Below are 57,671 nucleotides of genomic sequence, written 5' to 3'. Positions count from 1 at the left end.
TCTGCTGGCGCATAAGCGATAAACATGGCATGGTCACGGTGACGCTCATTAATAGATTTTTCATTGTACCGTTCGCCCTGCTTAATGCCGATCACTTGTGATGTGCCGGTTTTACCTGCAAAGGTATAACTTGCGTTGATAGCAGCTTTTGCAGCAGTACCTCCGGGGCGTGTGACATCAACCAATGCATTCTTGACTATTTCAAGATTTCTGGGTTTCAAATTCAGACTGTAGAGTAGCTTTTCGGGAATATCCTCGACATTCCCGGTCTCACTGTTTTGTATTTGCTTTACCAGACGGGGAAGATAAGCTTTGCCATTATTTGCGATGATCATCGTGGCAAAAGCAAGCTGTAAAGGTGTGGTCAGATTATAGCCCTGACCGATTGCAACAGAAATAGTATCTCCGGCATACCATTTTTGCTTATATTGACTCATTTTCCAGGCAGACGATGGCAGAAGACCAGAAACCTCACCTTCGATATCAATACCTGTTTTTTTACCCAATCCAAATTGACCGATGAAGTTGTGTATATTGTCTATCCCCAGATCATTGGCAAGACTGTAATAATAGGTATCGCATGAAACAACTAATGATTTGTGCAAATCAACTCGACCATGACCACCCGGTTTCCAATCGCGATAGCGGCGCTCCACACCGGGCAAGGAGAAGTATCCGGGATCGCTCATACTATATTCCGGTGTGCGTTTCCCGAGCTCAAGCGCCGCCAATGCCATAAAAGGCTTAAAGGTTGATCCAGGCGGATAAACACCCCGTAATGCCCGGTTGTTCAGTGGCCTATCAATCGAATTGTTCAGCAGATTCCAGTTTTCCTGATCAATACCGCCGATAAAAAGATTATTGTCATAGCCCGGCTTGCTGACGAAAGCAAGCACCTCGCCGTTATTCGGGTCCAATGCAACCAATGCGCCACGACGGTCGCCAAAAGCTTTTTCTGCAGCTTCCTGCAACCCGAGATCGATCGAAAGGATCAAATTATTACCCGGAATGGATGGTGTACGTGACAAAACACGAATGGAGCGGCCCGCCGCATCGGTTTCTACTTCCTCGAAACCGGTAACGCCATGCAATTGCTTCTCATAACTCTGTTCAATGCCAATTTTCCCAATATGCTGAGAACCTCGATAATTATTGAGCTCTTCATTGCGTTCCAGTTGCTCAAGATCTTGATCATTGATACGGCTGATGTAGCCAATGATATGCGATACAATTTCTTTCTCCGGATATTGACGCAGCACACGTGCCTTGATTTCAATACCAGGAAACCGGTAGCGATTAGCCGCAAAAGTTGCGATTTCCACATCCGTCAAACGGCTGCGAATCGGCAGGCTATTAAATCGCTTACTTTCCTTCAGCAATTTCTTGAACCGCTGACGGTCAGTGGCTGTTATTTCAATAATTGTCGCCAGCTCATCCAGTGTCGATTCAAGATTCTGGATTTTACTGGAGATAACTTCTAACGTGTAGGCTGAATAGTTCTGCGCCAGGGCCCTGCCATTGCGGTCATAAATCAAGCCGCGATTGGGAACCAGCGGCGAAATGGAAATACGGTTTGCTTCCGCCAGCGTGTGATAGTGTTCTTGTTGAGAAACCTGTAAATAATAGAAACGCACATAGAGTATCAAGAAAAGAACAAGTACAAAACAAGCGCTAACGGCGAGACGAAAACGAAATTTATGTAATTCGACAGGATGATTTCGCAGTTCTACATGTCGTTTCATAACGCATCAGGATCTGATTTTTGTTTCAGGAGCATCGATAATAGGTAAGAACCGGGTGCCCAAAGCAAGGTACCCGACAGCGCCGCAAGAAAATATTGCCCATCGGGTAATGCTGAGCCGCCTGAGGTTGCAACCAGAACAATGACTATCTGCATGATCAATAATATCAAACCAATCTGTGGGGCTTGTTGCATCGAATTAAATAACCGTAATCGCCGCCCGAAAATTAATGTAAGGTAAACAATGACACAATAGGCTAAAGCATGCTGTCCCAATATACCGGTGTTGCCGACATCCATCATTAATCCCATGCCGAAAGCCACACCCATTCCCATTTTGTGCGGGTGATTAATGTTCCAATAGGCTATGGCAATCGCTACGAAATCAGGGCGAAATATCAATATATCCCCTTGCAATGGCAGGAAATTAAGAATCAAAGCCATAACTAAACTTGCCGCAATAAACCAATTACTGGCAGGAACATACACATCCTGTCCAAAGTAATTATCCTTATTTGACCTGTCGTCTTTATTTCTTTCCGGATTCAATTTTAGGCATCTCTAAAGCATCATGGGATTCCGGCTGTATCAGGGACAGGATTAAAACTTGCCGGTTCCGGTCCACGCCGGCAACCGGTGTACTGATAATCTGGGCAAAATCACCCGTAGGGTCTCGTTCAATTCGCAATACTGTCGCAACAGGAATACCGGGCGGATAGACCCCGCCGATTCCAGAAGTGACCAACTGATCGCCTTGCTGAATATCAGTATTTACCGATAGATAACGCAATTCCAATTGGTTATTTTTACCGGTACCTGAAACGACAGAGCGTAAACTGTTACGGACGACTTGCACGGGAACGGAGTGATCCCTGTCGGTAAGCAGTGTCACTTCGGATGACCAAGGATATAACTGTGTGATTTGTCCAACGATGCCTTTATCATCAATGACAGCTTGGCCGAGTTGAATATGATGTTGACTGCCTTTATTCAAGGTAATTTTATGATTAAACGGATCGCGCGGGGTATATAAAATTTCGGCCAGAACTGTCTTAGTTCTGGTTTTGGTTTCAATTTGCTGCACCGCTCCGAGCAAATTGCGTAAATGAATATTCTCAGCTTCCAGTGAAGCTAATTTTAGTAATTGTTCCCGGTTCTCGAGATAGAGCTGCCTCAGTTTTATGTTTTCTTCCAGTAAGTTGAAACTGGCAATAAATTCCTCTACTTGATCATAAATATTGGCTGGGATATAGGCAATCTTCTGCAATGGAAAAATAACCACACCAATAGCCTGGCGCAATTGCGGAAAATATTTGAAACGCGTATCCCCAATAATGAGTAAACAGGATAACAAAGCGAAAACAAACAGCCGTGCAAACGGACCTGGGCCATGTCTGAAAAACTGAGGAGCTGTTTCCATTACGTCCAGTATTTACGAATCTGGTTTTGTGTCTGAGTCAGTCTATAAAATAATAAAAAAGTTTACTGATTCAATGTGTTTAGTCACGTGCAAAAATACCAATCGACCGATCCATGTTTTCCAGAGCAATGCCAGCACCACGCACTACACAGGTCAGCGGATCATCGGCGACAATGACGGACAAACCGGTTTCTTCCATTAGCAAACGGTCAATATCACGCAGCAAAGCGCCGCCACCGGTCATAACCATGCCTTTGTCGGCAATATCCGAACCCAATTCCGGCGGGGTATGTTCCAGGGCCGATTTAACCGCACTGACAATGCTGTTCAGCGGTTCCGCCAGCGCTTCCAGAATCTCATTACTGGAAATAGTGAAGCTACGCGGTATTCCCTCTGCAAGGTTGCGGCCTTTCACTTCAATCTCGCGTACTTCAGAACCTGGAAAAGCCGAACCGATTTCTTTTTTGATGATTTCTGCAGTAGGTTCGCCAATTAACATGCCATAGTTGCGGCGGATATAGTTAATGATTGCTTCGTCAAATTTATCCCCGCCTACGCGCACCGAATTAGAATAAACGATGCCGCCCAACGAGATGACACCGACTTCCGTGGTACCGCCGCCAATGTCAACCACCATGGAACCAGTAGGTGATTCAACCGGCATATCAGCGCCCAATGCGGCCGCCATAGGCTCTTCTATCAACTCAACTTTGCGGGCACCGGCGCCGTAGGCCGCTTCACGAATAGCGCGGCGTTCCACTTGTGTGGAACCGTAAGGCACACAAATCACAATGCGCGGATTGGCTGAAAACAACCGGGGAGGATTCACTTTGCGGATGAACATCTTGAGCATCTGTTCTGTCACGGTAAAATCCGCAATCACCCCATCTTTCATCGGACGGATAGCCGTAATATTACCCGGTGTGCGGCCCAGCATTTGCTTGGCTGCATGACCGACTTGCTGAATCATTTTCTTGCCATTGGCCCCGCTTTCTTCGCGGATTGCTACTACAGAGGGTTCATCCAACACGATTCCCTGGCCGTGGACATAAATCAGCGTATTCGCCGTGCCCAGATCGATTGCCATATCTGTTGAGAAATAGCTTCCAAGAATATTGTTGTTCAAGAAATTAAACATAGTGGCAGAATCCGTTATTAGTAATTAGGTGAGAGCGAATAATAATTAAAACCTTCAAAAAATAATACGCCAGTTAAACCGGGCATGATACCCTAATACTTATTTGAATATAAGGTTACCCCTATAAAATGACTTTGTCTGTTAGCGATGTAAAACGTATAGCTGATCTTGCTTATATTGAGATTGATGAAGATGAAGCAAAAGAAACTTTGATTCAGTTATCCGGTATTTTCAATCTGATTGAAACCATGCAAGCAGTCGATACCTCAACAGTAGAACCCATGTCTCACGCTCAAAGTGTCACACAGCGTTTACGTGAAGATGAGGTCACCGAAACCGACCAGCGCGAATTATATCAATCGATAGCGCCACAAGTCGAAGCCGGTCTCTATCTGGTTCCACAAGTTATTGAATAGACTAAAAACTACTTCAACGAAGTGAACCGGAAGAACTATCTTAGAATTTAAAAACGATAATTATACGCAACATTTTATTTTTCTCTATCAGTAAATGCCATGTTTAATGCCAGCCTTAAACAGCTCTCCCTTCAGCTTGCCGAAAAAAAGATTTCCAGCACTGAACTGACAACAGAATTTCTCAAACGCATCAAGGCGCTTAATCCTGAATACAATGCGTTTATTACAGTAAATGAAGAACTAAGCCTTGCGCAAGCGCAGGCCGCGGATAAAATGATTGCTGCCGGACAAGCGGGCCCGTTGACCGGGATTCCCATTGCGCAGAAAGATATTTTTTGCGCCAAAGGCTGGCTAACCACCTGCGGGTCAAAAATGCTGTCGAATTTTGTCTCACCGTATGATGCCGGAGTCATTGAACGTTTCAATCAAGCGGGCGCAGTCAATATTGGCAAGACCAACATGGATGAATTCGCCATGGGGTCGAGCAACGAAACATCATTTTATGGACCGGTGAAAAATCCCTGGGATCATGCTGCAGTGCCTGGTGGCAGCTCAGGCGGCGCAGCTTGCGCAGTGGCAGCAAGACTGGCACCGGCAGCAACCGGCACCGATACCGGCGGCTCCATTCGCCAGCCGGCGGCCTTGTGCGGCATCTCGGGAATCAAACCGACTTACGGATTGGTGTCCCGCTACGGCATGATTGCCTTCGCCTCCAGCTTGGACCAGGGCGGCCCCATGGCCAAATCGGCAGAAGATCTCGCGCTGCTGCTGAACGTCATGACCGGGTTTGATCCACGCGACTCAACCAGCTTGCAGCGAGACGCCGAAGACTACGCGCGGGATCTGCAAGAACCGCTAGCTGGCTTGCGCATCGGCCTGCCGAAGGAGTATTTTGCCGAAGGCATGAGCAAGGATGTCGAAAGCGCAATTGAGAAAGCATTGGATGAATACCGCAAACTGGGTGCGCAAACGGTTGAAGTTTCGCTGCCTAACGCACCGCTGGCGATCCCCGTTTATTATGTGCTGGCGCCAGCTGAAGCATCGAGCAATTTATCCCGGTTTGACGGCGTGCGCTATGGCCATCGCGCCAAATCGTACGGCGATCTGGCCGACATGTACCGCAAATCGCGCGCGGAAGGTTTTGGCCCTGAAGTGAAACGGCGCATTCTGATCGGCACCTACGTTTTATCGCATGGTTATTACGATGCTTATTATATTAAAGCGCAAAAGCTGCGCCGCCTGATCGCGCAGGATTTTGCCGAAGCTTACAAACAATGCGACATTATCATGGGGCCCACCACCCCTACCGTGGCTTTTAATCTGGGAGAAAAAAGCGGCGATCCGATCCAGATGTATTTGTCGGACATTTATACCAGCGCGGCCAATCTCACCGGAATGCCGGCCATGTCGATCCCGGTCGGCTTTGGCGATAAAAACCGGCCGGTCGGTTTGCATATCATTGGCAATTACTTCAGCGAAGCGCAAATGCTGAATGTCGCGCACCAATATCAACTGGCAACCGACTGGCATCTGCAGTCGCCCGTTTAAACCAATCGTTCATTCCTGAAAATATCAATTTAGCCGGAAACTACATCATGCAATGGGAAATTGTCATCGGCCTTGAAGTACATGCTCAACTTTCAACGCAATCCAAAATTTTCTCAGGCTCTTCCACCGCCTATGGCGCAGCGCCGAATACCCAGGCAAGCGTAATCGATCTGGCGCTGCCGGGCGTTCTGCCGGTGCTCAACAAAGGCGCGGTGGAACGGGCGATTAAACTGGGACTGTCGGTGGGAGCGAAAATCAACTCGCCTTCCATTTTCGCGCGTAAGAATTATTTTTATCCCGATTTGCCGAAAGGCTACCAAATCAGTCAATACGAATTGCCGGTAGTGCAAGGCGGTAACATTCAGATTCAAATCGATGGCATTGAAAAGAACGTCCGCCTGACCCGCGCGCATTTGGAGGAAGACGCCGGAAAATCGCTGCACGAAGATTTTCATGGCATGAGCGGCATCGATCTGAATCGCGCCGGCACGCCATTGCTGGAAATCGTCTCCGAACCGGACATGCGCAGCAGCGCGGAGGCCGTGGCATACGCAAAAACATTGCATGCACTGGTTCGCTGGATCGGTATTTGCGACGGCAACATGCAGGAAGGCTCATTCCGCTGCGATGCGAATGTCTCGGTGCGCCCGCGCGGCACCGAAAAACTCGGCACGCGCTGCGAAATCAAAAATCTGAACTCATTCCGTTTCCTGGAAAAAGCCATCGATTATGAAGCCAGAAGACAGATTGAAATCCTTGAAGACGGCGGCGCTATCCGGCAGGAAACTCGTCTGTATGATGCCAACAAGGACGAAACGCGCACCATGCGCACCAAGGAAGACGCCAACGACTACCGTTATTTCCCCGATCCGGATTTATTGCCGCTGGAAATTCCGCAAAGCTGGATTGATCAAATCAAGCAAACCTTGCCGGAATTACCGCAAGCGCGGCGGGATCGTTACATCTCCGAATTTGCATTGTCCGCCTATGACGCTTCCGTGCTGACCAGTTCTCGCGAAATGGCGGATTATTTCGACGCCACGCTCAAGCAATTACCCGCGCAAGCCAAACTGTGCGCCAACTGGATTATGGGCGAGATCAGCGGGCAATTGAACAAGGAAGGCATAGAAATGACCGCCTGCCCGATCACACCTGCCCAGCTCGCCGCACTGCTCGCGCGTATCAGTGACGGCACTATTTCCGGCAAAGCTGCGAAGACGGTGTTTGAAAGTATGTGGAACGGCGAACTCGACAAAAATGTCGACGCCATCATCGAAGCCAAAGGCTTGAAACAGATTTCCGACGACGGTGCGATTGAAAAACTGGTTGATCAGGTGCTGGCCGCCAATGCGCAGCAAGTCGCCGATTATCGCAACGGCAAAGAAAAAGCCTTCAATTCACTGATCGGCCAGATCATGAAAGCCACACAAGGCAAAGCCAATCCGGCGCAAGTCAACGCCATGCTGAAGAAAAAGCTGGATGGATAAAGCCATCGCGTGATTCGCTGAAATTACCTCAAGCCGTATCGGCGTCCTATAACGCTCTCTGTCATCAAGGAAATAAGCTTAACCATGGTGAAAGCTGCGAAAGAAATCAAACAAGAACCGCTGGAAAAACAGCTCTGGAAAGCCGCTGACAAACTGCGCAAGAACATTGATGCCGCAGAGTACAAACATGTGGTGCTGGGCTTAATCTTCCTGAAATATATTTCCGACTCATTCGAAGAACATTTCGCCAAATTGCAAGCAGGATTCGGCGATTATGCCGGATCCGATCCTGAAGACAAAGACGAGTACAAAGCCGAAAACATCTTTTATGTCCCGCCCGAGTCACGCTGGCCGCATCTCGTCGCTCAAGCCAAACAGCCGGATATCGGCAAGTTTGCGGATGCGGCGATGGATGCCATCGAGAAAGAAAATCCATCACTGAAAGGCGTATTGCCCAAAGTCTTTGCCCGGCAAAACCTCGATCCCGCGAGTTTGGGCGGACTTATTGATCTGGTGGGTAATATCGCGTTGGGCGATGCCAAATCCCGCAGCGCCGATGTGCTCGGCCATGTGTTCGAGTATTTCCTCGGTGAATTCGCCCTGGCCGAAGGCAAACAAGGCGGCCAGTTCTACACGCCGCGCAGCATCGTCGAATTGCTGGTGATGATGCTGGAGCCTTACAAAGGCCGGGTATTTGATCCCTGTTGCGGCTCCGGCGGCATGTTCGTGCAATCGGAAAAGTTTGTCGAAGAACACCAAGGCCGCATCAACGATATTTCCATTTACGGCCAGGAAAGCAACCAGACCACCTGGCGCCTGGCGAAAATGAACCTCGCCATTCGCGGCATTGACAGCTCGCAGGTGAAATGGAACAACGAAGGTTCGTTCCTGAACGATGCGCACAAAGACCTGAAAGCCGATTTCATCATCGCCAATCCGCCGTTCAATGTCAGTGACTGGAGCGGCGAGTTATTACGCAACGACGGCCGCTGGCAATTCGGCACACCCCCGGCGGGCAATGCCAATTTTGCCTGGCTACAGCATTTTGCGTATCACTTATCGCCCGCGGGCATTGCCGGGGTGGTACTGGCCAAAGGCGCGCTGACTTCCAAAACTTCCGGCGAAGGGGAAATCCGCAAGAACCTGATTGCGGAAGGCAATCTGATCGACTGTATCGTGAATTTACCGGGTAAGTTGTTTTTGAACACGCAAATTCCTGCCGGATTGTGGTTCATGAACCGCGCGCGTAATAATGGACATCCCCGTAAGGATCAGATCCTGTTTATTGACGCGCGCAACCTCGGCCATCTGATCAACCGCCGCACCCTCGAACTGTCCCGCGAAGACATCCAGAAAATCGCCAGCACCTACCACGCCTGGCGCAACGCCTCCGTCATTCCCGCGCAGGCGGGAATCCAGCCGTATGAAGACATCAAAGGCTTCTGCGCTTCAGTGCCGGTGGAGCGCGTGGTTGAACTGGATTATGTGCTCACGCCGGGGCGCTATGTCGGGCTGCCGGATGAAGAAGACGATTTTGATTTCCCCGAGCGCTTTGCCGCGCTGAAGGCAGAATTCGAGGCGCAGTTGCGGGAAGAGGCGGTATTGAGCCAAGCCATTCTGGAAAATCTTGCGAGGATTAAGCTATGAATCAACTGAATACGGATTATTTTGCCCGTTGCATTGTCACGCTGAGCCAAGCCTTCGACAGTTTGAATCAGCAGCCGCAGGACAGTGTGGCCTACGATATTTTTCGTGCCGCCTGTGTCAAGGAATTTGAAATCATCCTGGAACAAACCGGCAAGCTGCTGAAAAAAAGCTTGAAGCCCTACTTCGCTTCCAGCAAACAAGTGGATCAACTGATGTTCAAGGATATTTTCCGCCTCGCTGCCAAGCACGGCTTGATCACCCTTGAAGAAGCCGAACGCTGGTTAATCTATCGCGACAACCGTAACGATACCGCTCACGATTATGGCGAAGGCTTCGCCAACCAAACCCTGGCGCTATTACCGCAATTTATTCTGGATGCTCGCCGTGTCAACGAAGTAATCCAGCAACGACCATGAGTCAGCTCATCCTGCGCGAGCAAGACCGCAAACGGCTGATCGAACTGCTAGCAGCTCACTTGCCCGCCGTCACAGCCTGGGCCTATGGCTCGCGCGTCAATGGCAGCGCTCACGAAGCCAGCGACCTTGACCTGGTACTGCGTTCACCGGACTTGAGTCCGATACCGTTCGAACCGCTCGACACCTTTCTGCAGGCACTACGCGAATCCAACATCCCGATCCTGATCGAAGCGCGAGACTGGGTCAGACTGCCCGAGGCGTTTCATCAGGAAATCTTGAAGGATTATGTCGTGGTGCGTGAGGGAAATGGGAGTTTGGCGAAGGTGAAGTTATGAGTGAGCGGCGGGAAATTCCTCTGGGAAATTTAGTAGATGTTGTGGTGGACAATCGAGGAAAAACACCACCCATTTCGGAAATCGGTTACGAACTGTTAGAAGTTAACGTGATTTCCCAAGAGAGCCGTACTCCAGACTATTCAAAAATTAGAAAATTTGTTTCAGAAGAAACCTATAGGAGTTGGTTTAGAAAAGGCCACCTCAAACCCGGAGATATATTAGTGCCAACAGTGGGAACTATAGGCAATGTCGCGCTGATTCAAGAGCAACGTGGATCTATTGCACAGAATTTAATCGCACTTAGATTAAAGAGTGGAGTTGACAGTAGATATATCTACTATTTCTTATCTAGCTCATATGGAAGGGATTCTTAGATATAGGGGGAGTTCAACCAAGCATCAAGGTTCCACATTTGCTTGATATGACAATTCCTATTGTCAGCTATGAAGAACAAAAAGCCATCGCCTCCGTCCTCAGCAGCCTTGACGACAAAATCGACTTGCTGCACCGTCAGAATAAAACCCTCGAAGCCATGGCCGAAACGCTTTTTAGGCAGTGGTTTGTGGAGGAGTCGGAGGAAGATTGGACGGAAGGGAAAATTGGAGACTTATTTGTTCTACAAAGAGGTTTTGATTTGCCAACACAAAATAGGATTAAAGGAATTTATCCGATCTATGCTGCCAGTGGTTATAGCGGCGGTCATATAGAATTTAAGGTTAAAGCACCTGGTGTTACTACTGGCCGAAGTGGTTTACTAGGAAAGGTATTTTTTGTGATGGATGATTTTTGGCCACTGAATACCTCTTTGTATATTAAAGAGTTTAGAATTGGAACACCTTTGTTCTCTTACTTCTTTCTCAAAGGCCTGGATTTGGAGTCACTCAATGCTGGTTCAGCTGTCCCAACGCTTAATAGAAACCATGTCCATGAGGAATCTACCGTGATTCCTCCGCAAGAGTTAATTCGTGACTTTGAAAAAATGGCGCTACCTTTTTATCTTAAAATAAGAAAAAATAAAATGCAGTTAAAAATTCTCGAAACCCTCCGCGACACTCTGCTTCCCAAACTCATGAGCGGCGAAGTACGGGTAGAGGTGTAATCCATGTCCACGTTAAAAACTCACGAGAAAGTAATCTTTGAAAAATTGTTTGATCGGGGCGGATATGTGCTGAATTTTACAGACCCCACATACGCAGAGTTTTTTCGAGAACATAACGTAAATATTGACGCCGATAAATATCAGGTTAACGGGGCATCCAAAATGAAGCGTCTACGAGCATTTTGGGAAATTGAGCCTGATATCTTAGTAAGCAAGGTTTTAGCGGCACTACTCGAATATGCAAATACAATCGAGCAAGTTGCTACTGCCGATCGAGACAAGGCACTGATGGTGATTAATCGTTTGGGAGGTAAACCATCTGGTGCTGGAACAGTTCCTTCGCAAGAGGATTTTCTTAAACAGGAATTTTCTGAACTAAATCTAGCACGACTAAATATTGATACTCAGTTACTGTCTGTGATTGAACAACGAATTGATGAAATTCACAAATCTATGCGTGGGAGCGCCGCATTAGCAACGATCTTCTTGTGCTGAAGCACATTGGAGGGGCTATTACTTGACGCAGCAACAAAACAACCTCAACAATTTAATGGTGCTAAATCTGCACCTAAGAACAAAGACGAAAATGTAAAACTGCTTCATGATTGGACTCTTGATAATCTAATTAATGTTGCGCATGAGGTTGGCATATTGTCTTTGGATGTAAAGAAATATGGACACGCACTGAAGGATTTTAGAAATTACATCCATCCCCGACAGCAGGCTTCGCAAGGTTTCAGGCCGGATCAACATACGGCCAGAATTAGTTGGCAAGTGTTGCAGGCTGCCATCGCTGATTTGAGCGGACAAAGGAGAAAGTGAACAATCAAGCTGAATAGCATTGAAGTAAGGGTTGGCTGTACTTAAGGACAAAAGATTTCTTGCCCCCCCTACTTGTCTTCATGCACAAGAAAACCCAGCATTCGGTGATCCACTTGGAGATTAACCATGAGAACCACTATCGTATTGGATGACGAATTACTGGAAAAAGCGCAAGCATTGACGCATGTGCAGAAGAAATCAGCACTGGTAAAAGAAGCGCTGAAAGCTTTGATTGAACGGGAAAGCGCCAAACGATTGGCAAGTCTGGGTGGCTCTGAGCCGCAATTGGATGCAATTCCGCACCGGCAAGCCGGAGACTAAACGCTACGAGCAGCAGCGATATGTATTAACCGGGTGGCATTACTCCAAAATGCCCAAACTCAATGAAATTACAATGAAGAACGACTAATAGTCATGATGCCCCAAAGTTCAATTGTTATTTACGAAACTGAAAACGGACAGACTCACATTGAGGTCATGTTCGAGAAGGATACCCTGTGGCTTAGTTTGCTACAAATTGCCGAGCTGTTCGAGCGCGATAAATCGGTTATTTCCCGCCATTTGAAAAACATCTTTGACGCTGGCGAGCTAGTCAAAAATTCAGTGGTTGCAAAAAATGCAACAACTGCCACCGATGGGAAAATCTATCAGGTCGAGTATTTTAATCTCGACGCGATCATTTCCGTTGGTTATCGCGTCAACTCCAAGAAAGGCACGCAATTCCGTATCTGGGCCAGCAACATTCTCAAGCGCTACCTGGTGCAAGGTTATGCGCTGAATGAAAAAAAACTGCAAGCGCAACAAGACAAGCTTGCGGATTTAAAACAAGCGATTGCCCTGTCTTCCCGATTGTTCCAGAAGGAACCCTTATCTGCTGAACAATCACAAGGCATTCTGTCGATACTGGAAAAATACAGTCACGCGCTGACGGTTCTGGACGATTACGACCACCAGCGTTTACAAGTTACCGGAATCCAGGAAACCGGGCAATTCAGAATATCCTATGATGAGGCAATCCAACAAATTCAGCTTTGGCGCGAGCAGGAAAAATTGGGTGGATTGTTCGGCAACGAAAAAGATGATTCCTTCAAAAGTTCGTTGGAAACCATTTACCAAACGTTTGGCGGCAAGGAGCTTTACCCCAGCATCGAGGAAAAAGCGGCCAATCTACTGTATTTCATCGTCAAGAATCATTCATTTTCCGATGGCAACAAACGCATTGCCGCCGCGCTGTTTGTCTGGTTTCTGGCGCGTCATGATTATCTGCTTAATGCAGACGGAGAAAAGCGCATCGGCGATAATGCCCTGGTTGCGTTCACATTGCTGATTGCCGAGAGCAAACCCGAGGAAAAAGACACCATCGTGAAAGTCATCATCAATTTGATCAATGGCAATAATTTGTGAGCAAACTCACCGAATCCGCTATTGAAGATCTGGCGATTAAACTGTTTGAGCAGTTAGGTTACAGCCCTATCTACGCACCCGATATCGCCCCCGATGGCGACCATCCCGAACGCGCCCGCTATGACGAAGTATTGCTTACCGGCCGGTTAGAAAAAGCACTCCAGCGCATCAACCCCGGCATAACGGCCACGGTATTACAGACCGCCCTGAAGGAAATCGAGCGCATTCATTCCCCGGAATTACTCACCAACAATGAAACTTTCCATCGCCTGCTCACCGAAGGTGTCAAGGTCAGTTATCAGCAAGATGGTAATGAACGCGGTGATATTGTCTGGTTGATAGATTTTGATCATCCGGAAAATAACGAATTTGTGGTGGCCAATCAATTTACGGTGATTGAGAACAACCAGAAAAAACGTCCGGATCTCGTTGTGTTCATCAATGGCCTGCCGGTGGTGGTTATCGAGCTTAAAAATGCCGCCGATGAAAACGCCACGATGCAATCCGCCTACCCGGCAAATCGGCACGTACCAGCAAACCATTCCCGGTCTGTTTACTTACAATGCGATTCTCGTCATTTCGGATGGTTTGGAAGCCAAGGCAGGATCGCTGTCGGCAGGGTTGAGCCGCTTCATGACATGGAAATCAGCCGATGGAAAGACCGAAGCATCGCATTTGGTGAGTCAACTCGGAACCCTAATCAACGGCATGTTGAATAAATTCACCTTGTTGGATTTGATCCGGCATTTCATCGTATTTGAGAAGAGCAAAAAAGAAGACTTGAAAACCGGTGTGATCAGTATCGGCACGGTTAAGAAACTGGCGGCTTATCACCAGTATTACGCGGTGAATGCGGCCATCGCTTCGACATTGCGGGCGGCGGATTGCGGCAGTGAATTGCCTGTGCGCCAGATACGTCAAAATCCGGCCAACTACGGCTTGCCCAGTGTGACGCAACAATCGCAGGGCGACAAGAAAGCAGGCGTGGTGTGGCATACGCATGGCTCGGGCAAATCGCTGTCGATGGTGTTTTACACCGGCAAAATTGTGCTCACCCTGAATAATCCAACTGTCCTGGTGATTACCGACCGCAATGATCTGGACGATCAGTTGTTCGACACCTTTGCCGCTTCTTCACAACTGCTCCGGCAAGAACCCAAACAGGCGGAAGACCGGCAGCAACTCAAAGAGTTGCTCAAGGTCGCATCCGGCGGGGTCATTTTCTCGACGATCCAGAAGTTTCAGCCGGAACAAGGCAATGTGTACGAGGAATTATCCAGCCGCGGCAACATTGTCGTGATTGTGGATGAAGCACACCGCACCCAATACGGTTTCAGCGCTAAAACCATCGACGAAAAAGATGCCCAGGGCGAAGTCATCGGCAAGAAAGTAGTCTACGGATTTGCCAAATATTTGCGGGATGCGTTGCCGAATGCCACGTATCTGGGCTTTACCGGCACTCCGATTGAGAAAACCGATGTGAACACGCCAGCGGTTTTCGGGGATTATGTCGACATTTACGACATTGCCCAGGCGGTGGAAGATGGCGCCACGGTGCGTATCTATTATGAAAGCCGCTTGGCCAAAGTGGCCCTGAGCGATGAAGGCAAAAAACTCATTGCCGGACTCGATGAGGAACTGGATCAGGAAGACTTCAGCGAAACCGGGAAAGCCAAGGCAAAATGGACGCAGGTCGAAGCATTGGTCGGCAGTGAACAGCGCATCCGCAATATCGCCCAAGATATCGTCAGCCATTTCGAGGCCCGGCAAGAAGTTTTTTCCGGGAAAGGCATGATCGTGGCGATGTCCCGCCGTATTGCCGCCAATCTGTATGAAGAGATCATCAAACTCAAACCCGAATGGCACGCGGAAGATTTGAACAAAGGTGTGATTAAAGTCGTCATGACGGCGGCATCGTCGGATGGCACCAAGATGGCGAAACACCACACCACCAAGCAGCAACGCAAGATTCTGGCCGAACGCATGAAAGATAACGCGGATGCATTAAAACTCGTGATCGTGCGCGATATGTGGCTGACCGGCTTTGATGCACCGGCTATGCACACGCTGTACATTGACAAGCCGATGAAAGGGCACAATTTGATGCAAGCGATTGCACGGGTCAATCGTGTGTACTTAGACAAGCCCGGCGGTTTAGTGGTGGATTACCTGGGCATTGCGGCCGACTTGAAAGAAGCCTTATCGTTCTATTCCGATGCCGGTGGCAAGGGCGATCCGGCACTGGCACAAGAACAAGCCGTTACTCTGATGCTGGAGAAAATCGAAGTCATTTCTGCGATGTATCACGGCTTTCCTTACGAGAATTACTTTGCAGCCGGTACCGCTGAGAAGCTATCGCTCATTCTGGCCGCCGAAGAACATGTTCTAGGGTTGGACGATGGCAAGAAACGCTATATCAATGCAGTTACCGCGTTATCCCAGGCTTTTGCGATAGCCATTCCGCACGCGCAAGCCATGGATGCCAAAGATGAAGTGGCTTTTTTCCAGGCCGTCAAAGCGCGACTGGCGAAGTTTGATCGTACCGGCTCCGGCAAAACCAATGAAGAAATTGAGACGACCATCCGGCAAGTCATCGATAAAGCGTTGGTGTTCGAACAGGTAATTGATGTTTTCGATGCGGCGGGGATCAAAAAACCGGATATTTCCATCCTGTCCGAAGAATTTCTGCTGGAGCTCAAAGGCATGGAACATAAGAATCTGGCGCTGGAAGTGCTCAAAAAACTACTCAATGACGAGCTGACAGTTCGCGCTAAAAAGAATCTGGTACAAAGCAAATCCTTGATGGAAATGCTGGAAAATGCCATCAAGAAATACCAGAACAAAATCCTGACGGCCGCCGAAGTCATGGATGAACTGATTAAAATCAGCAAGGAAATCACCGCCTCCGATCTTGAGCCGAAAACACTCGGTCTGACTGAGTTTGAGTATGCGTTTTATACCGCGGTAGCAAGTAATCACAGTGCGAAAGAATTGATGCAGAACGATCAATTGCGGCAATTGGCCATCGTGTTGACGCAGCGGGTACGCGAAAATGCTTCGATAGACTGGACCATCAAGGAAAGTGTCAGAGCCAAACTCAAAGTGATTGTGAAGCGGACATTACGGCAATTTGGCTACCCGCCCGATATGCAATTGCTAGCTACCGAAACAGTGCTGAAACAAGCGGAGATGATCGCCGACGCACTGGCAGCTTGAACTGGCAAGAAGACATGCAGAGTCGTATAACCGGCTCAAAATATAGTGCTATACTCGTAGGGCTGTTATAGGCTTGGAAGAAACGGGGAATTCAATATCTGCGGTTCAGTTCCGGTGCACTTGAGTAATACCGGATGCCCAACAAAATAGGCGTAACTATTTCTTCTATTCCTGTTATTACAATTTTCAAACTGTAAATATAATAATGCTGACATCCGTAGTAACCACACCCATCAATCATGTTTTACGCGGAGAAAGATGGGCATGCAAACGACTGCAATCTTTTACCGGAAAGACAGTGTGTATCCGGATACCGCCTTTGGTTAATTTCAGTCTGCTGATTGATGCGGAAGGTGAAGTACAGCAAGTGAATAGTAGTGATATGGGTGCAGATACGACACTCTCCCTATCCCCGTTGATTCTGCCCCAGTTACTTGCGCGAGAATCCAGCGCATTCGAGCAAATACAAATCAGCGGCGATCAATCGTTTGCCGATGAATTAATGGCTATTGGCAAACAGATTAATTTGGGCGCGATCATTGAGCACGATCTGAGCAAAGCTATTGGCGATATACCGGCACATCGCATCACACAAGCCAGTGAGCATCTGATCCAATGGCAGATGGAAAATGTGCATCGCATTACTCAGACATTAGCCGAATACTGGACAGAAGAAGATCGTTTGTTAACAAAACCCGCGGCTGTCGATCAGTTTAGTGAAGATGTAAAGAATTTGCAGCTTAGCACCGAACAACTGGAACAACGTTTAGACCGATTAACCCAGCGAAGCACCTTAGTGAGCGAGTAATTAAACGCAATTTAATTTTTCTTTCAAATAATAAAATCAATGAATACTTGCCGAAAAATAAACTTGTGCTGTTCTAATTGATCCCTAAGTTCTATTGCTCGTCACCAAATTTTTATAATCCATGCGCATATTTCGCCTTTTAAAAATACTATACATTGCCTTCAAATTCGGATTAGATGAATTTATTCTGAGCCATAGCCGCTTGCAATTCTTACGCGTAACTGTCAGAACGTTAACCTTCTGGCGGAATTTGGACAAGCCGCGCGGAGAAAGATTACGGCTGGCTTTGGAAGCGCTGGGGCCTATCTTTGTTAAATTCGGCCAAATGTTGTCTACCCGGCGCGATCTCTTACCGCAGGATATCGCTGATGAATTGGCCAAGCTGCAAGATCAGGTGCCGCCTTTTCCTTCAGAAGTAGTCATCTCATCACTGGAAAAAGTATATGGCAAAAAGATCAATGAAATATTCCTTAAATTCGATGAAACACCCGAAGCCAGCGCATCAGTAGCACAAGTCCATTTTGCCGTTTTGCATGATGGCACCGAAGCGGCAGTAAAAATATTACGTCCTAATCTAGCGCCGATCATTATGCACGACGTTGCGCTGATGGATACCGGCGCATGGTTAGCTGAATCCCTTTGGATGGACGGAAAGCGTTTGAAATTACGCCAAGTCGTCTCGGAGTTCGCCCGGCACTTGGATGATGAACTGGATCTGATGCGTGAAGCGGCTAATTGCAGCCAGTTACGCCGCAATTTTCTGGATTCTCCCCTGCTGTTTGTTCCCGAAGTCTATTGGGATTACTGCCGCAGCAGCGTGATGGTCATGGAGCGTGTCAAAGGCACGCCGATCAGCCATGTCGATACGTTGCGCGAACAAGGTATTGATATCCCGCAACTGGCGCGTGTCGGCGTTGAAATATTCTTTACCCAAGTGTTCAGAGATGGCTACTTCCATGCGGACATGCATCCGGGAAATATTTTTGTTGGCGCAACTGGCCAGTATATTGCAGTTGATTTTGGCATTATGGGAACACTCAGCGATGAAGACAAAAATTACCTGGCGCAAAACTTTCTGGCTTTCTTCCGCCGTGATTATGGGCGTGTTGCACAGGCACACGTGGAAGCGGGATGGGCGCCGAAAGATACCCGGGTGGATGATTTTGAATCCGCCATACGTGCCGTCTGTGAACCGATCTTTGACAAGCCGTTGAAAGAAATATCGTTCGGGCGAGTCCTGCTGCAGTTATTCCAGGCGTCACGGCAATTTAATGTAGAAATCCAGCCGCAATTGGTTCTACTGCAAAAGACACTGCTGAATATCGAAGGCCTTGGCCGTGATCTGGATCCCGATCTGGATCTGTGGAAAACAGCCAAACCCTTTTTAGAGAACTGGATGGCCGAACAACTCGGTTTCCGCGGATTAGCCAGCCGGATACAAAAAGAAGCCCCGAATTGGGCAATCATCCTGCCGGAATTTCCCCGCCTGATTCATCAAGCCCTCGCTGAAAATCGCAATGATATGCTGGAAAGAAAAATGACCGACCTGGTCATCGAAGAAAAGCGCCAAAACCGCCTGCTGATGCTCATCGCAATCTTATTGGCGGGACTTCTGGCTTGGCAGATATTTCAATAATTTCAAATCGAACTAGCGTTTTATATCACTCATCGAGTAAACACCTCAGTTTTACAACTCGCACAGCTATTTGAGTGTAAATTTGAGAAACTGACAGTAGTTTCTAATTCTTAAGTCTGAATCTGCATTTATTTGCGTCCATTAACATTTTTTGATCTAAATCAATAAACGTAAACTTGCTTGGTTTCATAATATCGCCTCGACTGTTACTAAATGTGGAGGTGATTATGGATATGCTAGAGAAAGAAGACGCTGAAATTTTTAAAAAATTGAGTTTAAATTTCGGAGTTATAACCCTCGTGGCGGTGGGTTTGATTGTTATATCAATATACTTCTCGTAAGCAATCGATCGACACAAGCACTTGGAGTTTTTTGAATCTAAGTGTTTCAGTTAACACTCCACCGGCTGAAAACCGGTGGGGGGTTTCATACGCTAAATTTGTTCTTTATTAGAAATCAACGCAGGAATGTGGCAAGGTCTTTAACACAGAAAAAAGCTTTACAATCGCTCACTTCTGCTGTGCTAGTATATTTAAATCGTATTTTTGCCTCCTAATCTTTTTCCGCATTTCAGATACAAAAACTTTACCGCGCCAGAAAATTTGTGCTGGTAGATTTGATCTTATCAAAAATATTCTCGCGACAATCTCCTTGCCATGTTCGTAATAAAGCAGATACGGAAATTCTAAACGGGGTAGCCTGATCGTAGATCTACGGCATACATTCATTGCCCCAGTATCGAGCTCTCTTCCCGTTTACTCCAAAGTAGCACAGTAATTACACAAATTGCATGCCGGATTCTGGCTTTGTTAGTTTATTTTCCAGATGCAAGGTGTCCGAGCACATTACTATGTTACAGTCCCTACTTATCCCTATGGCAAATTCTATTGATAAAGCCGAGCTGAAAGCACTCTATCAGCATCGCTGGCAACCCAACCTAAAAATTCCTTTGTTCTATGGGATATGGATAGGGCTCGGAATAATGGCCTGGAATGCCCCGCATTGGGCCATTGTTTGGCTCTGCTATCTTGCCATGGGTTACATGCAGATGGGCATTGTGACTTTTATGCATGATTGCACACACAGCGTTTTATTTAAGGCAAAGTGGAAGAATTGGGTATTTGGTGTTTTTGCCATGATACCGCTGTTAATTTCATACACCGCTTTCAAAGAAGATCATCTCCTGCATCATCGTTTTAATCGTTCAACTAAAGATCCGGATGCATTTACAATGGGTAAGCGAGGAATCGGTGATTATATCCTCTTCTATGCATATGCCGTGATTGGCGTACTTCTGACAGCCATCCAGTTTGTTATTATTTTTCCCCTGCAAAAATTACGCGGCGCGAAAGCACTCGTTCATTGGAGTGAAATAGCTTTGCATGCAGTGATTACCGTCATTATTTATGAATGGGCTAATAATCATGAAATTGCATCTGAAGTTTTTGCACTTTGGTTCTGGCCGCTCATTTTTTTTGGATTTTTCAATAGCGTTCGTTTTGTGGCAGAACACTATGGAACACCCTGGAATGCTGGCCAGCTTGCCGGTACTCGTACCATTATTAGCAATCCAATGCATTCATGGTTCTGGAACAATATTAACTATCATATTGGGCATCACGTATACCCTGCAGTGCCTTGGTATAATCTTCAGCAACTCCATGCGTTAATGCTGCCAGAAATTACTCGTCAGAATGCAATTATCGACAAAAGCTATTGTGCTGTTTTCTTTGACGCCATGATCAATGGCCCAGAAAGTCTAAAACGGAATATAGCGCGTAACGAAAAACGGAACGCTAAAATAGCAGACCCTGATTCATCATCTGCCTCAAATGACACATTCCAAAGTAATTAATCAATTTAATCATTCCTGATTAATTAATGGAATGTCACTAAACAGCCGGGAAATTTCACTGCCGTTGATAACGGTAGTAAATGTTGGCTATTAGTACCCTTGCGCTTTCAAGTCCTGAACTATCCCGGCATACCACATCGGAATATTAATTCCTGAAACAACGTCGCTTACGGCACCAGTGATTTGCAGATGGGAAATTCCACTCCCTTTCCCTTCAAGGATACCCCGGAAATTACCCCATTGGCACGAGTCAACGGAAACCATGCCATCGTTTTCACCTTCGTATTTCTTGATGATCTCGTAGGAGATGAGAAAAATGGGATCATTGGCTGGCGATAACATTCTGGAGCCGTAACTCTGGTAATAAACGCCTTCGACATCTTTCACGTCAGCATTGAATTTCTTCATGCTTTCACGGGTTAATTCTTTTATTGCGATATTGCTTTCCGGGTCTTTATCGCCCATGAATTTCCCCAGCGTGTCGATCGCTTTATAGGCCCAGTCATCATCTGGAAGAAGTCTTGTTGCAACGTCGGCAAAGGCGGAGCCCCAGTGAGGCGTGGAAATAGTCGTTAAGCTTGCGACTTTTTCTCCCATTCCAAGTTTGGATATCATGTAACGGGAGTCGAGTCCGCCCTTGGAATGCGCGATGAGATTCACTTTTTTGGCGCCAGTCGAGGTCAATATCCCTTCTATCCTTTGTTTCAGCACTCCCGCATTTTCAATAGAAGAATTCCATGCCCCGAGTTCTCCCAGATAAACATTCGCTCCACCTTTCCTGAGGAATTCCGGAATATGTCCCCAGGAAGAAATAATCATGTAATCGCGAAAACCGATGCCGTGAAGAAGAATGATAGGGTATTGGGTGTTACAGGAATCAGGCGGCGCTACGTTCGGGCCATGCACGGGAAACCATTCCTTGAAATACTTTAATACGGAAAACATATTACGTGCTCCATCGAAGTGGTAATTGATCATCTAAAGCCAGGAAAATAGTTAGGGGACTACCAGAAATTGCGATGCCGCTTCTTTTTACACACCATCCGGTTATGCCGCACAGATCCCTTATTTTTTTGGAAATTCTAAACGGAGTAATCTTGCCAGAGTCTACTGCGGTTTTCGATCCCTCCTCCTGCTTTTCTGTAGCCGAAACGTGCGTCACGCAGAGTTACAGTTCATCAAGACGAAAATGCTTTGGGGCGGGCCTTTTTTAACTTATTCATCGCCTTCAATCTACGAAAGAATTCAATGTGACCCGCTACACAACCTTTGATACCTCCAAACGCCTGACTTGCCCAACAAACGGGATCGCACTCGTCTATCTGTTTAACGATCAAGCCATCTCGAAACTTAAACTTCGAAACAATTCTGTTGTGAACCTTCCGGCCATTATCCCGATAGGTGTAATCTTCAAGAACGACGGCATGGCCGGTCGAGTCGTTAGCAGATAATTCCTTGATTTCCAACTTAATGTCGCTTTTGACTCCCGCTTCAGTGTCGGAACAGATCATGTCCCACATCGCGTGAATCTGTTTCTTGCCTTTTAAGCGAAATGCGATATCCTCAAACGAAGCTTCCTCGTGATAACAATCAGCAATATCTTTGTGCTCATGCGCATTAAGGCATTGAAAAAGTTTATAGAGCTGTTGTTCATTGGAATGCATGTTAGTCTCCTCGTAATCGTTAACTCAAGTGTTATTCTCCCAAGAATAAAAATACCTGAAACCGAATTATGTGTCAAAGAATAAATGTGTATAAGATTTTGATTTTTTATATTTTCCACCCTCTCAGACGAAAGATTCTCGAGAAAAAAGATCAACCCAATCTCGAAGAAAAATGAGTGGACAAAAGGGTGTTTGGTCCATAACTAAAAGTTCTTGTCCTTGCGAAAAAGAACTCCGCCAGTAATTGGGTGCAACTGACAGCACTTGCCAATTTCTCGTTAGTTGAATGCACCCATTTTGCATGGCGGCAATGATCGCCGTTTTCCGGTCTTTAACTGGCTTTGCAATCTCGTACAAAAGTAATGCAATCGGCCGCTTTCGCAGCCTTGATTAATTTAAATCATCCCTTCCCAAGTCTTATATACAATTCAGCTGCAAAAACTTCAAACTGAGACACTACCCAGATTGAAGCAATCCCAGACGGTACTGATAATGGACGTGTGGTCGAACGGAACCAGCGGAAGGACATGATCGTAGAGTCCCCATGCTCGTCGTAAGTGATAATCAGCAGCGTCTTGTCCCAATAGGAACTGCTCTAAAGTGCGTTGTAGATTGTCGCCAGCGATACTTCTCTCCGGCACACGTCGATAGATGGATCACTCAAATTATAGAGTCGGCCATTAAATAGTTCGATTTGTCATAGCGGCGAAAGCCGGAATACGGAGATTCTAATCAATCTTTTTAATGGCCGGATCAATAGGATTGGAATGTGGATTTGACAAGGTTGGATACCCACTCCTCACGAATGGTTGCTGTTGGGTGGCTGTGGCGCATTGGCCATCAAATATCAGCAACAAAAAGTGTTGGTCTTGGATACTTTTTTGCTTTCCCGCTGAACCGAATCGCTAAATTCTTTTGGCTTGGTTAATACTCCAATAATTTTAAATGCAGTTAGCACTATCAACCATTAAATTATACATTCAGTACGTCACTAAACTTTGATACAGTATGATTTTTCTCTACGAGAAACGTAATGTCGTTACTTGAAATCCGGAATGTAACCAAACGGTTTGGGCATTTCACTGCTGTTGATGACGTCAGCATTGAAATCAAAGCCGGGGAATTCTTTACACTGCTGGGTCCATCCGGTTGTGGTAAGACGACGTTGTTACGTATGATCGCCGGTTTTGATGCGCCTGATGGCGGACAAATTTTGCTCGATGGTGAGGATATTGTCGGTTTTCCTCCGGAGAAACGTCCGTTTCATACCGTTTTCCAAAGCTATGCGCTATTTCCGCATATGACAGTGGCCGACAATATCGGATTTCCGCTGAAAATGACCGGCAAAACACCCGGAGAAATTAAAACCCGGGTCGCCGAAACATTGGAAGAAGTTGAACTTACCCAATTTGCCGGTCGATACCCCCAAGAATTGTCGGGCGGACAAAAGCAGCGGGTGGCATTTGCCCGGGGACTTATCAATCAGCCGCGCTTATTATTACTGGATGAGCCATTGGGCGCGCTGGATGAGAAATTGCGCGAGAGTATGCAAAGAGAACTGATCAATTTACAGGCGGATGCCGGCGTCACTTTTATTTATGTCACACACGCTCAAAATGAGGCACTGGCTTTATCGCACCGCATTGCCGTGATGAATCAAGGCAGGATCGAGCAAATCGACGAACCGCAGAGAATTTATAATTTTCCATTGAATCGTTTTGTTGCGGACTTTATTGGGAAAATAAATATGCTGAAGGCATTGGTTATTGAAGTTTCTCCTTTGCATTTAAAATTAAAAGTTGAAGGACTGGGAGAAGTCACGGTACCGGCAAAAGATCATATCAAAGTGAACGATCACGGTGTGTTTGCTGTGCGTCCTGAACAAGTTCGTATTGTTCCACTGTCAGCAGAGATCAATACTGGATTCCAATTGCGTGGAAAAATAAAAGATTTCCTTTATATCGGTGATGTCACCACCTATATCATTAAACTGTCTAACGGCACACGAATTGAAGCACTACTTCCCAATTCGGTACCGGGTCATACCAAGCCTTTTGAAATAGACGAAGCTGTTGCGGTCAGTTGGCAGGAACAATCCGCACAGTTTTTCCCTGATTAGTCTAAGTTCATCATTAAATTTTAAAACATGCAAACATCAGGCCGCCTCCTCAAATGGCTCATCAGTGGGCCGCCGCTATTATTCTTGCTGATTTTCTTTGTGGCCCCGAGCTTGATCATGGTCTTTACTTCTTTTCGCCTTCCGGGTGAATTTGGCGGTCTGGCTCCGATTAATATTTTACCGGGAGAAGTGGCTGGTGATTCCGGTTTGACGATTGAAACCTATCAATTTTTCTTTAGCGATTTTATTTATACCGAAATATTTCTAAAGTCGTTTGCGGTAGCAGCATTCACCACGCTCATTTGCATTGCCATGGCCTACCCGCTTGCGTTACTGATTGCCCGCAGCCGGAAAAAATTTCGTAATTTGATGATCATGCTCGTTGTGCTGCCGTTTGCCAGTAATTTTTTGGTTCGCATTTATGCCTGGATGATTATTCTTGGCCCAGAGTCCGGGTTAAGTCACTTTATCAACGGGATTCTGGCTTTTTTTGGTATTGCACCGGTCACGCTGTTATTCTCTCCTTTCGCGGTTCTGATCGGGATGGTTTATGTTCACCTGCCATTTATGATATTGCCGTTGTATACCAATCTGGAAAAGCATGATCCTATTTTGCTCGATGCCGCACAGGATTTAGGTGCAAATAGCTGGCAGCGTTTCTGGTATGTCACTTGGCCGCAATCACTGCCCGGCATATTTTCCGGATCAGCTTTGGTTTTTATTCCTGTCCTCGGCATGTTTGCAATTCCAGACATCTTAGGTGGAACTGGCGATATCATGATCGGCAATTTGATCAAAGATCAATTCCTCGGAACCAGGGACTGGCCTTTTGGTTCGACACTCTCGATTATGCTGACGCTGGCCGTATTGAGCACCGCCGGTTTGTTTTCCTGGTTTGCCAGAACCCGTAACCCAGCTTGAATAAATCCTATGTGTATTTTCTCTGTGGAATAAATAGAATGCCGCGCCGTCAGACAGCTTTGTGGGTAGTATCGATTCTGGTCTATGCCTTTTTGTACATACCATTGATTATCGTGGTCGTGTTTTCATTCAACGACTCAAAACTCAATGCGGAATGGGCCGGTTTTACCTTACATTGGTATAAAGCGCTATTGAATAACCATGAAATGCTGCTGGCCGCGCGTAACTCATTGATCATTGCGATCAGCGCCAGTTTTCTGGCAACCACATTGGGAACCATGGCAGGTTTGGCGATCCATCGTTACAAGCTGAAGGTATTGCCGATCCTCGCTTTTACACCGGTTGCCATGCCTGAAATCCTATTAGGTGTTTCGCTGCTTCTATTCTTTCTGCAAGTGCTGAATCTGACACTGGGCATGCTCTCCATTATTATTGCGCACACGACTTTCTGTATCGGATTTGTCGCTATTATTGTACGTGCACGTTTGCAAGGCATGGATGAATCCATATTCGAAGCCGCGCGAGACTTGGGCGCAACGCCCTGGCAGACTTTTCGGCAAATCACCTTGCCGTTGATAAGACCTGCAATCATCGCGGGGGCTTTAATGTCATTCACCCTTTCGATTGATGATTTTGTAATTACCTTCTTTACCAAAGGTGCCGGCGAACCGATTCTGCCAATTCAGATTTATACGATGATCAAAGTGGCTGTCACACCGGAGGTGAATGCCATTTCAACACTATTGGTGCTATTGACATTAACACTGATCATCATCGCAACGCGATTCGATACCAGTATGTTGAAAGGTGAATCGAAATAGTCATGGTGTATTCGCTGCCAATATCAGTTCGTTTGAGTTTAGCGTTACTCGTAACAATCTCTGTAATTGATTGCGTGCAACAAAACAATTCTACGGATTCCAATAAAACCCCTGCGCGCGTATTGCAAGTATTTAATTGGAACAATTACATTGCTCCTGAGACTATTCAACGTTTTGAAGCTTCGTGTGATTGCCAGGTAAAACAAGATTATTTTTCTGATAATGAGGAGATGCTGGCCAAGCTGGCTGCCGGCGCATCCGGTTATGACTTAATCGTACCGACAGGCAATGCCATGGATACTTTAATACGCCAAGGTATTCTCATCCCTTTAGATAAAACGTTATTACCGAATATCAAGAATATCCATCCTGCTTATCTCAAAACACTATTCGATCCTACGAATAAATATTCTGTCCCCTATGCTTATACGCTCACTTTGCTAGGGTTTAATACGAATAAAGTGCAAGAGCTCGGTTTGCCGACAGATACATGGGCGATTATCTTTGAACCGGAATACCTGCAGAAAATAAAAGGCCGTGTTACCGTGCTGGATAGTCCGCGTGAGTTGATGGCAGCGGCGTTGTTATATTTGGGGTATGCGGCAAACGATCAAGATGAAGTGCATTGGAATCAGGCCAAGGAACTGATTATCCGCGCCAAACCGTATTGGGCTGCATTCAGCAACACGAGTTATATCCGCGAAATTGCCATTGGTGATTTATGGGTAGTGCACGGTTATTCCAATGATTTATTTCAGGCGGCACTGGATGCCAAAAAAACCGGGCGCCATTTCACCATTGATTATGCGATTCCCAAGCAGGGCGCAGTAATGTCATTGGACAGCATGGTTCTCCATAAAAGTGGAAAACATCCGGGTCTTGCGCATCAGTTTATTAATTTTATGCTGGATGGTAAGAATTCCGCCGAGCTGACCAACTTGATTGGATCAGGCAATCCCAACATCGATGCCAAGCCATTCATCCGGCCTGAATTACTTCAAAATAAAGTGATATTTCCTGACGAAGAGTCGTTATCCCGTCTGGAAATGATTACGGATCTGAATCATAAACAACGCCGGATACTCAGCCGCATTTGGACAGAGATCAAATTACGCTAAACTAACCATTTATCCATTTCTTTATAGAACACCTATGAGCTACTATCAATACCATGTCTTTTTCTGCACTAATCAACGCGAAGGCGATGCCAAATGTTGTAACAACTTTTGCGCCCAAGAAATGCGCGATTATGCCAAGCAGCGAATTAAATCGTTAAAGCTAAACGGTAAGAAAAAAATCCGTATCAATAATGCCGGTTGTTTGGATCGCTGTGAGGAAGGTCCGGTCATCGTCATTTATCCCGATGAAACCTGGTATACCTATATCGACAAAGACGACATCGATGAAATCATTGATGAGCATCTGATTAAGGGCAACATCGTTGAACGCCTGAAAATTTGACCCGCTTCTAAGGTAAAAAAACTTGCCCGCTGTTACGCAAAAATTTTTCATTGATGGCTCTGCCGGGAAACTCGAAGTCATTCTGGGGGAACCGGAATCTGTTCCGAAAGGGATCGCCATCATCGCGCATCCACATCCGTTGCATGGCGGAACAATGGATAACAAGGTTGTTCATACATTATTCACCACCTTATTAGCGCTTGAATTTATCACAGCGAAATTTAATTTTCGTGGCGTGGGTCAGAGTGAGGGCCATTTTGATCATGGCATCGGTGAGATAGAAGATGTGATGGCAGTCACGCAAACAATCCGCAATCAATTCAATCGGCATTCAACGGATCTACCGCTACTCCTGGCAGGCTTCTCATTTGGTGGCGCAATTCAATTACATGCTGCAGAGAGGCTTGATCCAGAATTTCTCATTCTGGTTGCACCATCAGTGGTTAACTTGAATGCACCTGCAGTACCGGAAAATACTGAATTTGCTTTGATTATTCAAGGCGATCGGGATGACATCGTATTAACAGAAGCCATCTTGGCTTGGGCAACACCGGCATCACAACCCGTTGTTTTTATACCCGGCGCAGAACATTTCTTCCATGGAAAACTGACGATACTCAAGCAACTGATATTGAAACACTTCGCCCATATACCTTAACAGGCTTTTAAAAACAAGCACTTCCGGTCTTATTCAACCAACCGGTGCTGGATCGCATAGCGGACCAATTGTGCATTATTCTTCATATTCATTTTTTCCAGAATACGCGATCGATAAGTGCTCACCGTTTTAACACTGAGTGATAATTTATTGGCGATGGAGGTTAAGGATTCTCCGGCAACAATTAGTTTGAATACATGAAATTCCCGGTCCGAGAATGTCGTATGCGTCAATTTCTCCGAATCCGCAACGGGATTAAACAGAAGTTTCTCCGCCAGCTCAGGATTAACATACTTCCCACCCTTGGCAAGGCGGCGAATCACACTGATCAGCTGATCGGTCGGGCTGTCTTTCGTTAAATACCCAGACGCTCCAGAGCGGATTGCCCTAATCGCATATTCTTCTTCCGGATACATGCTTAAAACCAGAACACGCGAAGAAGCATTCGCTGATAAAATTCTTTTCAGAATATCCAGTCCATTGATATCAGGCAAATTAATATCCAATAACGCAATATCCCAATCGCATTCCTTTGCTTTCTTTAAAATATCCTTTCCATCAATAGCTTCTGCTACAACATCGATATCGTCTGTTTCATTGATAATTCTTTTAAGCCCGTCACGAAATAAAGCATGATCATCTGCAATCAGAACTTTAATCATTGATTAATTCCCCAACATTTGTTGCTGCTATGGTAAGTGGTATTTTAAGTGTTACAACACTACCTTGCGAAGGTGTGCCGGATATCTCCAATTTACCGCCGAGTTGCTGTGTTCTCTCATTCATGCCGATTATTCCAAAAGAATCAGGATTCAGCATTTGTGATTCGGTGATCCCGACACCGTTATCTTTAATGGCAATCAAAATATCATCCTCATCTTCACAAAGCTCAATATCGACTCTGGTAGCTTGTGAGTGCCGGACTATGTTGATAAACACTTCCTGAATAATTCTAAAAATGCTGGTTTCAAAGTTCTTATTATTAAAAGATAAATTTGATATCGTTGATTCTAATTCGCATCTAATATTGGTGCGTTGCTCAAATTCACGTATTTGCCATTCGATGGCACCGTACAATCCTAAATTGTCCAATACATTAGGGCGCAGATTTATTGAAACCCTCCGCGCTGTTTCGATGGCTTCACCCGTTAATTCATAAAGAGATCTGATCCGTTCATGCATTGGATCCGCACTTATTTTTTTTGAAAGCCAGTCCAGATCCATTTTCAGAACAGTTAAGGTACCGCCCAGAACATCATGTATTTCACGGCCAATCCGGGTTCTTTCCTCTTCCCTGACATCTTGCAAATGAGTCGTTAGCTGGCGGAGATTTTCGATCATCCGCTTACTTTCAGTAATGTCTTCAATCATACATAAATAGCAGACTTCCTGGTCACCCATGACCTCAAACGGCACGATAGAGATTTCAATCCAGATAACGGACTTATCCGGACGCAAGACTCTTTTTGCTAGCTTGCAATCATGCGACTGATGATTGATGAACTTCTCGATATCATTGCGGTAAGAGGATACATCATCCGAATGAATAATATCCGATTGATTGATACAAAGAAGTTCATCCACACTTCTTCCGGCAATGGCTGCATACTTCGGGTTCACATCGTAATATTTTCCCGTCGGCAAATTGATCAACGCAATGCCTAGCGGCGCTTTTTCAAAGATGGTTTGAAATTGTTTTTGTGCTTTCCGGTTACTTTCTTCTATACGCTTTCTTTCAATCGAATAGCGAATAACCCGCGCCAGAACACCTTCGGTCAAACTTCCCTTAACGAGATAATCCTGCGCGCCGGCTTTAATCGTTTTGATTGCAAGTTTCTCATCATCTCTGAATGATAATACTGCGATGGGAATACTGGCGGCGCTTTCACGCAATTTATTAATTGTTGCAATCCCATCGCTGTCAGGTAACGTCAGATCCGACAAAATGAGATCAAACGACTGTTGTTGAATTAATCGAAGCGCAGAATTTAATCGGTCCGTATGAACCACGGAAATCTGATCGCCCATCGCTTGTTGTAAATCACTTTGCACAAGTATTGCGTCAGTTTCATTATCTTCAATTAATAAAATATGAATCTTAGTCGAATTCATGACAGATTATGGTTCATATAATATTGCAGTAGAAAACCAGAAATCTTTAATTGATCGTGCTGTTTTTATACATTCATCAAAATCCACCGATTTTCTGATATAGCCATTCGCGTGACTATTATAAGCAGCCTTGATATCTTCCTTTATTACAGAAGATGTATAGATGATAACCGGTATGGTATTTAACTCAGGATCCGCCTTCAATTCGGCTAAAACTTCAAATCCATTTTTTCTCGGCATATTGAGATCCAGCAAGATGAGATCCGGGCGCGGCGCCTGAGGATTTTGGCCTTGTTGCTTTAGATACTCTAGTGCATATACACCATCTTCTGCCACATAAATTTCACTATCCGCTTCACAGAATGCGAAGGCCTCTTTAATCAACAAAACATCTGTAGGGTTGTCATCTATCATCAGAATTACGCTGGGATGAGTATTATTTTTATAGCGCATCGCGGATAATTAATTAATTTTTGGAATTGAAAAATAAAACGAGGAACCTACATTAGGCTCTGATTTGACCCATATCTTCCCGCCGTGATGTTCGACGACTTTCTTACAAATTGCCAAACCGATACCAGTCCCCACATACTCTCTACGGCTATGCAACCGTTGGAATACGCGGAAAATCCGCTCTAAATATTGCTCTTCTATACCAATCCCATTATCGCTCACCCAAAAAACCCATTCGTCCGGATTTTCTTTTACACCAATATGTATTTTGGGTGGCTGTTCTCGTTGAAATTTAAGCGCATTATTGATTAAATTCGCAAATAATTGAATAAACTGGAAAGGGATCCCTCTAACCACGGGGAGCTTATCGTAGGTGACTATCGCGTTACATTCGCCAATTGTGACAGACAAATCAGCCAGGACATTGTTTAATAAACACTCACAATCCACTTCTTTCGGTGTCTGACTTGCATTGACTTGTGCATAAGTTAACAGATCATCAATAAGCATTTGCATGCGATTTGTACCGGCAACCACATGCGAGATCAAGTCATTCGCACGCTCATCCAATTGCGCGTTTGAGTATTTCTTCAGTAATTGAACAAAACTGCTTATCGCACGGAGCGGTTCTTGCAAGTCATGCGTAACAACATACGCAAATTGCTCAAGCTCATCGTTCGATCGCGCCAATTCGGCCATTTGCGCTTCCATTTTTTGTTCCAATCGTTTGTATTCAGTCACTTCTGTGCGTATTGCAACGTATTGATACGGAGCTCCTGCACGATCTGAAAATGGAACAATTGTGGTATCAACCCAGTAATAAGTGCCATCTTTAGCGCGATTCTTGATTTCTCCTTTCCAGGTTTGACCTTTCGCGATGGTGCTCCATAAGTTCTGTATGAATTCTTTGGGATGATAACCAGAACTAATAATACGATGATCTTGCCCGATCAATTCTTCGGCAGAGTATTGGGAAACAGAGCAAAACTTTTGATTAACATATTTTATTTTTCCCTGTTTGTTAGTAATCGCTATGATGGCATGTTCATCAAGCGCCCTTTCAATCATTCTGACTTCGTTCAGCAAAGCTGTTTGTCCATCAAGAAACTGTTTTTGTTCCAGCCATAAACCGAGATCATGGGCTATATTTTGCAGGAATACAGAATCCTCATCTGTCGGCCATCGTATTAGATTAGTGTCTTCATAAAAGACACATATTTGCCCGCAGATTCCGCCATTTACCATTACTGGCGTAGAAAAATTATGTTCTAACGCGTACGCAGATTTTCCTGCTGTATAGCATTGATGATCAATTTCAATGAGAGGAAAAACATCACCCAAATATTTCCATGTTAATCCCATATGCTCAATGAGTTTTTGACACAGATCATCAACACAGCGGATAGCCAGCATATCCCGGGAGATTTCATATAAGCACGCAAGTTTATTCAATCTCTCTTGCGTCTCAGCTTCATTCACACACGAAATATTATCCTTATCAGGCAACGGGTTGGAAATAAATTGAACTTTGCGCGCTGCGATTCTTGGATTTACCTTGCCTCCGGGATCACTGGATGTATTTTCCGCCGGATCTAAGAACTTATCGGGGGAAAATTTCTTAATCCAGCCGGATTCTTTATGTAAACTCATATTGCTTTTAATCGAAAATCACGTCTGTCTATGTATCTGTTTCTCATGGATGCCTGAATAGCTAGCTGCCTCTTTCGATTCTGTTGCCTATGTCAAAATAAATTGTATCTTCAATAGTATCTGTCTGAAATGTTAAAAACCATAGGAATATTCTGATTGTTCTTCCTTTTGATTCCGTGAGGGCCAACATTGCGAGCTAAAATTGAAATTCACACAGGTTTCCGTCACAATCGCAACAAGATAATTCCCACAACTTACAGGCATGGTTTCTTAGATTTAAATAAGAAATCACCGACAAAACATAATTACTTCAATGCCGTAAAACTCAACTCCAATTCTGACAAACTATTAAAGGATAAGAGATGAGAGTAAATCTTCCGGTCACCAATACAGAGTATCCCATTGAGGACGATACGTTAATCGTATCAACCACCGATACGAAGGGAAGAATCACTTATGTTAATCCGACATTTATTGAAGTCAGCGGTTTCTGCGAAGAAGAATTGATCGGCAAAGCGCATAATATTGTACGTCACCCGGATGTACCGCCTGAAGCATTTGAGGATTTATGGAACACATTGAAACAGGGCTTACCCTGGACAGGATTGGTTAAGAATCGCCGCAAGAATGGCGATTTCTACTGGATCACTGCAAATGCAACCCCTTTGCTGGAGAATGGAAAAATCACTGGTTATTTATCAGTTCGCACCAAAGCACCTCGCGCAGCAATCGAGCAAGTTGCGCCGATTTATCGAAAAATCCTGGATGGTAAAGCACCCAACTTGAGGATCGAAAAAGGTCAGGTGGTGCGTACCGACTTGATAGGAAAATTTTCTGCGCTTTTTAAAATGACCCTAAGTAAACGAATCGCCCTTTTCATGGCCATTCCTGCTGTATTTTTATTGACCGCCGGTAGTATTGGCTGGTGGAGCCTTACACAAGCCCAGATTCCCGCATCACTGAGTAGCATGATTGCCGGAATAACTTTAACCGGCGTTGCTGTGATGTTCTATCTTGCTTTTAGTATGGTAAAAAATACATTGACTCCGTTAAATCAAGCGATTGATGTTGCAAATATCCTTGCATCTGGCGATCTGACGCATAAATTCTCCATTAATCGCAGCGATGAATTTGGTCAATTATTAAAAGCCCTCACTCAGATGGGAGTCAACCTGAGAGCCACAGTGCTGGATGTACAGAAAAATGCTCTATCCGTTAGCCAAGCAACGAGTGAAATTGCTTCCGGCAATCTGGATTTATCACAACGCACAGAAGAACAGGCGTCTTCGCTGGAAGAAACGGCTTCCAGCATGGAAGAATTAACTGCGGCCGTGCGTCAGAACACGGATAGCTCAATCAGTGCTAATCAACTCGCCTTGACAGCCAGCGATATTACCGCCAAAGGTGGAATCATGATGAAGGAAGTTGTTACCACGATGTCATCGATCAGTGAAAGCTCAAAAAAGATCGCAGACATCATTAATGTCATTGATGGCATTGCCTTCCAAACAAATATTCTGGCACTCAATGCGGCCGTTGAAGCAGCGCGCGCCGGCGAGCAAGGCCGCGGATTTGCGGTCGTAGCGACAGAAGTCCGTAACCTCGCGCAACGCAGCGCAACAGCAGCTAAGGAAATTAAAACACTGATTGATGATTCCGTACAAAAGGTTGATGAGGGCACCGCGTTGGTTAATCGGGCGGGCAAAACAATGGATGAAATCGTCGGGTCCATTAAACATGTGACTGAAATCATGTCAGACATTACGTCAGCCTCCAAAGAACAAAGCACCGGTATCGAACAAGTCAATCAAGCGGTAACACAAATGGATGAAGTCACACAACAGAATGCAGCGTTGGTAGAACAGGCAGCCGCTGCCGCCGCTTCGTTGGAACAACAGGCACATGAGTTAGTCGGTGCCATTTCCATATTCAATGTGGCACAGAATACTGCAAAACATCCAGCAACCGTAGTTCAGTTGACTGACAAAAGAACCGGATTCACGGAAAGAAGCAATCTTCACAATGGCAACAGTCATTTAAAGAAAAGAAGTAAAATTGCTGTCGGTGATAACAGTAATCAATGGAGTGAAAATTAGTAAGGGATCATAACCATTCTTTGATACACCTTAAATTTCAATTAAAATGGCCAGCAACAAAAGCTGGCCATTTTTATATTAGAATCCACACAAGTGTTAGTCTATTATCTGCAATTGAATACAAAAAATAACCCGGATATCTGAGTGAAAAATAGCAAATATGTCTGAAAGCGTAATACCTTTATACACAGAACGTTATACAGCGCCATCCTGGTTGCCCGGCGGGAATATACAAACACTCTATCCCTATTTCAGTAAGCCAGCGCAATTGTTCAAGTACCGGCGTGAACGCTGGGAACTTGACGATGGGGATTTTATCGATGTGGACTGGACAGACGGATCTGCCGATTTGCCTTTAGTGATATTCTTCCACGGCCTCGAAGGCGGATCATCCAGTCACTATGTTTTGAGTATGATTAATAGCTTGAGAACTTACCACTGGCGCAGTGCCGTTATTCATTTTCGCGGATGTTCCGGGGTGCCCAACCGCTTGTCTCGCGCCTATCACGCCGGTGATTCCGCTGAAATCGACTGGATGCTGCGGCGTGTTATCAATCAAATGCAGGCAGCACGCGTGGCACAACCGGTTTATGTGATGGGCGTCTCGTTGGGCGGCAATGCGCTATTGAAATGGCTGGGCGAAAAAGGGGAACAAGCAAAAGAACTCGTGGCAGGCGTTGCAGCGGTATCCGTTCCGCTTGATCTGGCGGCTGCCGGTTCAGCTTTGGATACCGGGTTCAATCAAGTGTATACCCGTCATTTTCTGACAACACTCAAAACCAAAGCGTTTGATAAACTGGAAGAGTTTCCCGGCTTATTTGATGCCCAAGCGCTCAAAAAATGCGCATCGATTTATGATTTTGACAATCTGGTCACGGCGCCCTTGCATGGTTTTCGCGATACCGATGACTATTGGCGGCAATCAAGCAGCAAACAATGGCTCGGACTTATCAAAGTCCCCACTTTGTTGATCAATGCGCAGAATGATCCGTTCATGCCAGCTTCGGTGCTGCCATCTCAACAAGCGGTATCCCCCGCTGTCACTTTGGAATTTCCGGAGCAAGGCGGCCACGTCGGATTCATGCAAGGCCCGTTTCCAGGAAAATTAAATTGGCTGCCACAAAAGATACTCAGTTTCTTTCACTACCAATGCCAGCAGACTGAGCGCGAACGACCCTAAATTTTAAAAAGTTCTGCTGAATTCAACATAATGTAGAATAGCGCTCGATTGTATAAATTTCCGTGTCACCTCAGACTCGAATTGTAACTTCATGCCAACCAGCCCTGCTTTTATCCATTTGCGATTACACAGCGAATACTCCATTCTGGATAGCACGGTCCGTATTCCCGAGGTGGTTGCCAAAGCAGTGGCCGATCAAATGCCCGCATTGGCGTTGACTGATCTTTCCAATCTTTTTGGTCTGGTCAAATTTTACCAAACTGCCTATAAAAATGGCATTAAACCGATTCTCGGGTGTGATGTCTGGATCACCAACGAATCCGATCGCAACAAGCCAATCCGGCTTTTGCTGCTATGCCAATCGCACGCCGGTTATTTGCTGCTATCCCGCCTGTTATCACGCGCCTACCGGGAAAATCAACATCATGGCAGAGCCGAGATCAAAGAATCGTGGTTACATTCGAATGAATCGGGCACGCGGGGACTCATCGCTTTATCAGGCGCCCGCTTTGGCGATATCGGATTGTCCATTTTACAAAATAATCTGCAACAAGCGGAAATTCAGACGCAAAAATGGGCTGATTTGTTTCCTGATCGTTTCTATATTGAAATCCAGCGGGATGGTCATGCCAATGAAGCCATGCTGGTTCAGCAATCGCTGGTATTGGCCAAAAAATTCAATCTGCCTGTCGTTGCCACGCAGGCAGTACAATTTCTGAACCCTGAAGATTACCGCGCCCATGAAGCGCGGGTTTGTATCGCAGAAGGTCATACCTTGGATGACAAGCGCCGTCCGAGATATTTTACAGAACAGCAATATTTCAAAACACAAGCCGAGATAACCCAATTGTTTGCCGATATTCCCAGCGCACTGGCGAATACAATCGAAATTGCCAAGCGCTGCAATCTGGTATTGGAACTGGGTATCAACCGGCTGCCGTTGTTTCCGACGCCCAACAATGAGAGCCTGGAACAATATCTGCGCGACCAGGCCGCAGCCGGCCTGATACAGCGTATGGCCAGCCTGTTTCCTGATGAAGCCGTGCACAATGGTAAAATGTCCAAGTATCAATCGCGCCTTGAGTTTGAAGTGAATACTATTATTCAGATGGGGTTTGCCGGTTATTTCTTGATCGTTGCCGATTTTATCAACTGGGCCAAGCACAACGATGTTCCGGTCGGTCCCGGGCGCGGCTCCGGGGCCGGTTCATTAGTGGCTTATTCATTGGGAATCACCGATCTTGATCCATTGCGCTACGATCTGCTGTTTGAGCGCTTTCTGAATCCGGAACGCGTCTCCATGCCCGATTTTGACATTGATTTCTGCCAGGACCGGCGCGAATTGGTCATCGAATACGTGAAGCAACGCTACGGCACGGAAAAAGTTTCCCAAATCGTCACGTTTGGCACAATGGCGGCCAAAGCCGTGATTCGCGATATCGGCCGGGTGCTGGATTTGCCGTATAACTTTGTCGATCAGCTCGCCAAACTGATACCTTTTGAGATCGGCATGACGTTAAAAAAAGCGCGCCAGCTCGAGCCGCAGCTCAATCAGCGCGCCGCGGAGGAAGAAGATGTGCGCAATTTGCTCGAACTGGCGGAAAGCCTGGAAGGCATTACACGCAACGTCGGCATGCATGCCGGCGGTGTCTTGATCGCTTCTGGAGAAATCACGGATTTCTGCCCGATCTATTGTACGGAATCCGGTGATTCGGTCGTCAGCCAGTTGGATAAGGATGATGTTGAAAAAGTTGGTTTGGTCAAATTCGACTTTCTGGGATTACGCACGCTGACCACACTGGATCGCGCCGTCGGCTATATCCGTCAATCGCGCAAAAAAGGTGAGCCTTCTATTGCAATTGACTCCACAGCCCGGCCTTTCTCACTGGAGACACTGCCGCTTGAGGATGAACGCACCTACGCGCTGATGCGAAAAGGCAACGCGGTCGGCATCTTCCAGTTTGAATCGCGCGGCATGATCGATTTATTACAAAAAGCAAAACCCGATTGTTTTGAAGACATCATCGCGCTGGTTGCGTTGTACCGCCCCGGCCCGATGGATTTGATTCCGGAATTTATTGACCGCAAGCACGGCAAAAAAACGATTGAGTATCTCGATCCCCGCCTGGAACCGATTCTGGGTCCAACGTACGGGATCATGATTTACCAAGAGCAGGTCATGCAGATTGCGCAAGTCATCGGCGGCTACAGTCTCGGCAGCGCCGATTTATTGCGCCGCGCGATGGGTAAGAAGAAAGTTGAAGAAATGGCACAACAGCGCGATATTTTCGTGAATGGCGCTGTGAATAACGGCCTGAGCAAGGATAAAGCCACCGAACTGTTTGGCTTGATGGAAAAATTCGCCGGTTACGGCTTTAACAAATCCCATGCCGCTGCTTACGCGCTGATCGCCTTCCAGACCGCTTATCTGAAAGCGCACTACCCGGCTGAATTTATGGCGGCATGTTTGTCCGCCGATATGGATGACACGGATAAAGTGCATATTTTTGTTGAGGACACCATCGCCAATGGCTTGACGATTCTGCCTCCCGATATCAATCGTTCCGGCTACCGTTTTATCCCAGCCGATGAAAAAACCATCCGCTTCGGTCTCGGTGCGGTAAAAGGCACCGGGGAATCCGCAATTAGCTCGATCGTTGCCGTGCGCGAACAAACGGGGCCGTTTACCGATTTATTCGATTTCTGTAGCCGTGTCGACCGGCGTATCGCTAATCGCCGCGTGATGGAATCACTGATCCGCGTTGGCGCGTTTGATGTCATCAATCCCAACCGTGCCAGCCTGTTGGCTTCTGTCGGTCTGGCGATCGAATCCGCCGAGCAAATGAGCCGGTCTTCCAGTCAGGCCAATTTATTTGGTGGTGAAGGAGATCAATCCCCTATGCAGCCACAACTGATTCATGCTGAATCATGGTCCGACCGGGAGAAACTTCGCCATGAAAAAATCGGCCTGGGTTATTATTTTAGCGGACATCCTTTTGATACCTACGCCGCAGAGCTAAAACGATTCATCCGCACCCGGCTCGACCGGCTGAATCCAAGCCGCGAACCGCAACTACTCGCCGGAATTATTCATTCCATCCGCGTGCAAATGACGCGCCGCGGCAGAATGGGCGTGATCAATCTGGACGATGGTAAAGCGCGTGTTGAATTGGTCATTTTCAGCGAATTGTTCGATGCGAATCGCGCCTGGTTAAAAGAAGATCAACTTCTGATCGCCGAAGCGAAAGTCAGCAACCGCGGATACAATGGCGAAGAAGGCGAAGAATTAAGAATCACCGCCGAGCAGCTCTATGATTTCGCGGGGATACGCTCGCGCTTTGCCAAACAAATCAGGATTCACTGCGATCCCACGACACTCAGCCAAGTTTCCAGCCTCAAAACGCTGCTGGCACCCTTCTCCAATCAAACGCAGAAACCCGGCTTATCCGGTAACAATAATCAACCGGTCTGCCCGGTCGCTGTCATCTATCACAATGACTTTGCCAGCGGTGAGCTTGAATTGGGGAATGATTGGCGGGTAACTCTGCACGACGATTTGCTGCAATCGTTAACTGCGCATTTCAAAACTAAAAATATTGAAATTGTGTACTGAAGATTAAAAATATCAATCGCGCTTGATCCCTTTGGTTCCCGTCCCGTCCATACACTAACAGGCTAACTGTTTCATCTCCTATTAGAATCTTTGATAAAAACGTTTATTCCCCCATGGCTTATCTATGTTAGGTACCGCACAGACATAACCATACAGAAGATATATATGTTACATTAGCTTATAGTTGAAACTATGCCGGTGGCGCATTCAAAGTATTAAACCGCCAGCACCAATTCGTTCAGGCTATGTTAGGTGTCCATTGACAGTAATTCAAAAAATACACTTCTTAACGATTTTCCTGCATTCATTTTTTATTCTAATACACAAGATCTGAACGCGTGCAGTTGTACGTTTTATACGGAGACTGGCTTTGTTTAAAACAGAGATCAATATAATCGCCCTTGATGGTGAAGCCAAAACAGACGGTGCTACTGAAATGCGGCGTCAGGAGACTTTGCTTAGAACGAAAGCGTTGCAAAACGCCATTTTCAATAGCGCCAATTTTTCAAGCATCGCGACTGACGCCAAAGGTGTAATTCAGATTTTTAATGTTGGCGCAGAACGCATGCTGGGTTATACAGCCGCAGAAGTGGTAGACAAAATCACGCTAGCAGATATTTCTGATCCTAAAGAACTCATTTCACGTGCCAAGGCTTTAAGCATAGAACTCTCCACACTAATCACTCCGGGCTTTGAGGCACTCGTGTTCAAAGCCTCCCGGGGTATCGAGGATATTTACGAACTTACCTTTATCCGCAAGGATGACAGCCGATTCCCAGGAGTAGTTTCCGTCACGGCACTGCGCGACGCTCAGGACGAAATCATCGGTTTTTTGCTGATTGGTACTGATAATACACTGCGGAAACAAGCCGAGGCGGAACAGAAAAAACTCGATCAACGTTTGCGCGACCAGCACTTCTACACACGTTCTCTCATCGAATCCAATATTGATGCGCTAATAGCCACCGACCCGTCCGGCATGATTTCGGATGTCAACAAGCAAATGGAAGCGCTCACTGGCTGCACGCGGGATGAACTGATCGGTGCACCGTTCAAAAATTATTTTACCGATCCGGAACGAGCTGAAGCAGGCATCAAACGAGTGCTGGCTGAAAATCGGGTTACCAATTATGAGCTAACTGCACACGCCAGAGACGGCAAAGAAACGGTTGTGTCTTATAATGCAACGACTTTTCACGACCGTGACCGTAAACTGCAAGGTGTGTTCGCTTCAGCGCGCGATATCACGGAGCGCATACTGCTTGATCAGGCTCTGAATGAAACAAATATCAAGCTCGAAAGTGCCAAGTCTATCGCGGAAAAAGCCAACCTCGCAAAATCGGATTTCTTGTCGAGCATGAGCCATGAGTTACGCTCTCCGCTTAATGCAATCCTCGGCTTCGCCCAGTTGATCGAATCAGGTTCACCGCCGCTTACCCCCCGCCAGAAGAGCAATATTGACCAAATTCTCCTGGCTGGCTGGTATTTGCTGGATTTGATCAACGAAATCCTCGATCTCGCGTTGATCGAATCCGGCAAGCTGATGTTGTCACTGGAACCCATGTCGCTAAACGAAGTAATGAGCGATTGCCAAGCCATGATCGAGCCTCAAGCACAAAAAAGCGGCATCTCCCTGAGATTTCCTCAGTTCGATCGCACCTACTTTATCAAGGCGGATCGGACAAGAGTAAAACAAATTCTCATTAACCTGCTTTCTAATTCGATCAAATACAATAGGGCAGGCGGAACGGTGGTAGTGAACTACAACAGCGCAAGTACTGCAGACCGTATCCGCATTAGCATTACTGATACTGGAGAAGGCTTGAGCGTGGAAAATCTCTCACAACTGTTCCAGCCATTCAACCGGCTTGGACGAGAGGCCGGCACAGAGGAAGGCACGGGCATCGGGCTGGTAGTCAGCAAGCGGTTGGTAGAATTAATGGGCGGTGCAATTGGGGCGGAAAGCACTGTCGGGAAAGGCAGTGTGTTCTGGATCGAATTAATTCTGACGGATGCCCCACAAATAACGCGAGATGACGATCAGTCCCTGGCTATTGTCCCGGCAAATATTTCAGCTGAAATGCCTTTACGCACCTTACTCTATGTCGAGGATAATCCAGCCAATCTGCTGTTAGTAGAAAATCTGCTCGAACGCCGGGCTGATATCCACTTGCTGAGCGCTCAAGATGGCCTCCGTGGTATCGAAATTGCGCGCGCTTCGCTGCCGGATGTGATCCTCATGGACATCAATCTGCCTGGCATTAGCGGGATCCATGCACTGAATATTCTGCGCAAAGATCCAACGACAGCTCATATACCGGTTATCGCGCTCAGTGCCAATGCTATGCCGCGAGATATCGTAAGAGGCCTGGAAGTCGGATTCTTTCGTTACCTCACAAAACCCATCAAGCTAAACGAATTTCTCGATACCCTAGACGCAGCACTACAATTGTCCGAGACGCAATCAGCCGGCACAAATATGGAAAAAAAATATGATAGTTAGTACCCCCGACATTCTTAACGCCAGCATCCTTATTGTTGATGATCAAGAACCCAATGTCAGTATGCTTGAGCAGTTACTTAGCGACGCCGGTTATACGCAAGTGGAATCAACCATGAATCCACAGGAGGTTTGCGCACGTCATCGTAAGACCGGTTATGACCTCATTCTACTCGACTTACAGATGCCCAATATGGATGGATTTCAGGTGATGGAAGGCTTAAAGACCAACGAGTCGGATGACTATCTGCCAGTGATCGTACTTACGGCGCAGCCTGGCCACAAGCTGCGTGCGTTGCAAGCCGGTGCCAAGGATTTTATCAGTAAACCGTTTGACCTGGTAGAAGTAAAGACGCGCATCCATAACATACTCGAAGTACGATTGCTCTATAGGCTACTTCATCAACACAATCAATTACTGGAACAGACTGTGCAGGAACGCACGGCCGAACTACGCGAAAGCGAAGCGCGCTATCGCAGTCTTACTGAATTAGCCTCCGATTGGTATTGGGAGCAAGACGAAAACGGGAACTATACCAAAGTCTCCGGTCCGGTTCTGGAAATGCTCGGCGTTCGAGTCGACTCTTTGGCGGGCGAATCAAGTAACGATAAGCTATCCGGATGGAATGCAGCGGAGCATGCAGAATTACAGGCAAAGATTGCCGCACGGCAACCCTTTCTGGATTTCGAATTTAGCCGGACCAATGATGATGGCTCACATCAAAAATTTCGCGTCAGTGGGGAGCCCATGTTCAACCGACTTTGTGGCTATATCGGTTACCGCGGCATCGGATTAGAGGTCACATCCAAAAAATAGAATGCCTATTTCGGATACTCTGCCATGCTCTTACCCAATAGTCCCAATCAAAATCACCTCCTCGCCGCGCTTCCTGAAACCGACTTCGAGCGCGTAGCGGCGCACCTGGAACTGGTTGCAATGCCGCTCGGCGAATACCTTTATGAACCTAACGAACAATTACGGCACGCCTATTTCCCCACCACCGCCATCGTCTCGTTGCACTATGTCACGGAGTCTGGCGCATCCGCCGAAACCGCGGGGGTTGGCAATGAAGGTGTCGTCGGTATTGCACTCTTCATGGGGGGCGATACCACACCCAGTTCAGCCATGGTGCAAACTGCCGGTCACGCTTATCGCCTCGAAAGCCGCTTGTTCAAACAGGAATTCAACCGCGCAGAATTGATGCAAAGCTTGTTATTGCGCTACACCCAGGCACTCATGACACAGATGAGCCTGACAGCGGCCTGTAATCGGCATCATTCGATAGAACAACGGTTGTGCCGCTGGCTATTGTTGACACTCGATCGCGCACCCTCTCAAGATCTCGTCATCACGCAGGAGCAAATCGCCATTATGCTTGGTGTACGCCGCGAAGGCATTACCGAGGCAGCCGGAAATTTGCAGCGCGCAGGCAATATTCATTACCGCCGCGGTCACATTACAGTACTCGATCGTTCCGGACTAGAGGCCTGCGTTTGCGAGTGTTATGGTGTAGTCAGGAAAGAATTTGATCGGCTACTGTGTGATGTGCAATACCGCAAGGGACTGTAACTCTGCGACGTGCTAAAAGATTCAGCAGACCCAATCCAACAAGCAGCATCGTGCAGGTTTCTGGTTCCGGAATAGTGGAAACATAGAAGGTATCCCATACATCATGCCCCCATTGGCTTGATACATAGCCTCTCTCAAAATCGGTAACATCAACATGCGTATATGCCGAATTCCAGTATGCCACCGATTGAATAGTACCAAAACCAAATTCCTCTAAAGTAGGTAGATTACGCATTTCGGCTTCCGTTGCGAAGCGCCAGCCACTATGAAAGCTCGGTGCAAAAAGCTCATTACTTATCCAGTGTTGCACATTAACCGGTGAAGCCCACGTCCACGCCAAGTTACCCTTGATGACATAAGAAGAACTGGGCAAATCACCGGTAATTGGGTTTGCAAAAGCTGTTCCCAACACTAAACTTGAAGAAATGAGAGATAACGCAATAGAAATTTTTTTCATGGAAATGTTCTTCTCTATGCACGCAAAATGAATTTACTTTTTAAGCTACAACATCAAGAAAGGCAGTATCGATAATGGTTCTGAAATCCTCTTGCAGCAATTTCTCCAATACGATGTCCTCAAAGTTCTTCTCATGCCTCCAACAACGGACTCATCGGATATTCCAACGCTTCTTTCATCGCCACCAGAGACAATACCGCTTCCCGGCCATCGATAATCCGGTGATCGTACGACAAAGCCAGATAATTCATCGGACGGATCACGATTTGTCCGTTCTCGACCACTGCGCGTTCCTTGGTCGCATGGATACCCAAAATAGCGCTTTGCGGCGGATTAATAATCGGCGTGGACAACATGGAGCCGAATACACCACCGTTGGTAATCGAGAAAGTACCGCCGCTGAGTTCTTCAATGGTTAGCTTGCCGTCCTGCGCGCGTTTGGCGAATTCGGCGATCTGCAGTTCAATCCCGGCCAGCGTTAAACGGTCTGCATCACGGATAACCGGAACCACCAGTCCGCGCGGACTGCCGACGGCGATGCCGATGTCGTAGTAATCGTGATAAACAATGTCATTGCCTTCAACGGATGCATTAATAATCGGATATTTCTTTAATGCAGCAATGACTGCTTTGACGAAGAACGACATAAAGCCAAGCTTGACACCATACTCCTTCTCAAACTCGGCTTTATAGCGTGTGCGCAGATCAATAATCGCCTGCATATTGACTTCATTAAACGTAGTCAGAATCGCCGCGGTGGATTGCGATTGCACCAGACGTTCCGCAACCCGCTGCCGCAGTCTGGACATGGCCACTCGGCGTTCCGCACGCGCACCCGGAACAGGTGGCGCTGGTGTACTGACTGAACCGGATTTAGTCTCGGCATCTGCTGCCGGGCTGGGTTTGCTTTCCATATACGCTTGCACATCTTCTTTAGTAACACGCCCGCCCAAGCCAGTCCCTTTGATGGCACTGATTTCCGCCGCTCTCAAGTTATTTTCTTCCGCCAGTTTGTGTGCAGCAGGCATCAACAGCGGTGCCATTTGTTCATCGCCTTTGGCGCTGATCGTTTCAGTAGTTTTAACAGCCGGTATTTCAGTCTGCTTTTCGGTAGCGGGTGCCAGTTTAGGTTGATTATCCTGTTGATCGGTTGCTTCCGTCTCAATCATCGCGATGACTTCACCGCTGGCAACCGTTGCGCCATCTTTTTTTAAAATTTTGGTCAATACACCAGCACTGGGCGCAGGCAATTCAAGCACTACCTTGTCGGTTTCGACATCAATCAGGTTTTCTGACCGGTTGACGTAATCTCCTGCTTTTTTATGCCAGGATATTAAGGTAGCTTCCGCTACGGATTCAGATAACATGGGAACTTTGACTTCAACTAGCATGGTGCCCTCTTTTTAGATTTTGTCTCTAAATGCTGCCACGATTAACTCATTCTGCGTAAATTTATGGCGGGCCGTATAACCGACTGCCGGAGAAGCAGAAGATTCCCGCAGCGCGTAACCCAGGATCTGATCAGACCGTATATGCCGCCGCAAATAGTGCTGAATGCGATGCCATGCGCCTTGATTACCCGGCTCTTCCTGGCACCAGATCACCGATTTGGCGGTACTGAAACGATCGATTTCCGCCTGAAACTCCTCATGCGGAAATGGATAAAGCTGCTCCAGGCGAATTATCGCCATATCCGTTATTTGTTGCTCCTTGCGGTAAGCCATCAGCTCGTAATAAATCTTTCCGCTACAGGCGATGATGCGTCTCACCTTTTTGGAATCCAGACTCTCGGTTTCAGGTATTACCGGATAAAAATGACCATTCGCCAAATCTTCCAGACTCGATACGGATTCTTTGTGCCGCAGCATGCTCTTTGGACTCATAATGATCAGGGGCTTGCGGAGCGGGCGGATCATTTGCCGCCGCAGCACATGAAACATTTGTGCCGGTGTGGAAGGCACGCACACCTGAATATTATAATTCGCGCACAGTTGCAAATAACGCTCCAGCCGTGCGGAAGAGTGCTCTGGACCCTGCCCCTCATAGCCATGCGGCAGCATCATCACCAAACCGCATACGCGCCCCCACTTGGCTTCACCGGATGCGATAAATTGATCAATCACTACCTGAGCGCCATTGGCAAAATCGCCAAACTGCGCTTCCCAGATCACCAGTTCGTTCGGCTGCGTAGTTGCATAGCCATATTCAAAACCCAACACCGCTTCTTCGGATAGCATCGAGTCAATAACGACAAAATCCGGTTGTTCGGGATAAATATGACGTAGCGGCACATAAATACGCTCATCTTCCTCTGCTGTTACCTGGTCATGTAATACCGCATGACGGTGAAAGAAAGTACCACGTCCCGAGTCCTGGCCCGAGAGTCTCACCGGATAGCCTTCCTTCAGCAAGGCTGCGTAGGCTAGATTCTCTGCCATTCCCCAATCCAGCGGTAATTCTCCATTTCCCATCAAACGCCGGTCTGCAATTATCTTTTCAACCCTTTGTTGCAGCCTGAAGCCTTCAGGGATATCGGTCAAGCGCATTGCAAGTTGTTTCAGCGTTTCAATTGCAACACCGGTTTTAACTTTTTTGTTCCATTTAAACGGTTTGAGAAAAGGTTCCCAATTAATGGTGTACGGGGATTGATAGTCATAACAAACCGCTTTATTGGGATTTACGCCTTCATCCATGGCATTCCGGTAGGATTGAACCAGGTCATCCGCATCTTTCGGTTTAATCACGCCTTCTGCCACGAGTTTATCAACATAGCGCTTGCGGGTACCGAGATGTTTGCTGATGATCTGATACATCTTCGGCTGCGTCACCATGGGCTCATCTTGCTCATTATGGCCAAGACGACGGAAACAAACCATGTCAATCACGACATCTTTATGAAACCGCATACGGAAATCAAACGCCAGTTCAGCCACCATGATTACCGCTTCCGGATCATCGCCATTGACATGAAAAATCGGCGCCTCGATCATCTTGGCGACATCGGTACAGTACAATGTCGAGCGGCTGTCGCGTGGATCGGATGTGGTAAATCCGATCTGATTATTGATGATGATATGCACCGTGCCACCCGTACCATATCCACGAGTTTGCGACAAATTGAGCGTTTCCATCACCACACCCTGCCCGGCAAACGCGGCATCACCGTGAATTAATACCGGCAACACGCGATCACCCAATTTGTCGTTTAATAAGTGCTGGCGCGCACGCACCGAACCCTCGACCACTGGGTTGACAATTTCCAGATGAGAAGGATTAAAGGCCAATGCCAAACGGACAATTCCTTCAGATGTTTTGATTGCAGAAGAAAAGCCTTGGTGATATTTCACGTCGCCCGAGGGTAAATCCTGGGGCTGCTTTTCTTCAAATTCGCGAAAAAGATCGGCAGGCATCTTGCCCAGCGTATTTACTAACACGTTCAGTCTGGCGCGATGCGCCATGCCCATCACAATCTGTTGGATCCCCGCTTTGCCTGCGCGACGAATTAAACAATCCAGCAATGGTATTAGGCTTTCGTTGCCTTCCCCGGAAAAACGCTTCTGTCCGACATAGCGGGTATGCAGGTATTTTTCCAATCCCTCCGCTGCATTCAGCCGCTCAAGAATATGGCGTTTATCTTCGTCCGAATAATTCGGATTTGATCGCTGGCCTTCCAATCGCGCTTGAATCCAGCGCTTTTGCTCCACTGAAGAGATATACATATATTCCGCACCGACGGATCCGCAATAGGTTTCCCGAAGAATTTGCAGAATTTCACGTAGCGTGGCATGTTCAGGACCTACCAATGAACCGGTATTAAATACCTTGTCCATATCCGCTTCGGTGAAGCCGAAATGAGCAGGATCCAGTTCGGGCACATCTGATTGTTGTTTGAGTCCAAGGGGATCCAGCTTGGCCTGGTTTAGGCCGAGATAGCGATGCATGTTGATGAGTTGCAGGACTGCGACTTGCTTGCGATCATCAGAATCAGCAGTCATGATGTCCGGCAGTGCAGTCTGACTTTCTGTCCCGGAATAGGTTACGGCTGTGGTAACGGAAGCGCTGCTGACTACACCTTGGGGCTGTTTATTAACAGTAGTATCCTGTTGCTTAGCCAGCCGATCGAAGTATTCACGCCAAGCTGAAGCAACAGAATTCGGGTTATGCAGATAATCTTCATAAACCGCTTCAATAAACGAAGCGTTTGCGCCGGATAAAAGGGAATCATCAAACAACTGCTTGTTCATAAGATTGGCAGCCTTTATAAAAGAAAACTATTTTCTTGAATACGAACTGGGGATATCCCGCATCGTTGTACCTGTATACAATTGACGCGGACGCCCGATCTTATGGGTCGGATCTGAAACCATTTCACTCCATTGCGCCACCCATCCGACTGTTCTTGCCATGGCAAAAATAGCGGTAAACATTTTGGTCGGTATTCCCAAGGCGCGCTGTACGATCCCTGAATAAAAATCCACGTTGGGATAGAGTTTTCTGGAAATAAAATACTCATCTTCCAATGCAATTTTTTCAAGTTGTAGCGCCAGCTTAAATAAGCGATCATTGTGCAAACCCAATTCATTCAGAACTTCATGACAGGTTTCACGCATTAACTTGGCGCGCGGATCAAAATTCTTGTAGACACGATGACCAAAGCCCATCAACCGGTAATTACTGTCTTTGTCTTTAGCGCGTTTGATATATTCATCAATGCGTGACACATCGCCGATTTCTTCCAGCATTTGCAAGCAGGCTTCATTGGCGCCGCCATGTGCAGGCCCCCATAAACAGGAAATCCCTGCCGAAACGCAAGCAAAAGGATTCGCTCCGCTGGAGCCGACCAATCGAACGGTTGAAGTGGAAGCATTTTGTTCATGATCGGCATGTAAAATCAGAATCCGGTCCAGCGCGCGAACAATTACTGGATTCACTTTGTATTCTTCACTCGGTACGGCAAACATCATATGCAGGAAGTTTTCCGCATAACCTAATTGATTCTGTGGATAAATGAAGGGTTGACCGATGTTGTATTTATAGGCCATTGCCGCAATAGTCGGCAACTTTGCTATCAGGCGGAAGGCCGATTGTTCCCGGTACGCCGGATCAGAAATATTCAATGCTTCATGATAAAAGGCAGATAGGGCACCCACGACACCCACCATGACTGCCATTGGATGCGCATCGCGCCGGAATCCGCTAAAAAACCTGACCAACTGCTCATGCAACATCGAATGATTTTTAATTGAGCGATCGAATTCTGATTTTTTCTCAGTATCGGGCAATTCACCTTTCATCAGCAGATGACAAACATCGATAAAATCACAGTGGGTCGCGAGTTGTTCGATGGGATACCCGCGGTATAACAAAATGCCTTTGTCACCATCAATAAAGGTAATGTCAGAGCTATTGCTGGCCGTCGACAAGTACCCTGGATCATAAGTAAATACGCCACTTTTTGCATGCAGTGCGCGAATATCCACCACATCGGGTCCCATCGTTCCCGATAAAACGGGTAATTCAATGGGCGCGCTGCCATCATTAAGATTTAATGTTGCTATGCCTTTTTGTGCCATTTTACTTCTCCACATGTAGCAATGATTGATTAGTATGCACTATTAGAAAATTCCAGAATCCCCAGAATATCATCCAAAATCTAACTCTTTTGTAATAATTCCAATACCTGCTGCAAGTTATCATCTGTCGTGACTTGTCTTGCCGTGATTAAATCCCACAAATCATTGTCCGGTAAAGCTAACAATCGTTCAAACTGTTCCAGCCCTGACTCATCCAACTGCGTGTAGTACTGATCCATAAAACGTTGCAAAACAATATCCAACTCAAGCAGGCCACGCCGGCATCGCCAGCGTGCGCGTTCAAGTTCCTTCATACCATTCTTTTTACCATCATATCTTTGATTTTTCCAATCGCGCTAGTCGGATTTAAGCCTTTAGGGCAAGCAGCAACGCAATTCATGATGGAATGACAACGAAACAGCCGGTAAGGATCTTCCAGATTATCCAATCTCTCAGCGGTAGCCTGGTCGCGGCTATCGGCAAGAAAACGATAAGCTTGCAGTAGCCCCGCTGGTCCTACGAATTTATCCGGGTTCCACCAGAAGGAAGGACAGGATGTTGTACAACAAGCGCACAAAATACACTCGTAGGCGCCATCCAAAGCCGCCCTATCCTCAGGCGACTGTAACCGTTCTGTTTCTGGTGGCGGATCATTGTTAATGAGATAAGGTTTGACGGAATGATATTGGTGAAAGAATTGCGTCATATCAACAATCAAATCACGAATGACCGGCAATCCGGGTAATGGGCGTATCTCTACAGGCTCTTTCAAACTACTGAGCGGTGTGATGCACGCCAGTCCATTACTGCCATTAATATTCATTGCATCCGAACCACACACCCCTTCACGGCAGGAGCGGCGAAGACTCAGGCTGTCATCGGCCGATTTAATGCGCAGCAGCGCATCCAGTAGCATCTTGTCGGTTCCTGCCAACTGGATGTCGTAATCCTGCATATAAGGTTTTTCATCTTTATCGGGATCATAGCGGTAAATCGAAAACTTCATAGGCTGGCTCCAGATGGTTTGAACACGGCTTATAGTCGATAGAAATAACTCAATACATAACAAAGTATACAGATTTGAAGCCAGATTAGCATAGTTTGACTTATCTTTTCCACCTAACAAGCGAGCAATGTATTGAAAAACGTAGTGTACAGATGCAATTAATGTCGCCGGGATTCAGGTAGAATTATACCCGTTAGGTTCGTGTGGCCGGACCAACGCCAAACGATTGAGAAATTGAATAGTGCCAACAAGCCATAGTGAATATTTTATAAAGGAAATTTCAGATGAATTTTAAACATAGTGCCGTTTGTATCCTTATTCTTAGTACCGCATTGATCGGTTGTAACAACGTTCCCGAAGCTAATTCCGTGAATTGCTCGGGCAGAGGAATGGAGTCAGCACTGACAGAATTTAAGAACGACGAAGCTAAACGGCAAGCATTTATTGATCAATGTGATGCTTTGAAAAAAGCAAATTAAAACGCACGTATAGGAATTCGGCAAACCCCAGGGATGGTTTTAGAACATTAAACGCCTGGGGGTAATGTCGCTTGACGAGCGATGAATCCGGCTTCTGCAGACTTGAGTGTCCGACCATGCGTTTGACATGAGCAGATTAAAAAGAAGGAAAGAACATGTCAAATGTAAAGCCCGGCACCAAGACTACGCAGTTTTAAAACCAATTTAGCCAGTTTTGGCTTGTCTTTTTAGATCGTAGCACCGAGCGATGGTACATGAGGCCGTCTTATAAATAAGTCCGGCGCATTATCAATGAACCCTACGCGGGCTGCGTTAAATGGAATTATTTAAATCCCATCATAATCAGACCCTAAAGCAACAAGCGGAAAATGATCGCACGCCATTGACCGGGTAAGTTTTCCCGGAAATGATTTGAAAGGAGGATAAATCCAATTGGGTATCCTGAACTGAAAGCGTATCCGCTGCCAGTAATTCGCTCGCAATATCCATAGGACTCAAATCACACCGGATGCCGCGGATCAATCCGATTAACTTCAACGCATCCACACCAAAAGATTCCAGGCTTAATGACTCGAAATACATTTTTTTCCCTTTTGAGTCGATTTGGCAATAATGATCGTTCAGGCCGCACGTCATTCGTACCTCATTTTCGTAACACCAGCTGGAAAATTTGGTCGAAATGAGTTTACTTAAATCGGATTCATCAAAACCACCGCGCTGAATAGCGGCATCAACATCCCAATGAAAGCGCTCAGGCTGATAATTAATTGCGATCGCTTGGTCATCGGGAATTTCAAACACCAAGGCAGCTCCATGATGACCATCGGCATAATGACTCCACAGCACGGGATCATGATAGCCTTTAGAAAAACAAATCACACCATAGCGCTCATTCGCCTGATTTTTGAATGTTTCCAGTTTGGTTTGGGTATCGCTATCGAAAAAACCGGCAGCACACAATTGAAATGGATCGTTCAGTTCATTGATGCGCGCAATTTTCAAACGGCGGTCACGCAATGCTTTCAGGGCAAATTTGGAAGAAATGAAGTGGTATACAATCATTGATGAATTGTTTGAGGTAGTTGTTTCATGTTCCCCAGATGTTAATTCGTGCGATCACATGGCATATTGTTCTGCAAATTCAATGCATCGAATTACCATTTATTGATAACCTGATTGAGTAAAAGGCAAAGAAAGTGATAGCAATTATCAATTCAAAAAACCTCATCATTTACTGTCTCAAACTAATTCCCAGATGATGCTGACTTAACGTAACTATTTAGTTATAAAGTTTTTAGATACTCCAACAAATCTAACCGTTCTTCTTTCGTAAGTGGCTTAAGGATTTTTCCATTCAGTTGCGCTGTTTTACCGGTTGTATACTCGTGCCCAGCATTGCTGTTGCCTTTTAAACTGGTATCAAATCTGAACCCTTCATAACCGCTGCTTTTCAAGCCGACTTTAATCGGATCGAATTCTCTCGAACCCACTTCAAACTGATCTGGACGGTATTCTCCGTCTTTTGGATCCCCCTCACGTTTTTTGGGTAATAACAAATCATACAATGTTGGAACGGAGCCATTGTGCAGATATGGTGCAGTTGCCCAAATACCATTCAATGAGCGCGCTTTATAGGCATTTAATGAAGCAAATGGCTTCGCGGTAGTATCTGGATCGTAATTGCCTTGCTTAATAGAAGGATACGGCGCATTACTAAAAGAGGCTCTGAAAAAATCAGCGCTCCGATCTAATCGACGCTCAAAAGAATTTTTGTCTGAATCAATTGTAGAAATAGTAGATAGCGCTGCTTTAGTCAGCAGAGCCACCATTGGGACTTTCTCACCTAGCAAAATATTGCCGATGCCTACACCGACATATTGATTGCGTAGAATACCGGAATAACCAGTATGACTGAAACTATTCTCGGCCATCACTGGGTCAGTGCCGATATCACTGACACGATACATCCTCGGAAGGATATTATCATGGCAGCTTGCACAATATTCATTAAAAATCTGTTTACCTTGCGACGCACGCTGCTTGTCGATCTCACCCAAAATTTCCTCCGGCCATTGCGGCGATTGAAGTTTCTGCAAATGCAACTCCAAACTGCGCAAGTTGAAAATACTGACTGAAGAATTGAAATTTTTTTTAGTCCAATCCAATGAACCGAATACACCGATGACTTTCTCAGTACCAAATACGATACGACCCAAATTGGAATTCATCACCGCCCCATTCCATTGCACATAATTATGCTGCGATGTATCCCATAAAAATGGATAGCTGACCGGCGCATCCGCAGGATTAAACAATTCCGTGCGCATTCGATCTAATTGTTGCTTGGTTAAATACTGAGTGTGAGTGAAGTATTCCATCATGCGGTCACGTTGATCGCCAGTTGAAATTCTGGCAATTTCTTTGATGATTTTGTTAAATCTCTCATCATCCATGTTGCCATCGTACATAATCTTGTGATCAAGCAGCAGTTCCTGTAATTCTTTCTCGCTGATCAGGTGCTCCAGCACTCGATTGTAGGTACGACCTAATGCATCCAATCGTGCATAACCATATGGCGTCGGACTGCGGTTAATGGTGATGTAGTTAATAAGCTGCTGTTCATATTTCACCAAATCGCCGAGCACTTCAGTTTCAGATTTATAATGACCTCGCGCCAATACATTCTTGACAAACTGCTTCTTGGCTTCCTCGTTATTGCTGGTGTACTGCAATGCTTTTGCCAGACCGATTATGCAGTTTTCCATATCTGCACTAGCTGGGCCACCGTCAATGCGGATACCGACACCGTTATAGTTGATTTGACCGGTATGGCATGCTGCGCAAGTCAAACCAATATATTTCTGGCTTTTGTAATCGCTCTTGACCCAACCGACAGGTAATCCATCCGGGTTTCCAGAAGATGCTTTACGGATCAGGTAGCGATAGAAATTCATATTCTCGTTTGAACGAAACAGCTCGCCACCACCTTCCTTTTCTAACACCATAAAGAAATCATAAGGCATCAGATTCGACCCTATCGTAGTGTTGTAAAACCAGTTGCTATCTGCTGAGTTCCAGTTCTGATCAAGGTATCGAATCTCGGTGTAATTATCGCCGAATGAATCTTGACTAACTATAGCAGCGCCACTCTCAGAATCTATACCTGATTCTGGAATTAGTGTCACTAGTATCATCAGGGGGGAAATTAAAATAGAAAAAAAGATTGCTACTACCTTTAAGGTACTATACGACTCATAAATGGTAATGCAAGCAGTAAAAAAGAACAGTAATCTCTTTGGTAACCTATAGAACCACGTTGATTTCAGAATAAGTTTTAGCATCTCAATTAAATCTCATGAGTACTATATGAGTCTAATATCAATTCATTCCAGTAAATACTATTAGATGAAACCTACATGAATATACTACACTGCTCATCAATATAATTCTTCACCACCTGCACATCCGCATCCTTAACCACAAACCGCTGCGGCAAACTTTCCAAGTTCTCAAAACCCGCCGGGCGTTCCGGTTCGCGGCCAATGGCTTCCTGGATGCTTTCGGCAAATTTCGCGGGCAATGCGGTTTCCAGGCAAATCAGCGGCACTCCGGCTTCCCGGTGCGCTTGACCGACTTTCAGGCCATCCGCGGTATGTGTATCGACCAGCACCTGATAGCGCTGATAGATGTCGCGAATCGTGGCAATCCGCGCGGCGTGGTTGCTGCTGCCGGACATGAAGCCGTAATCCTTGATTTTTGCGAACAGCGGGGTAGTCGATAAATCAAAAGCATTGCCTTTGTCCACCGCCGACCACAATTCAGCCACTTGCTTGGCGTTTCTTCCGGTCAAATCAAAAATGAAGCGCTCAAAATTGGAGGCTTTGGAAATATCCATTGACGGGCTGCTGGTGTGTTGGGTTTCCGTCGTCGTGCGCGGACGGTACACCCCGGTTCTGAAGAATTCATCCAATACGTCATTTTCATTGGTCGCCAGAATTAGGCGTTTAATCGGCAGGCCCATCATTCGCGCCACGTGACCCGCGCAAATATTGCCAAAATTGCCGGATGGCACAGCAAAAGACACTTGTTCATCGTTGGATTTGGTTGCAGCAAAATAACCTTTGAAGTAATACACCACCTGCGCCACAATGCGCGCCCAGTTGATTGAATTGACCGTGCCTATTCGATGCGCTTGTTTGTAAGCATGATCGTTGCTGACTGCCTTGACAATATCCTGACAATCGTCAAATACGCCGCGGATGGCAATATTGAAAATGTTTTTATCCTGCAAGGAAAACATCTGCGCCGTCTGGAAACGGCTCATTTTCCCTAGCGGAGACAACATAAAAACCCGGATGCCGTGCTTGCCGCGCATGGCGTATTCGGCGCTGGAACCGGTATCACCCGAGGTCGCACCGAGAATGTTCAGCTCGTCACCGGTTTTGGCCAGTTGGTATTGAAACAAATTGCCAAGCAACTGCATCGCGATGTCCTTGAACGCCAACGTCGGCCCATTGGACAATCCCAGGATATGCAAACCCGGTTCCAGTGTTTTAAGCGGCGCGACATCTGCACTGCCAAACACTTCGGCGGTATAGGTTTGATGAATCAGATTGCGCAAATCGTTCGACGGAATATCATCGACAAAGCGCGACAGGATTTCGAACGCAAGCGCCGGATAACTCAGGCCACGCCACGCATTCAATTCTGCTGCGGTAATTTGCGGATACGCTTCCGGTATCGCCAATCCGCCATCGGGAGACAATCCGCTTAGTAGGATTTCTGAAAAAGATTTAGGTGGCATTCCACCACGGGTCGAGATATAACGCATGCTTGATAGTATGAGTTCAGTAAAGGCTATTGCAGCACGCAACAGCGTTAAAAAACAGGGAGTGCGCCTGAAAAATGAATGCAATGATCATCACCGCATCCATTTCAAGGACTCAATTCTAATTATTTAATTCTTCTATGCGAATACGAATCACTTTATTCGTCACCACCGGCAAGGATTCAATGCGGGCAATGGCCGCGTTGATATTTTTCTCCACTGTCAAGTGCGTCAGCATAATAATGCTGACGCGATCCGAGTCACTACTCGGTTCCTTTTGAATCAGCGCACTGATGGAAATATTGTTATCCGCCACGATGCGTGTAATTTCCGCCATCACGCCCGGTTTATCAATCACCTGCATTCTCAGGTAATACGAGGTTTCCACATCTTCCATCGGAATCACCGGTGTATCGGACAACAAATCCGGCTGGAAGGATAATGTCGGAACTCGATGCATCGGGTCAGCGGTTTGCATGCGCGTCACATCCACCAGATCCGCAATCACCGAACTGGCCGTTGGTTCAGCGCCCGCTCCGGCGCCATAGTAGAGTGTCGCGCCAACAGCGTCTCCCTTGACGACAATGGCATTCATCACGCCTTCGACATTGGCAATTAAACGGCGCACCGGAATTAATGTGGGATGCACGCGCAATTCAATGCCTTTTTCCACGCGCTTGGTAATTCCCAATAGTTTGATCCGGTAACCAAGTTCTTCGGCATAGCGTATATCTTCGCCGGTAAGCTTAGTAATTCCTTCGGTATACACTTTACTGAATTGCACCGGGATGCCGAATGCAATCGCTGACATTAATGTGATTTTATGCGCCGCATCAATGCCTTCAATGTCATACGTAGGATCCGCCTCAGCGTAGCCCAGTTTTTGCGCCTCAGCTAAAACCTGCTCAAAGGACAATCCCTTATCGCGCATTTCCGACAAAATAAAATTCGAAGTGCCGTTAATAATTCCGGCAATCCAGGTAATACGGTTAGCCGTTAATCCTTCACGCAGCGCTTTGATAATCGGAATCCCACCTGCAACAGCCGCTTCAAAAGCCACCATCACCCCTTTTGCACGCGCCACGGCAAATATCTCGGTGCCATGATTAGCCAGCAAGGCTTTATTCGCCGTCACGACATGTTTGCCGTGGGCAATTGCTTCCAGTATCAGGTCCTTGGCAATCGTCTGACCGCCGATCAGCTCAACCACAATATCAATGTCAGGATGTGTAGTAACTTCATGCGGGTTATCGGTCACAATCACATCGTGATCCGCAAAACTGCGCGCCCGATCTAAATCCTTGTCGGCGATCATTTTGACTTTGATTTCACGTCCCGCACGACGGGCTATTTCTTCCTGATTGCGTTTCAGAACGGTGTAAGTACCCCCGCCCACAGTGCCAATTCCTAATAAACCAATATTGATGGGTTTCATAAATTTAAAAGTTAAAAAAACTGATTGAATAACCGGTTACCCGATTATATGAGCCAGAAGGCAAGAAATAAACAGTTAAAAAATCCG

General features: G+C 46.4%; 50 protein-coding genes (1 of these 50 cut by a window edge). 30 read left to right on the top strand and 20 right to left on the bottom strand.

The features are described from left to right. The 4 genes from mrdA to NIT79A3_RS04395 all read right to left on the bottom strand — a co-directional run. Positions 1-1,742, bottom strand: the 5' portion of a protein-coding gene (mrdA, locus tag NIT79A3_RS04410) for a penicillin-binding protein 2 (RefSeq protein WP_013965054.1). Its footprint begins 172 nt before the window's first position; 1,742 of the gene's 1,914 nt are visible here — the first part of the coding sequence; it begins with the start codon at positions 1,740-1,742; its stop codon lies beyond the left edge, outside the window. Next, the gene (gene mreD, locus NIT79A3_RS04405; RefSeq protein ID WP_013965053.1) at positions 1,739-2,290 is read right to left on the bottom strand and encodes a rod shape-determining protein MreD; all 552 of its coding nucleotides are present in this window, start codon (positions 2,288-2,290) and stop codon (positions 1,739-1,741) included. Before mreD ends, mrdA begins: the two co-directional genes overlap by 4 nt. After that, complete coding sequence (mreC, locus tag NIT79A3_RS04400; RefSeq protein WP_013965052.1) at positions 2,271-3,161, bottom strand: rod shape-determining protein MreC; 891 nt, start codon at positions 3,159-3,161, stop codon at positions 2,271-2,273. Before mreC ends, mreD begins: the two co-directional genes overlap by 20 nt. Before the next feature lie 79 nt (positions 3,162-3,240). Further along, positions 3,241-4,299, bottom strand: a complete 1,059-nt coding sequence (locus NIT79A3_RS04395) for a rod shape-determining protein (protein WP_013965051.1) — start codon at positions 4,297-4,299, stop codon at positions 3,241-3,243. A gap of 128 nt (positions 4,300-4,427) precedes the next feature. Between NIT79A3_RS04395 and gatC the strand changes: the two genes are divergently transcribed. The 17 genes from gatC (at position 4,428) to NIT79A3_RS04315 (ending at position 20,988) form a co-directional block, all read left to right on the top strand. After that, positions 4,428-4,715: an Asp-tRNA(Asn)/Glu-tRNA(Gln) amidotransferase subunit GatC gene (gene gatC / locus NIT79A3_RS04390; protein ID WP_013965050.1), complete on the top strand. Its 288-nt coding sequence runs from the start codon at positions 4,428-4,430 to the stop codon at positions 4,713-4,715. Between the two features lie 99 nt (positions 4,716-4,814). After that, on the top strand, positions 4,815-6,263 hold the full coding sequence (gene gatA / locus NIT79A3_RS04385) for an Asp-tRNA(Asn)/Glu-tRNA(Gln) amidotransferase subunit GatA (RefSeq protein WP_013965049.1): 1,449 nt from the start codon (positions 4,815-4,817) through the stop codon (positions 6,261-6,263). Between the two features lie 47 nt (positions 6,264-6,310). Further along, positions 6,311-7,750 carry an Asp-tRNA(Asn)/Glu-tRNA(Gln) amidotransferase subunit GatB gene (gatB, locus tag NIT79A3_RS04380; protein WP_013965048.1) on the top strand — a complete coding sequence of 480 codons (1,440 nt, stop codon included), beginning with the start codon at positions 6,311-6,313 and terminating at the stop codon, positions 7,748-7,750. 84 nt (positions 7,751-7,834) lie between these two features. Continuing rightward, entirely contained in the window at positions 7,835-9,397 is a 1,563-nt protein-coding gene (locus NIT79A3_RS04375) for a class I SAM-dependent DNA methyltransferase (RefSeq protein WP_013965047.1), read from the top strand. Further along, positions 9,394-9,813, top strand: a complete 420-nt coding sequence (locus NIT79A3_RS04370) for a nucleotidyltransferase substrate binding protein (protein WP_013965046.1) — start codon at positions 9,394-9,396, stop codon at positions 9,811-9,813. The genes NIT79A3_RS04375 and NIT79A3_RS04370 overlap by 4 nt, the downstream gene beginning before the upstream one ends. Next, positions 9,810-10,148 carry a nucleotidyltransferase domain-containing protein gene (locus NIT79A3_RS04365; RefSeq protein WP_013965045.1) on the top strand — a complete coding sequence of 113 codons (339 nt, stop codon included), beginning with the start codon at positions 9,810-9,812 and terminating at the stop codon, positions 10,146-10,148. The genes NIT79A3_RS04370 and NIT79A3_RS04365 overlap by 4 nt, the downstream gene beginning before the upstream one ends. Beyond that, a complete protein-coding gene (locus NIT79A3_RS04360; protein WP_041360133.1) occupies positions 10,145-10,522 on the top strand; it encodes a hypothetical protein in 378 nt (125 codons plus the stop codon). The genes NIT79A3_RS04365 and NIT79A3_RS04360 overlap by 4 nt, the downstream gene beginning before the upstream one ends. Continuing rightward, the gene (locus tag NIT79A3_RS04355) at positions 10,504-11,247 is read left to right on the top strand and encodes a restriction endonuclease subunit S (protein ID WP_198009411.1); all 744 of its coding nucleotides are present in this window, start codon (positions 10,504-10,506) and stop codon (positions 11,245-11,247) included. Before NIT79A3_RS04360 ends, NIT79A3_RS04355 begins: the two co-directional genes overlap by 19 nt. Positions 11,248-11,250: 3 nt before the next feature. Beyond that, positions 11,251-11,742, top strand: a complete 492-nt coding sequence (locus NIT79A3_RS19015) for a hypothetical protein (RefSeq protein ID WP_198009387.1) — start codon at positions 11,251-11,253, stop codon at positions 11,740-11,742. A 156-nt stretch (positions 11,743-11,898) separates the two neighbouring features. Beyond that, positions 11,899-12,069, top strand: a complete 171-nt coding sequence (locus tag NIT79A3_RS19305) for a hypothetical protein (protein ID WP_348225723.1) — start codon at positions 11,899-11,901, stop codon at positions 12,067-12,069. Positions 12,070-12,195: 126 nt separating this feature from the next. Further along, on the top strand, positions 12,196-12,390 hold the full coding sequence (locus tag NIT79A3_RS04345) for a type II toxin-antitoxin system VapB family antitoxin (protein WP_013965044.1): 195 nt from the start codon (positions 12,196-12,198) through the stop codon (positions 12,388-12,390). Between the two features lie 156 nt (positions 12,391-12,546). After that, the gene (rhuM, locus tag NIT79A3_RS04340) at positions 12,547-13,473 is read left to right on the top strand and encodes a RhuM family protein (RefSeq protein WP_348225722.1); all 927 of its coding nucleotides are present in this window, start codon (positions 12,547-12,549) and stop codon (positions 13,471-13,473) included. Continuing rightward, positions 13,470-14,192, top strand: a complete 723-nt coding sequence (locus NIT79A3_RS19300; RefSeq protein ID WP_348225721.1) for a type I restriction endonuclease — start codon at positions 13,470-13,472, stop codon at positions 14,190-14,192. Before rhuM ends, NIT79A3_RS19300 begins: the two co-directional genes overlap by 4 nt. Further along, positions 14,107-16,689, top strand: a complete 2,583-nt coding sequence (locus tag NIT79A3_RS04335) for a type I restriction endonuclease subunit R (protein WP_348225720.1) — start codon at positions 14,107-14,109, stop codon at positions 16,687-16,689. The genes NIT79A3_RS19300 and NIT79A3_RS04335 overlap by 86 nt, the downstream gene beginning before the upstream one ends. Before the next feature lie 205 nt (positions 16,690-16,894). Beyond that, positions 16,895-17,497, top strand: coding sequence for an SCP2 sterol-binding domain-containing protein (locus tag NIT79A3_RS04330; RefSeq protein WP_013965042.1), 603 nt, complete (start codon positions 16,895-16,897; stop codon positions 17,495-17,497). A 121-nt stretch (positions 17,498-17,618) separates the two neighbouring features. Next, on the top strand, positions 17,619-19,133 hold the full coding sequence (gene ubiB / locus NIT79A3_RS04325; protein ID WP_013965041.1) for a ubiquinone biosynthesis regulatory protein kinase UbiB: 1,515 nt from the start codon (positions 17,619-17,621) through the stop codon (positions 19,131-19,133). An 874-nt stretch (positions 19,134-20,007) separates the two neighbouring features. Beyond that, positions 20,008-20,988, top strand: coding sequence for a fatty acid desaturase (locus NIT79A3_RS04315; RefSeq protein WP_348225719.1), 981 nt, complete (start codon positions 20,008-20,010; stop codon positions 20,986-20,988). A gap of 90 nt (positions 20,989-21,078) precedes the next feature. Here NIT79A3_RS04315 and NIT79A3_RS04310 read toward each other — a convergent pair whose 3' ends face one another. Together NIT79A3_RS04310 and NIT79A3_RS04305 are read right to left on the bottom strand one after the other, a co-directional pair. Next, on the bottom strand, positions 21,079-21,933 hold the full coding sequence (locus tag NIT79A3_RS04310) for an alpha/beta fold hydrolase (RefSeq protein WP_013965038.1): 855 nt from the start codon (positions 21,931-21,933) through the stop codon (positions 21,079-21,081). 233 nt (positions 21,934-22,166) lie between these two features. Further along, a complete protein-coding gene (locus tag NIT79A3_RS04305; protein ID WP_013965037.1) occupies positions 22,167-22,652 on the bottom strand; it encodes a nuclear transport factor 2 family protein in 486 nt (161 codons plus the stop codon). A gap of 1,033 nt (positions 22,653-23,685) precedes the next feature. Here NIT79A3_RS04305 and NIT79A3_RS04300 point away from each other — a divergent pair. The 6 genes from NIT79A3_RS04300 (at position 23,686) to NIT79A3_RS04275 (ending at position 28,632) form a co-directional block, all read left to right on the top strand. Then, positions 23,686-24,771 (top strand): ABC transporter ATP-binding protein, encoded by a 1,086-nt coding sequence (locus NIT79A3_RS04300; RefSeq protein WP_013965036.1) that lies wholly within the window; start codon positions 23,686-23,688, stop codon positions 24,769-24,771. 117 nt (positions 24,772-24,888) lie between these two features. Then, on the top strand, positions 24,889-25,692 hold the full coding sequence (locus NIT79A3_RS04295) for an ABC transporter permease (protein ID WP_348225718.1): 804 nt from the start codon (positions 24,889-24,891) through the stop codon (positions 25,690-25,692). A gap of 38 nt (positions 25,693-25,730) precedes the next feature. Then, positions 25,731-26,513, top strand: coding sequence for an ABC transporter permease subunit (locus tag NIT79A3_RS04290; protein WP_013965034.1), 783 nt, complete (start codon positions 25,731-25,733; stop codon positions 26,511-26,513). A 74-nt stretch (positions 26,514-26,587) separates the two neighbouring features. Further along, entirely contained in the window at positions 26,588-27,631 is a 1,044-nt protein-coding gene (locus tag NIT79A3_RS04285; protein WP_348225717.1) for a spermidine/putrescine ABC transporter substrate-binding protein, read from the top strand. 34 nt (positions 27,632-27,665) lie between these two features. After that, entirely contained in the window at positions 27,666-27,974 is a 309-nt protein-coding gene (locus tag NIT79A3_RS04280; protein ID WP_013965032.1) for a ferredoxin, read from the top strand. Between the two features lie 22 nt (positions 27,975-27,996). Beyond that, complete coding sequence (locus tag NIT79A3_RS04275; protein ID WP_013965031.1) at positions 27,997-28,632, top strand: alpha/beta hydrolase; 636 nt, start codon at positions 27,997-27,999, stop codon at positions 28,630-28,632. 29 nt (positions 28,633-28,661) lie between these two features. On the opposite strand, the gene NIT79A3_RS04270 is transcribed toward NIT79A3_RS04275, so the two are convergent. From NIT79A3_RS04270 to NIT79A3_RS04255, 4 genes are read right to left on the bottom strand one after another with little or no spacing between them, the layout of a single operon-like run. Beyond that, positions 28,662-29,294 carry a response regulator transcription factor gene (locus NIT79A3_RS04270; RefSeq protein WP_013965030.1) on the bottom strand — a complete coding sequence of 211 codons (633 nt, stop codon included), beginning with the start codon at positions 29,292-29,294 and terminating at the stop codon, positions 28,662-28,664. Beyond that, positions 29,287-30,744: a response regulator gene (locus NIT79A3_RS04265; protein ID WP_013965029.1), complete on the bottom strand. Its 1,458-nt coding sequence runs from the start codon at positions 30,742-30,744 to the stop codon at positions 29,287-29,289. Before NIT79A3_RS04265 ends, NIT79A3_RS04270 begins: the two co-directional genes overlap by 8 nt. 6 nt (positions 30,745-30,750) lie before the next feature. Beyond that, positions 30,751-31,158 carry a response regulator gene (locus NIT79A3_RS04260; RefSeq protein ID WP_348225716.1) on the bottom strand — a complete coding sequence of 136 codons (408 nt, stop codon included), beginning with the start codon at positions 31,156-31,158 and terminating at the stop codon, positions 30,751-30,753. A 48-nt stretch (positions 31,159-31,206) separates the two neighbouring features. Further along, on the bottom strand, positions 31,207-32,847 hold the full coding sequence (locus NIT79A3_RS04255) for an ATP-binding protein (RefSeq protein WP_013965027.1): 1,641 nt from the start codon (positions 32,845-32,847) through the stop codon (positions 31,207-31,209). Positions 32,848-33,209: 362 nt separating this feature from the next. On the opposite strand from NIT79A3_RS04255, the gene NIT79A3_RS04250 reads away from it, so the two are divergent. The 6 genes from NIT79A3_RS04250 to NIT79A3_RS04225 all read left to right on the top strand — a co-directional run bounded on the left by NIT79A3_RS04250 (position 33,210) and on the right by NIT79A3_RS04225 (position 43,806). Next, a complete protein-coding gene (locus tag NIT79A3_RS04250) occupies positions 33,210-34,943 on the top strand; it encodes a methyl-accepting chemotaxis protein (RefSeq protein WP_013965026.1) in 1,734 nt (577 codons plus the stop codon). A gap of 160 nt (positions 34,944-35,103) precedes the next feature. After that, positions 35,104-36,123 carry an alpha/beta fold hydrolase gene (locus NIT79A3_RS04245; protein ID WP_013965025.1) on the top strand — a complete coding sequence of 340 codons (1,020 nt, stop codon included), beginning with the start codon at positions 35,104-35,106 and terminating at the stop codon, positions 36,121-36,123. Between the two features lie 91 nt (positions 36,124-36,214). Continuing rightward, the gene (gene dnaE, locus NIT79A3_RS04240) at positions 36,215-39,736 is read left to right on the top strand and encodes a DNA polymerase III subunit alpha (RefSeq protein ID WP_013965024.1); all 3,522 of its coding nucleotides are present in this window, start codon (positions 36,215-36,217) and stop codon (positions 39,734-39,736) included. Positions 39,737-40,106: 370 nt separating this feature from the next. After that, positions 40,107-42,239, top strand: coding sequence for a PAS domain S-box protein (locus NIT79A3_RS04235; RefSeq protein ID WP_013965023.1), 2,133 nt, complete (start codon positions 40,107-40,109; stop codon positions 42,237-42,239). Continuing rightward, positions 42,229-43,053, top strand: coding sequence for a response regulator (locus NIT79A3_RS04230; RefSeq protein ID WP_013965022.1), 825 nt, complete (start codon positions 42,229-42,231; stop codon positions 43,051-43,053). The genes NIT79A3_RS04235 and NIT79A3_RS04230 overlap by 11 nt, the downstream gene beginning before the upstream one ends. Positions 43,054-43,077: 24 nt before the next feature. Then, on the top strand, positions 43,078-43,806 hold the full coding sequence (locus tag NIT79A3_RS04225; protein ID WP_013965021.1) for a Crp/Fnr family transcriptional regulator: 729 nt from the start codon (positions 43,078-43,080) through the stop codon (positions 43,804-43,806). On the opposite strand, the gene NIT79A3_RS17690 is transcribed toward NIT79A3_RS04225, so the two are convergent. The 6 genes from NIT79A3_RS17690 to NIT79A3_RS04195 form a co-directional block, all read right to left on the bottom strand. Further along, complete coding sequence (locus NIT79A3_RS17690; protein WP_013965020.1) at positions 43,751-44,263, bottom strand: PEP-CTERM sorting domain-containing protein; 513 nt, start codon at positions 44,261-44,263, stop codon at positions 43,751-43,753. The two genes, NIT79A3_RS04225 and NIT79A3_RS17690, sit on opposite strands and share 56 nt — an antisense overlap. A gap of 131 nt (positions 44,264-44,394) precedes the next feature. Beyond that, entirely contained in the window at positions 44,395-45,654 is a 1,260-nt protein-coding gene (gene odhB, locus NIT79A3_RS04215) for a 2-oxoglutarate dehydrogenase complex dihydrolipoyllysine-residue succinyltransferase (protein ID WP_013965019.1), read from the bottom strand. Between the two features lie 12 nt (positions 45,655-45,666). Beyond that, entirely contained in the window at positions 45,667-48,507 is a 2,841-nt protein-coding gene (locus NIT79A3_RS04210) for a 2-oxoglutarate dehydrogenase E1 component (protein ID WP_013965018.1), read from the bottom strand. Between the two features lie 27 nt (positions 48,508-48,534). After that, positions 48,535-49,836 (bottom strand): citrate synthase, encoded by a 1,302-nt coding sequence (gene gltA, locus NIT79A3_RS04205; protein WP_013965017.1) that lies wholly within the window; start codon positions 49,834-49,836, stop codon positions 48,535-48,537. Positions 49,837-49,916: 80 nt separating this feature from the next. After that, positions 49,917-50,150 carry a succinate dehydrogenase assembly factor 2 gene (locus tag NIT79A3_RS04200; protein WP_013965016.1) on the bottom strand — a complete coding sequence of 78 codons (234 nt, stop codon included), beginning with the start codon at positions 50,148-50,150 and terminating at the stop codon, positions 49,917-49,919. Beyond that, entirely contained in the window at positions 50,147-50,842 is a 696-nt protein-coding gene (locus tag NIT79A3_RS04195) for a succinate dehydrogenase iron-sulfur subunit (RefSeq protein WP_013965015.1), read from the bottom strand. The genes NIT79A3_RS04200 and NIT79A3_RS04195 overlap by 4 nt, the downstream gene beginning before the upstream one ends. Before the next feature lie 284 nt (positions 50,843-51,126). Between NIT79A3_RS04195 and trbK the strand changes: the two genes are divergently transcribed. Continuing rightward, complete coding sequence (gene trbK / locus NIT79A3_RS04190; RefSeq protein ID WP_013965014.1) at positions 51,127-51,321, top strand: entry exclusion lipoprotein TrbK; 195 nt, start codon at positions 51,127-51,129, stop codon at positions 51,319-51,321. 342 nt (positions 51,322-51,663) lie between these two features. Here the strand turns inward: trbK and NIT79A3_RS17685 are convergent, their stop codons facing one another. The 4 genes from NIT79A3_RS17685 to NIT79A3_RS04170 all read right to left on the bottom strand — a co-directional run bounded on the left by NIT79A3_RS17685 (position 51,664) and on the right by NIT79A3_RS04170 (position 57,584). After that, positions 51,664-52,383, bottom strand: a complete 720-nt coding sequence (locus tag NIT79A3_RS17685) for a DUF2971 domain-containing protein (RefSeq protein WP_013965013.1) — start codon at positions 52,381-52,383, stop codon at positions 51,664-51,666. A gap of 221 nt (positions 52,384-52,604) precedes the next feature. Then, a complete protein-coding gene (locus NIT79A3_RS04180) occupies positions 52,605-54,515 on the bottom strand; it encodes a di-heme-cytochrome C peroxidase (RefSeq protein WP_156797010.1) in 1,911 nt (636 codons plus the stop codon). Between the two features lie 218 nt (positions 54,516-54,733). Further along, a complete protein-coding gene (gene thrC / locus NIT79A3_RS04175; protein ID WP_013965011.1) occupies positions 54,734-56,152 on the bottom strand; it encodes a threonine synthase in 1,419 nt (472 codons plus the stop codon). Positions 56,153-56,270: 118 nt separating this feature from the next. Continuing rightward, on the bottom strand, positions 56,271-57,584 hold the full coding sequence (locus tag NIT79A3_RS04170) for a homoserine dehydrogenase (protein WP_013965010.1): 1,314 nt from the start codon (positions 57,582-57,584) through the stop codon (positions 56,271-56,273). Positions 57,585-57,671 lie beyond the last annotated feature (87 nt).

The sequence above is a fragment of the Nitrosomonas sp. Is79A3 genome (genome assembly GCF_000219585.1).
GTDB lineage: Bacteria > Pseudomonadota > Gammaproteobacteria > Burkholderiales > Nitrosomonadaceae > Nitrosomonas.
This window is presented reverse-complemented; position numbering and strand designations above follow the sequence as displayed.

Bases quoted from the DNA above. Each gene is read 5' to 3' on its own strand.
- NIT79A3_RS04290 (WP_013965034.1), top strand. From the start codon at position 25,731: ATGCCGCGCCGTCAGACAGCTTTGTGGGTAGTATCGATTCTGGTCTAT.
- NIT79A3_RS04345 (WP_013965044.1), top strand. From the start codon at position 12,196: ATGAGAACCACTATCGTATTGGATGACGAATTACTGGAAAAAGCGCAA.
- gatA (WP_013965049.1), top strand. From the start codon at position 4,815: ATGTTTAATGCCAGCCTTAAACAGCTCTCCCTTCAGCTTGCCGAAAAA.
- NIT79A3_RS04230 (WP_013965022.1), top strand. From the start codon at position 42,229: ATGATAGTTAGTACCCCCGACATTCTTAACGCCAGCATCCTTATTGTT.
- NIT79A3_RS04225 (WP_013965021.1), top strand. From the start codon at position 43,078: ATGCTCTTACCCAATAGTCCCAATCAAAATCACCTCCTCGCCGCGCTT.
- NIT79A3_RS04300 (WP_013965036.1), top strand. From the start codon at position 23,686: ATGTCGTTACTTGAAATCCGGAATGTAACCAAACGGTTTGGGCATTTC.
- NIT79A3_RS04370 (WP_013965046.1), top strand. From the start codon at position 9,394: ATGAATCAACTGAATACGGATTATTTTGCCCGTTGCATTGTCACGCTG.
- NIT79A3_RS04310 (WP_013965038.1), bottom strand. From the start codon at position 21,933: ATGTTTTCCGTATTAAAGTATTTCAAGGAATGGTTTCCCGTGCATGGC.
- NIT79A3_RS04365 (WP_013965045.1), top strand. From the start codon at position 9,810: ATGAGTCAGCTCATCCTGCGCGAGCAAGACCGCAAACGGCTGATCGAA.
- NIT79A3_RS19015 (WP_198009387.1), top strand. From the start codon at position 11,251: ATGTCCACGTTAAAAACTCACGAGAAAGTAATCTTTGAAAAATTGTTT.
- NIT79A3_RS04265 (WP_013965029.1), bottom strand. From the start codon at position 30,744: ATGAATTCGACTAAGATTCATATTTTATTAATTGAAGATAATGAAACT.
- NIT79A3_RS04305 (WP_013965037.1), bottom strand. From the start codon at position 22,652: ATGCATTCCAATGAACAACAGCTCTATAAACTTTTTCAATGCCTTAAT.
- NIT79A3_RS04330 (WP_013965042.1), top strand. From the start codon at position 16,895: ATGCTGACATCCGTAGTAACCACACCCATCAATCATGTTTTACGCGGA.
- NIT79A3_RS04200 (WP_013965016.1), bottom strand. From the start codon at position 50,150: ATGAAGGAACTTGAACGCGCACGCTGGCGATGCCGGCGTGGCCTGCTT.
- NIT79A3_RS04335 (WP_348225720.1), top strand. From the start codon at position 14,107: ATGACATGGAAATCAGCCGATGGAAAGACCGAAGCATCGCATTTGGTG.
- gatC (WP_013965050.1), top strand. From the start codon at position 4,428: ATGACTTTGTCTGTTAGCGATGTAAAACGTATAGCTGATCTTGCTTAT.
- NIT79A3_RS04180 (WP_156797010.1), bottom strand. From the start codon at position 54,515: ATGATACTAGTGACACTAATTCCAGAATCAGGTATAGATTCTGAGAGT.
- NIT79A3_RS04250 (WP_013965026.1), top strand. From the start codon at position 33,210: ATGAGAGTAAATCTTCCGGTCACCAATACAGAGTATCCCATTGAGGAC.
- NIT79A3_RS04170 (WP_013965010.1), bottom strand. From the start codon at position 57,584: ATGAAACCCATCAATATTGGTTTATTAGGAATTGGCACTGTGGGCGGG.
- NIT79A3_RS04195 (WP_013965015.1), bottom strand. From the start codon at position 50,842: ATGAAGTTTTCGATTTACCGCTATGATCCCGATAAAGATGAAAAACCT.
- NIT79A3_RS04375 (WP_013965047.1), top strand. From the start codon at position 7,835: ATGGTGAAAGCTGCGAAAGAAATCAAACAAGAACCGCTGGAAAAACAG.
- NIT79A3_RS04270 (WP_013965030.1), bottom strand. From the start codon at position 29,294: ATGATTAAAGTTCTGATTGCAGATGATCATGCTTTATTTCGTGACGGG.
- gatB (WP_013965048.1), top strand. From the start codon at position 6,311: ATGCAATGGGAAATTGTCATCGGCCTTGAAGTACATGCTCAACTTTCA.
- rhuM (WP_348225722.1), top strand. From the start codon at position 12,547: ATGTTCGAGAAGGATACCCTGTGGCTTAGTTTGCTACAAATTGCCGAG.
- mreC (WP_013965052.1), bottom strand. From the start codon at position 3,161: ATGGAAACAGCTCCTCAGTTTTTCAGACATGGCCCAGGTCCGTTTGCA.
- NIT79A3_RS04295 (WP_348225718.1), top strand. From the start codon at position 24,889: ATGGTCTTTACTTCTTTTCGCCTTCCGGGTGAATTTGGCGGTCTGGCT.
- NIT79A3_RS04360 (WP_041360133.1), top strand. From the start codon at position 10,145: ATGAGTGAGCGGCGGGAAATTCCTCTGGGAAATTTAGTAGATGTTGTG.
- NIT79A3_RS04210 (WP_013965018.1), bottom strand. From the start codon at position 48,507: ATGAACAAGCAGTTGTTTGATGATTCCCTTTTATCCGGCGCAAACGCT.
- thrC (WP_013965011.1), bottom strand. From the start codon at position 56,152: ATGCGTTATATCTCGACCCGTGGTGGAATGCCACCTAAATCTTTTTCA.
- trbK (WP_013965014.1), top strand. From the start codon at position 51,127: ATGAATTTTAAACATAGTGCCGTTTGTATCCTTATTCTTAGTACCGCA.
- NIT79A3_RS04260 (WP_348225716.1), bottom strand. From the start codon at position 31,158: ATGATAGATGACAACCCTACAGATGTTTTGTTGATTAAAGAGGCCTTC.
- NIT79A3_RS04255 (WP_013965027.1), bottom strand. From the start codon at position 32,847: ATGAGTTTACATAAAGAATCCGGCTGGATTAAGAAATTTTCCCCCGAT.
- NIT79A3_RS17690 (WP_013965020.1), bottom strand. From the start codon at position 44,263: ATGAAAAAAATTTCTATTGCGTTATCTCTCATTTCTTCAAGTTTAGTG.
- NIT79A3_RS04315 (WP_348225719.1), top strand. From the start codon at position 20,008: ATGGCAAATTCTATTGATAAAGCCGAGCTGAAAGCACTCTATCAGCAT.
- ubiB (WP_013965041.1), top strand. From the start codon at position 17,619: ATGCGCATATTTCGCCTTTTAAAAATACTATACATTGCCTTCAAATTC.
- NIT79A3_RS04280 (WP_013965032.1), top strand. From the start codon at position 27,666: ATGAGCTACTATCAATACCATGTCTTTTTCTGCACTAATCAACGCGAA.
- gltA (WP_013965017.1), bottom strand. From the start codon at position 49,836: ATGGCACAAAAAGGCATAGCAACATTAAATCTTAATGATGGCAGCGCG.
- odhB (WP_013965019.1), bottom strand. From the start codon at position 45,654: ATGCTAGTTGAAGTCAAAGTTCCCATGTTATCTGAATCCGTAGCGGAA.
- NIT79A3_RS04245 (WP_013965025.1), top strand. From the start codon at position 35,104: ATGTCTGAAAGCGTAATACCTTTATACACAGAACGTTATACAGCGCCA.
- NIT79A3_RS04395 (WP_013965051.1), bottom strand. From the start codon at position 4,299: ATGTTTAATTTCTTGAACAACAATATTCTTGGAAGCTATTTCTCAACA.
- NIT79A3_RS17685 (WP_013965013.1), bottom strand. From the start codon at position 52,383: ATGATTGTATACCACTTCATTTCTTCCAAATTTGCCCTGAAAGCATTG.
- dnaE (WP_013965024.1), top strand. From the start codon at position 36,215: ATGCCAACCAGCCCTGCTTTTATCCATTTGCGATTACACAGCGAATAC.